Origin of the sequence: Rhizobium sp. 862_C5_N1_2, assembly GCF_051811205.1 — a bacterium.
In the GTDB taxonomy this organism is placed as follows: Bacteria; Pseudomonadota; Alphaproteobacteria; order Rhizobiales; family Rhizobiaceae; genus Rhizobium; species Rhizobium leguminosarum.
Genome location: NZ_JBPWPT010000001.1, coordinates 4,308,705 through 4,364,796, shown reverse-complemented (window position 1 = coordinate 4,364,796; position 56,092 = coordinate 4,308,705). Strand labels below are relative to the sequence as shown.

52 protein-coding genes, 1 tRNA gene and 2 pseudogenes (2 of these 55 only partly in view) are annotated in these 56,092 nt (G+C 61.3%); 26 read left to right on the top strand and 29 right to left on the bottom strand.

All coding sequences use genetic code 11. The features are described 5' to 3' along the window. From ACD590_RS21550 to ACD590_RS21530, 5 genes are all read left to right on the top strand, one after another. Nucleotides 1-273 carry the 3' end of an NAD(P)/FAD-dependent oxidoreductase gene (locus ACD590_RS21550; RefSeq protein ID WP_439003324.1) on the top strand. 1,011 nt of this gene lie to the left of the window's left edge, so 273 of the gene's 1,284 nt are visible here — the last part of the coding sequence; the start codon falls outside the window, past its left edge; the stop codon is at nt 271-273. Between the two features lie 25 nt (nt 274-298). Next, the gene (amaB, locus tag ACD590_RS21545; protein WP_439003323.1) at nt 299-1,837 is read left to right on the top strand and encodes an L-piperidine-6-carboxylate dehydrogenase; all 1,539 of its coding nucleotides are present in this window, start codon (nt 299-301) and stop codon (nt 1,835-1,837) included. A 211-nt stretch (nt 1,838-2,048) separates the two neighbouring features. Continuing rightward, nucleotides 2,049-3,065: an iron ABC transporter substrate-binding protein gene (locus ACD590_RS21540; RefSeq protein WP_439003322.1), complete on the top strand. Its 1,017-nt coding sequence runs from the start codon at nt 2,049-2,051 to the stop codon at nt 3,063-3,065. 148 nt (nt 3,066-3,213) lie between these two features. Then, nucleotides 3,214-4,881, top strand: a complete 1,668-nt coding sequence (locus ACD590_RS21535) for an ABC transporter permease (RefSeq protein WP_439003321.1) — start codon at nt 3,214-3,216, stop codon at nt 4,879-4,881. Further along, complete coding sequence (locus ACD590_RS21530) at nt 4,878-5,915, top strand: ABC transporter ATP-binding protein (protein ID WP_018244019.1); 1,038 nt, start codon at nt 4,878-4,880, stop codon at nt 5,913-5,915. Before ACD590_RS21535 ends, ACD590_RS21530 begins: the two co-directional genes overlap by 4 nt. A 98-nt stretch (nt 5,916-6,013) precedes the next feature. Here the strand turns inward: ACD590_RS21530 and ACD590_RS21525 are convergent, their stop codons facing one another. From ACD590_RS21525 to ACD590_RS21485, 9 genes are all read right to left on the bottom strand, one after another. Continuing rightward, a complete protein-coding gene (locus ACD590_RS21525) occupies nt 6,014-7,348 on the bottom strand; it encodes a glucoamylase family protein (RefSeq protein WP_439003320.1) in 1,335 nt (444 codons plus the stop codon). A gap of 253 nt (nt 7,349-7,601) precedes the next feature. Next, complete coding sequence (locus ACD590_RS21520; RefSeq protein ID WP_439003319.1) at nt 7,602-9,440, bottom strand: ABC transporter ATP-binding protein; 1,839 nt, start codon at nt 9,438-9,440, stop codon at nt 7,602-7,604. A gap of 25 nt (nt 9,441-9,465) precedes the next feature. After that, nucleotides 9,466-10,221, bottom strand: a complete 756-nt coding sequence (locus ACD590_RS21515; protein WP_439003318.1) for a DUF1028 domain-containing protein — start codon at nt 10,219-10,221, stop codon at nt 9,466-9,468. Between the two features lie 2 nt (nt 10,222-10,223). Further along, complete coding sequence (locus tag ACD590_RS21510) at nt 10,224-12,008, bottom strand: gamma-glutamyltransferase family protein (RefSeq protein WP_018448291.1); 1,785 nt, start codon at nt 12,006-12,008, stop codon at nt 10,224-10,226. Nucleotides 12,009-12,029: 21 nt separating this feature from the next. Beyond that, complete coding sequence (locus ACD590_RS21505; RefSeq protein WP_222284865.1) at nt 12,030-12,905, bottom strand: ABC transporter permease; 876 nt, start codon at nt 12,903-12,905, stop codon at nt 12,030-12,032. Beyond that, a complete protein-coding gene (locus ACD590_RS21500; RefSeq protein WP_130718241.1) occupies nt 12,902-13,849 on the bottom strand; it encodes an ABC transporter permease in 948 nt (315 codons plus the stop codon). The genes ACD590_RS21505 and ACD590_RS21500 overlap by 4 nt, the downstream gene beginning before the upstream one ends. A gap of 165 nt (nt 13,850-14,014) precedes the next feature. Further along, nucleotides 14,015-15,523, bottom strand: coding sequence for an ABC transporter substrate-binding protein (locus ACD590_RS21495; RefSeq protein WP_131702829.1), 1,509 nt, complete (start codon nt 15,521-15,523; stop codon nt 14,015-14,017). Between the two features lie 89 nt (nt 15,524-15,612). Continuing rightward, nucleotides 15,613-16,344 (bottom strand): FadR/GntR family transcriptional regulator, encoded by a 732-nt coding sequence (locus ACD590_RS21490; protein WP_012759394.1) that lies wholly within the window; start codon nt 16,342-16,344, stop codon nt 15,613-15,615. Between the two features lie 208 nt (nt 16,345-16,552). Continuing rightward, entirely contained in the window at nt 16,553-17,995 is a 1,443-nt protein-coding gene (locus tag ACD590_RS21485) for a M81 family metallopeptidase (protein ID WP_193444584.1), read from the bottom strand. A gap of 1,001 nt (nt 17,996-18,996) precedes the next feature. Between ACD590_RS21485 and ACD590_RS21480 the strand changes: the two genes are divergently transcribed. The 3 genes from ACD590_RS21480 to ACD590_RS21470 all read left to right on the top strand — a co-directional run bounded on the left by ACD590_RS21480 (nt 18,997) and on the right by ACD590_RS21470 (nt 22,547). Then, entirely contained in the window at nt 18,997-19,947 is a 951-nt protein-coding gene (locus ACD590_RS21480; RefSeq protein ID WP_182564481.1) for a helix-turn-helix domain-containing protein, read from the top strand. 450 nt (nt 19,948-20,397) lie between these two features. Further along, a complete protein-coding gene (locus ACD590_RS21475; RefSeq protein ID WP_222284885.1) occupies nt 20,398-21,228 on the top strand; it encodes an alpha/beta fold hydrolase in 831 nt (276 codons plus the stop codon). Between the two features lie 113 nt (nt 21,229-21,341). Then, nucleotides 21,342-22,547, top strand: coding sequence for an NAD(P)/FAD-dependent oxidoreductase (locus ACD590_RS21470; RefSeq protein ID WP_439003317.1), 1,206 nt, complete (start codon nt 21,342-21,344; stop codon nt 22,545-22,547). Between the two features lie 388 nt (nt 22,548-22,935). Here the strand turns inward: ACD590_RS21470 and ACD590_RS21465 are convergent, their stop codons facing one another. The 3 genes from ACD590_RS21465 to ACD590_RS21455 all read right to left on the bottom strand — a co-directional run bounded on the left by ACD590_RS21465 (nt 22,936) and on the right by ACD590_RS21455 (nt 25,357). Next, complete coding sequence (locus tag ACD590_RS21465) at nt 22,936-23,361, bottom strand: cupin domain-containing protein (protein ID WP_018244005.1); 426 nt, start codon at nt 23,359-23,361, stop codon at nt 22,936-22,938. 142 nt (nt 23,362-23,503) lie between these two features. Then, nucleotides 23,504-24,256 (bottom strand): SDR family oxidoreductase, encoded by a 753-nt coding sequence (locus ACD590_RS21460; RefSeq protein WP_018448281.1) that lies wholly within the window; start codon nt 24,254-24,256, stop codon nt 23,504-23,506. Between the two features lie 147 nt (nt 24,257-24,403). Continuing rightward, nucleotides 24,404-25,357, bottom strand: coding sequence for an MBL fold metallo-hydrolase (locus tag ACD590_RS21455; protein WP_439003316.1), 954 nt, complete (start codon nt 25,355-25,357; stop codon nt 24,404-24,406). 508 nt (nt 25,358-25,865) lie between these two features. Here ACD590_RS21455 and ACD590_RS21450 point away from each other — a divergent pair. Continuing rightward, nucleotides 25,866-26,118 (top strand): annotated as a pseudogene (locus ACD590_RS21450) (response regulator transcription factor); the annotation flags it as partial. Here ACD590_RS21450 and ACD590_RS21445 read toward each other — a convergent pair. Next, nucleotides 26,117-27,049, bottom strand: coding sequence for a LysR substrate-binding domain-containing protein (locus tag ACD590_RS21445; RefSeq protein WP_439003315.1), 933 nt, complete (start codon nt 27,047-27,049; stop codon nt 26,117-26,119). The pseudogene ACD590_RS21450 and the gene ACD590_RS21445 overlap by 2 nt on opposite strands. Before the next feature lie 58 nt (nt 27,050-27,107). On the opposite strand from ACD590_RS21445, the gene ACD590_RS21440 reads away from it, so the two are divergent. Continuing rightward, complete coding sequence (locus tag ACD590_RS21440; protein WP_439003314.1) at nt 27,108-27,857, top strand: SDR family NAD(P)-dependent oxidoreductase; 750 nt, start codon at nt 27,108-27,110, stop codon at nt 27,855-27,857. A 180-nt stretch (nt 27,858-28,037) separates the two neighbouring features. Here ACD590_RS21440 and ACD590_RS21435 read toward each other — a convergent pair. Next, a tRNA-Gly gene (locus ACD590_RS21435) sits at nt 28,038-28,112 on the bottom strand. A 256-nt stretch (nt 28,113-28,368) separates the two neighbouring features. Here ACD590_RS21435 and ACD590_RS21430 point away from each other — a divergent pair. The 4 genes from ACD590_RS21430 (at nt 28,369) to ACD590_RS21415 (ending at nt 31,172) form a co-directional block, all read left to right on the top strand. Further along, nucleotides 28,369-28,878, top strand: coding sequence for a prolyl-tRNA synthetase associated domain-containing protein (locus tag ACD590_RS21430; RefSeq protein WP_047620264.1), 510 nt, complete (start codon nt 28,369-28,371; stop codon nt 28,876-28,878). 160 nt (nt 28,879-29,038) lie between these two features. After that, on the top strand, nt 29,039-30,013 hold the full coding sequence (gene trxA / locus ACD590_RS21425; protein WP_028733567.1) for a thioredoxin: 975 nt from the start codon (nt 29,039-29,041) through the stop codon (nt 30,011-30,013). Nucleotides 30,014-30,287: 274 nt separating this feature from the next. Beyond that, complete coding sequence (locus ACD590_RS21420; RefSeq protein WP_018243998.1) at nt 30,288-30,974, top strand: LON peptidase substrate-binding domain-containing protein; 687 nt, start codon at nt 30,288-30,290, stop codon at nt 30,972-30,974. Between the two features lie 9 nt (nt 30,975-30,983). After that, nucleotides 30,984-31,172, top strand: coding sequence for a Trm112 family protein (locus ACD590_RS21415; protein WP_017966162.1), 189 nt, complete (start codon nt 30,984-30,986; stop codon nt 31,170-31,172). Between the two features lie 32 nt (nt 31,173-31,204). On the opposite strand, the gene ACD590_RS21410 is transcribed toward ACD590_RS21415, so the two are convergent. Continuing rightward, nucleotides 31,205-32,419: a ubiquinone biosynthesis hydroxylase gene (locus tag ACD590_RS21410; RefSeq protein WP_018448274.1), complete on the bottom strand. Its 1,215-nt coding sequence runs from the start codon at nt 32,417-32,419 to the stop codon at nt 31,205-31,207. 83 nt (nt 32,420-32,502) lie between these two features. Here ACD590_RS21410 and tesB point away from each other — a divergent pair, with 83 nt between their 5' ends. The 6 genes from tesB to ACD590_RS21380 all read left to right on the top strand — a co-directional run bounded on the left by tesB (nt 32,503) and on the right by ACD590_RS21380 (nt 40,065). Continuing rightward, nucleotides 32,503-33,387: an acyl-CoA thioesterase II gene (tesB, locus tag ACD590_RS21405; protein ID WP_439003313.1), complete on the top strand. Its 885-nt coding sequence runs from the start codon at nt 32,503-32,505 to the stop codon at nt 33,385-33,387. Nucleotides 33,388-33,597: 210 nt separating this feature from the next. Next, entirely contained in the window at nt 33,598-33,948 is a 351-nt protein-coding gene (locus ACD590_RS21400) for a P-II family nitrogen regulator (RefSeq protein WP_003543684.1), read from the top strand. Nucleotides 33,949-33,975: 27 nt separating this feature from the next. Further along, nucleotides 33,976-35,406 carry an ammonium transporter gene (locus ACD590_RS21395; RefSeq protein ID WP_112905492.1) on the top strand — a complete coding sequence of 477 codons (1,431 nt, stop codon included), beginning with the start codon at nt 33,976-33,978 and terminating at the stop codon, nt 35,404-35,406. Between the two features lie 251 nt (nt 35,407-35,657). Then, nucleotides 35,658-38,351: a DNA translocase FtsK 4TM domain-containing protein gene (locus ACD590_RS21390; RefSeq protein WP_439003312.1), complete on the top strand. Its 2,694-nt coding sequence runs from the start codon at nt 35,658-35,660 to the stop codon at nt 38,349-38,351. 139 nt (nt 38,352-38,490) lie between these two features. Continuing rightward, entirely contained in the window at nt 38,491-39,159 is a 669-nt protein-coding gene (locus ACD590_RS21385) for an outer membrane lipoprotein carrier protein LolA (RefSeq protein ID WP_018243993.1), read from the top strand. A 102-nt stretch (nt 39,160-39,261) separates the two neighbouring features. After that, complete coding sequence (locus tag ACD590_RS21380; protein WP_439003311.1) at nt 39,262-40,065, top strand: exodeoxyribonuclease III; 804 nt, start codon at nt 39,262-39,264, stop codon at nt 40,063-40,065. Between the two features lie 33 nt (nt 40,066-40,098). Here the strand turns inward: ACD590_RS21380 and ACD590_RS21375 are convergent, their stop codons facing one another. Next, nucleotides 40,099-40,554, bottom strand: coding sequence for a cyclic nucleotide-binding domain-containing protein (locus ACD590_RS21375; protein ID WP_003543679.1), 456 nt, complete (start codon nt 40,552-40,554; stop codon nt 40,099-40,101). 139 nt (nt 40,555-40,693) lie between these two features. Then, complete coding sequence (locus tag ACD590_RS21370) at nt 40,694-41,377, bottom strand: response regulator transcription factor (RefSeq protein WP_018243991.1); 684 nt, start codon at nt 41,375-41,377, stop codon at nt 40,694-40,696. Nucleotides 41,378-41,544: 167 nt separating this feature from the next. Here ACD590_RS21370 and ACD590_RS21365 point away from each other — a divergent pair, with 167 nt between their 5' ends. Beyond that, nucleotides 41,545-42,066, top strand: coding sequence for a L,D-transpeptidase family protein (locus ACD590_RS21365; protein ID WP_439003310.1), 522 nt, complete (start codon nt 41,545-41,547; stop codon nt 42,064-42,066). 131 nt (nt 42,067-42,197) lie between these two features. Beyond that, on the top strand, nt 42,198-43,028 hold the full coding sequence (locus ACD590_RS21360; protein ID WP_439003309.1) for an aldo/keto reductase: 831 nt from the start codon (nt 42,198-42,200) through the stop codon (nt 43,026-43,028). A gap of 81 nt (nt 43,029-43,109) precedes the next feature. Here the strand turns inward: ACD590_RS21360 and ACD590_RS21355 are convergent, their stop codons facing one another. From ACD590_RS21355 to ffh, 10 genes are all read right to left on the bottom strand, one after another. Then, complete coding sequence (locus ACD590_RS21355) at nt 43,110-43,457, bottom strand: cell surface protein (protein WP_439003308.1); 348 nt, start codon at nt 43,455-43,457, stop codon at nt 43,110-43,112. 325 nt (nt 43,458-43,782) lie between these two features. After that, on the bottom strand, nt 43,783-45,192 hold the full coding sequence (gene leuC, locus ACD590_RS21350) for a 3-isopropylmalate dehydratase large subunit (protein ID WP_018243987.1): 1,410 nt from the start codon (nt 45,190-45,192) through the stop codon (nt 43,783-43,785). A gap of 283 nt (nt 45,193-45,475) precedes the next feature. Continuing rightward, nucleotides 45,476-46,288, bottom strand: coding sequence for an amino acid ABC transporter permease (locus tag ACD590_RS21345; protein ID WP_439003307.1), 813 nt, complete (start codon nt 46,286-46,288; stop codon nt 45,476-45,478). 16 nt (nt 46,289-46,304) lie between these two features. Next, nucleotides 46,305-47,102, bottom strand: a complete 798-nt coding sequence (locus tag ACD590_RS21340; RefSeq protein ID WP_439003306.1) for a basic amino acid ABC transporter substrate-binding protein — start codon at nt 47,100-47,102, stop codon at nt 46,305-46,307. A 145-nt stretch (nt 47,103-47,247) separates the two neighbouring features. Next, nucleotides 47,248-47,790: a 50S ribosomal protein L19 gene (rplS, locus tag ACD590_RS21335; protein WP_439003305.1), complete on the bottom strand. Its 543-nt coding sequence runs from the start codon at nt 47,788-47,790 to the stop codon at nt 47,248-47,250. 335 nt (nt 47,791-48,125) lie between these two features. Continuing rightward, nucleotides 48,126-48,809, bottom strand: coding sequence for a tRNA (guanosine(37)-N1)-methyltransferase TrmD (gene trmD / locus ACD590_RS21330; protein WP_439003304.1), 684 nt, complete (start codon nt 48,807-48,809; stop codon nt 48,126-48,128). Between the two features lie 4 nt (nt 48,810-48,813). After that, nucleotides 48,814-49,383 (bottom strand): ribosome maturation factor RimM, encoded by a 570-nt coding sequence (gene rimM, locus ACD590_RS21325; RefSeq protein WP_026188551.1) that lies wholly within the window; start codon nt 49,381-49,383, stop codon nt 48,814-48,816. 113 nt (nt 49,384-49,496) lie between these two features. After that, nucleotides 49,497-49,868: a 30S ribosomal protein S16 gene (gene rpsP, locus ACD590_RS21320; protein ID WP_018243981.1), complete on the bottom strand. Its 372-nt coding sequence runs from the start codon at nt 49,866-49,868 to the stop codon at nt 49,497-49,499. A gap of 48 nt (nt 49,869-49,916) precedes the next feature. Further along, nucleotides 49,917-50,237 (bottom strand): chorismate mutase, encoded by a 321-nt coding sequence (locus tag ACD590_RS21315; RefSeq protein WP_018243980.1) that lies wholly within the window; start codon nt 50,235-50,237, stop codon nt 49,917-49,919. 16 nt (nt 50,238-50,253) lie between these two features. Beyond that, nucleotides 50,254-51,837, bottom strand: coding sequence for a signal recognition particle protein (gene ffh, locus ACD590_RS21310; protein ID WP_018243979.1), 1,584 nt, complete (start codon nt 51,835-51,837; stop codon nt 50,254-50,256). Nucleotides 51,838-52,330: 493 nt separating this feature from the next. On the opposite strand from ffh, the gene ACD590_RS21305 reads away from it, so the two are divergent. After that, complete coding sequence (locus ACD590_RS21305) at nt 52,331-52,561, top strand: hypothetical protein (protein WP_080764053.1); 231 nt, start codon at nt 52,331-52,333, stop codon at nt 52,559-52,561. Between the two features lie 151 nt (nt 52,562-52,712). Here ACD590_RS21305 and ACD590_RS21300 read toward each other — a convergent pair whose 3' ends face one another. Beyond that, nucleotides 52,713-53,435, bottom strand: coding sequence for a cobaltochelatase CobT-related protein (locus ACD590_RS21300; RefSeq protein ID WP_439003303.1), 723 nt, complete (start codon nt 53,433-53,435; stop codon nt 52,713-52,715). Between ACD590_RS21300 and ACD590_RS21295 the strand changes: the two genes are divergently transcribed. Continuing rightward, nucleotides 53,434-53,868: a hypothetical protein gene (locus ACD590_RS21295; RefSeq protein WP_130822174.1), complete on the top strand. Its 435-nt coding sequence runs from the start codon at nt 53,434-53,436 to the stop codon at nt 53,866-53,868. The genes ACD590_RS21300 and ACD590_RS21295 overlap by 2 nt on opposite strands. 38 nt (nt 53,869-53,906) lie before the next feature. On the opposite strand, the pseudogene ACD590_RS21290 reads toward ACD590_RS21295, so the two are convergent. Further along, nucleotides 53,907-54,038, bottom strand: a pseudogene (locus ACD590_RS21290) (transposase domain-containing protein); the annotation flags it as partial. Nucleotides 54,039-54,513: 475 nt separating this feature from the next. Here ACD590_RS21290 and ACD590_RS21285 point away from each other — a divergent pair. Together ACD590_RS21285 and ACD590_RS21280 are read left to right on the top strand one after the other, a co-directional pair. Further along, the gene (locus ACD590_RS21285) at nt 54,514-55,404 is read left to right on the top strand and encodes a site-specific integrase (RefSeq protein WP_439020950.1); all 891 of its coding nucleotides are present in this window, start codon (nt 54,514-54,516) and stop codon (nt 55,402-55,404) included. Next, a protein-coding gene (locus ACD590_RS21280; protein WP_086083856.1) for a tyrosine-type recombinase/integrase crosses the window boundary here: on the top strand, nt 55,401-56,092 show its 5' portion. It continues 232 nt past the right edge of the window; 692 of the gene's 924 nt are visible here — the first part of the coding sequence; the start codon lies at nt 55,401-55,403; the stop codon falls past the right edge of the window. Before ACD590_RS21285 ends, ACD590_RS21280 begins: the two co-directional genes overlap by 4 nt.

Below are 56,092 nucleotides of genomic sequence, written 5' to 3'. Positions count from 1 at the left end.
TGGTATGGCCAGATCGGCATGACCGACAATGCGCTGCCGCGCTTCCACAAATTCGCCCCGAATGTCGTCGGCTTTTCGGGTTACAATGGCCGCGGCATTGCGCCCGGCACGGTCTTTGGTCGCACGCTGGCGGAGCATGTCCTCGGCCGGATTGGCGAAGCCGATCTGCCGCTGCCGCTGACCGCGCCCAGCGAACCGAGCTTCCGTGCGCTCAAGGAAATATGGTACGAAGCCGGCGCTCAGGTCGCCCATTTCGCCGATGCACGCTTCTAAGCACAATAAGATTGGAAACACGACAATGACCATCGCCGTCCTCGATCTCGCCACCGAAACCGCCAAGCTGCTTGCCGAACTCGGCGTCGATGCCAGCCGCTATCACGGCGGCACGCTTTCCGTCACCTCGCCGGTCACCGGCAAGGAAATCGGCAAACTCAGGGAACATTCCATTTCCGAGACGAAAGCGGCGATCGAAGCGGCGCACCAGGCTTTCCTCGAATGGCGTGCCGTGCCGGCGCCGAAGCGCGGCGAACTGGTCCGCCTGCTCGGCGAGGAGCTGCGCGCCGCAAAGACGGCGCTCGGCCGTCTCGTCTCGATCGAGGTCGGCAAGATTACCTCCGAAGGCCTCGGTGAAGTGCAGGAGATGATCGACATCTGCGATTTCGCCGTCGGCCTTTCCCGTCAGCTCTACGGCCTGACGATCGCCACCGAGCGCTCGGAGCACCGGATGATGGAAAGCTGGCACCCGCTCGGCGTGATCGGCATCATCTCCGCCTTCAACTTCCCTGTTGCCGTCTGGTCGTGGAATGCGGCGCTTGCGATGGTCTGCGGCAATTCCACCGTCTGGAAGCCTTCGGAAAAGACGCCGTTGACGGCGCTTGCGGTGCAGGCGCTGTTCGAAAAAGCGCTGAAGCGTTTCGTCGCCGAGGGCGGTAGCGCACCGGCCAATCTGTCGACGCTGATCATCGGCGGTCGCGAGGTCGGCGAAGTGCTGGTCGATCATCCGAAGATCCCACTGGTTTCTGCCACAGGCTCGACGGCCATGGGCCGTGCCGTCGGTCCGCGCCTGTCGCAGCGATTTGCCCGCGCCATTCTCGAGCTCGGCGGCAACAATGCGGCGATCGTCTGCCCGACGGCCGATCTCGACCTGACGCTGCGCGGCGTCGCCTTCTCCGCCATGGGCACGGCCGGCCAGCGCTGCACGACGCTGCGCCGTCTCTTCGTCCATGACAGCGTCTACGACCAGCTGGTGCCGCGCCTGCAGAAGGCCTACGGCTCCGTCACCATCGGCAATCCGTTGGAAAGCGGTACGCTTGTGGGACCGCTGATCGACGGCCAGGCTTTCGAGAAGATGCAGGCTGCGCTGAGCGAGGCGAAGTCGGCCGGCGGCACGGTGACCGGCGGTGACCGCGTCGAAAGCGGTTCGGCTGACGCCTTCTACGTTCGTCCGGCGCTTGTCGAAATGCCCGATCAGACCGGGCCGGTCGAGCACGAGACCTTCGCGCCGATCCTCTATGTGATGAAATACAGCGATTTCGACGACGTGCTGGCGCTGCACAATGCCGTGCCGCAGGGACTGTCGTCGTCGATCTTCACCAACGACATGCGCGAGGCCGAGACCTTCGTGTCCGCCCGCGGTTCGGATTGCGGCATCGCCAACGTCAACCTCGGACCATCCGGTGCCGAGATCGGCGGCGCCTTCGGTGGCGAGAAGGAAACCGGCGGCGGCCGCGAATCCGGCTCGGATTCCTGGAAGGCCTATATGCGCCGCTCCACCAACACGATCAATTACGGCAGGACGCTGCCGCTTGCGCAGGGCGTCAAGTTCGACGTCGAATAAGCCGGCTGCAAAAGTCTGCAAAGAGAGGCGGCGCTCGGGAAGCGTCGCCTTTTTTGCCAAATCGAGATTTATTCCCCTGTAATATGAAATATTTAGTCAAGATATTGTGATGGCTTTTCTGGCCAAGCCAAACTTGAAATCCGCAGTCAGGAAAAATATACGCCTCTCATCGCCCTTGGAGAGCTCGGGTGACATCGTCACGGAGGCCATCATGAACATTGCTCTTAACCGTTTTTCCCTCGCGCTTGCCGCTTCGCTTCTCTCCGCCACTGCGCTCGCTGGCAGCGCTAGTGCGCAGGACGAAGGTCTCGTCGTTTACAATGCCCAGCACGAAAGCCTGGGCCGTGAATGGATCGATGCCTTCACCAAGGAGACCGGCATCAAGGTCACCATGCGCCAGGGCAGCGACATGCAATTCGCCAACCAGATCATCCAGGAAGGCGACGCCTCTCCCGCGGATGTCTTCCTGACCGAGAATTCGCCGGCGATGACGCTGGTCGATGGCGCGGGCCTCTTCGCCCCCATCGAAAAGGAAACGCTGGATCAGGTTCCGGATCAGTATCGCCCGGCCGACGGCATGTGGACCGGCATTGCCGCCCGTACCACCGTTTTTGCCTATGACAAGACCAAGCTCACCGAAGACAAGCTGCCGAAGTCGATGCTCGACCTCGCAGATCCGGCTTGGAAGGGCCGCTGGGGAGCAGCACCTGCCGGTGCCGACTTCCAGGCCATCGTCGCCGCCCTGCTGCAACTCAAGGGCGAGCAGTCGACGGCCGACTGGCTGAAGGCTCTCAAGGAAAACGCCACGCCCTACAAGGGCAACAGCGTCGCCATGAAGGCGGTCAACGCCGGCGAAGTCGAAGGGGCGATCATCTATCACTATTATTGGTTCGGCGATCAGGCCAAAACCGGTGAGAACAGCAAGAATGTCGGCCTGCACTACTTCAAGAACCAGGATCCGGGCGCTTTTGTCAGCGTTTCGGGCGGCGGCATCCTGAAGTCCACGCAGCATATGAAGGAAGCCCAGGCTTTCCTGAAGTTCCTAACCAGCAAGGCCGGCCAGGCAGTCCTCAAGGACGGCGATTCCTATGAATATGCCATCGGCAAGGATGCGCCTTCCAACGACAAGCTCACTGCGCTTGCCGATCTCAATGCTCCGAAGGTCGAAGCTTCGACCCTCGACAGCAAGAAGGTCGTGGAGCTGATGACGGCCGCCGGCTTGATCTAAAGCGTGGCGCGCCACACTTTAGATCTGTCGTTTCCGCATGTCGTCGTCGCAAAACCGCGGCACACTTTTGCGCGACATGCTTAGACCTTTCTGCCGCAGGCGTCTTCCGGCCAAAACTATTGCATTTGGCTCAAGAAAACCTTAGGGCATGACGATATCCGGCAACCGCCTTTCCAAGGCGGTTGCCTTCCTTTTTCAGCGTGTAAAGGCATCGGCCTTGCTGCAGGACAACAGATTGCTCGCATCCGGCAACCAGGCGCCGGTCGCGCCGAGGGCCACGCGAATGGCTTTGCCACGCGGACGCATGCCGCACGCTTCCGTGATCCTCCTCGCAACCATCGTCGCGATCTTCAGTCTCGTGCCGCTCGGCTTCATCGGCTGGGTGACCTACGATGTCGGCTGGGAAACGGTGAAGGCCCTGGTCTTCCGACCGCGCGTCGGTGAACTTCTCGTCAATACGATTCTCCTGGAATCGATCACCATCCCGGTGTCGATCGCGCTTGCGGTGACGCTCGCCTGGCTGACCGAGCGGACGGACATTCCTTTTGCGCGGCTCTGGGCCTGGCTGGCGATCGCTCCGCTCGCCGTGCCCGCCTTCGTGCACAGTTATGCCTGGGTCAGCCTGGTTCCCGGCATGCGCGGCCTGCAGAGCGGCGTCTTCGTCTCGGTCATCGCCTACTACCCGTTCCTCTACCTGCCGGTCGCAGCAGCATTGCGCCGCCTCGATCCGGCCATCGAGGATGCCGCGGCTTCGCTGGGGCTCAATCCGTGGCGGGTCTTCTTCCGGGCCGTGCTGCCGCAGCTCAGACTCGCCATCTGCGGCGGCTCGCTGCTGATCGCGCTGCATCTGCTTTCGGAGTACGGCCTGTTCGTCATGATCCGGTTCGACACTTTCGCGACGGCGATCGTCGACCAGTTTCAATCCTCCTACAACAGCCCGGCTTCCAACATGCTCGGCGGCGTGCTCGTCGCCTGCTGTCTTTTTCTGCTCGGCTTCGAGGTGTTGGTGCGCGGCAACGAACGTTATGCCCGCGTCGGCTCCGGCTCGCCACGTCCAACGGACCGCCGCCGGCTGAGCTGGTTCGTGGTGCCCGCCGTTTTGCTGCCTGTCATCCTGGCGGTACTGACGCTCGGCGTGCCGCTGGTGACGCTTGGCCGCTGGCTCTATCTCGGCGGCACCGATATCTGGCGCATCGAAGTCGGCAACGCTTTCCTGCAGACGATCGTGCTTGCCATTGTCGGCGGCGTGCTGGCGACGATTGCCGCAGCACCCATGGCCTGGCTTTCCGTGCGGGCGCCCGGCCGCCTCCAGCGCGTGCTCGAAGCCTGCCATTATTATGTCGGCTCGCTGCCGGGCGTCGTCGTGGCGCTGGCGTTGGTGACGATCACCGTGCGTCTCGTGCTGCCGCTCTATCAGACCTTCGCAACGCTGCTCGTCGCCTATGTGATGCTTTTCCTGCCGCGGGCCATGGTCGGGCTGCGCGCCAGCATCGCCCAGGCCCCGGTGGAGCTGGAGCGCGCCGCGATGGGCCTCGGCCGCACCCCAGGCCAGGCGGTGCGGCAGATCACCATGCGGCTTGCCGCACCCGGAGCGGCCGCCAGCGTCGCGCTGGCCGCACTCGGCATCACCAATGAACTCACGGCAACATTGATGCTGTCGCCCAATGGCGTCGATACACTGGCGACGAAATTCTGGTCGCTGACCAGCGAGATAGACTATGTCTCGGCCGCCCCTTACGCCTTCATGATGGTCGTGTTGTCGCTGCCGCTCACCCTGATGCTCTATACCCAATCGAAACGGACCGCCGGCCAATGACGCTGCTCACGATCGAGAACATCAGCAAGCGCTATGGCCCCGTCCAGGCGCTGAAGGATATTTCGCTCGAGGTCTCGGCCGGAAGCCGCACGGCCGTCGTCGGCCCGTCCGGTTCGGGCAAGACGACGCTGCTGCGCATCATTGCCGGCTTCGAGCAACCCGATGTCGGCAGAGTGACGCTGGATGGCGACCTGCTCGCGGACGGTCCGGCGACAGTACCGGCACACAAGCGCGGTATCGGCATCGTCTCGCAGGACGGCGCGCTGTTTCCGCACTTAAGCGTTGCCGAGAATATCGGCTTCGGCTTCGAACGAGGCGCAGCCGATCGCGAGAAGCGCATCGTCGAGTTGCTCGACATGGTCGAGCTCGACCGCGGCATGCTGGCGCGGCGCCCGCATCAGCTTTCCGGCGGGCAGCAGCAGCGTGTGGCGCTGGCCCGCGCGCTCGGCCGCAAGCCGCGGCTGATGCTGCTCGACGAACCTTTCTCGGCACTCGATACCGGCCTGCGAGAAAACATGCGCAAGGCGGTTGCGCGCGTGCTGCAGGCGGCCGGCATCACCACCATTCTCGTCACCCATGACCAGGAAGAGGCGTTGACCTTTGCCGATCAGGTCGCAGTGCTCAGGGAAGGACGGCTGATCCAGGCCGGATCGCCGCAATCATTGTATCTGCATCCGCGCGATCGCGAGACGGCACTGTTTCTCGGCGATGCCGTGCTGCTTCCCGCCATCATCCGAAACGGCCTTGCCGACTGCGCCCTCGGCCGCGTCGCCGTCGAGGGCAGTCGTCAGGGCAAGGCCGAGATCATGCTGCGGCCCGAGCAGATCCGTGTCGTTGCCGATGACGGCGATCGCAACTATGGCGGACGTGTCGTCGAGGTGGAGTTCGGCGGTGCGGTCTGCACTGTTGCGGTTTCGCTCGACGGCGTCGCCCTGCCGCCAATCCTGATCAAGACCTCGAGCGTCGCGCTTCCGGCGCGAGGCGACCTCGTTCGCCTCGACATCGCCGGCAAGGCGCATGTCTTCGAGAGCTAAACCAAGAGCCCGCACCTCCTATCGGACGCGCGGGCTCTGTTGTTTTCGTTTTCGCGTCATCCTCTCCGGAAATCCGCTTCGATTTCCGGGCTTGTGCGCTAGCCGAACTTGCGCACCACTTCTTCCGGCTCGATGCCTTCGAGCCAGCCACCGGTAAAGCCGGCGCGCTCGAGGCCGAGACGGATGACCGGCGATTGCCGCATCAGCTTCCAGATGAAGTCGGAGCGCTCGTTCTCGATGGTCATGACGACAAGACCCTGGTCGATGCCGACGGTGCGGTCGTCGACCCAGCCTTCCGGCCGCTTGGTCTTGACGGTCGGGTTGAAGCCACCAGGGAAGCCGCCTTCCAAGAGCAGGTTCGGATAGGTGGTCAGAAGCGCCTTGGTTCCGTCGAGAGCCGCCTGCCGGTCGTAGGGCAGGCAGGCAAGTGCTGCCCAAGGTGCGATCGTGCCGTCATCCGGGCCGAGCGGTGCGCCACGTGCAGCATAACCCAGAACCTTCGGCTGGCGGCCGCCGCGCATACGCCGTGTCGGCGGGGGGCCGTCACAGGCAGAGAAACCCCAGATATTCTTGTTGTAGCCGACGAACTGGCCGGGATTGCGCTCGGCATAGTCACGCTGGACGTCGATCATTACCTGCGTGTTGCGGAAATAGTCCCAGTTTCGCTCCGCCATCGGCTTGTCCTGAATGGTGCGGAAATCGATCCAGGCATGCGAGAAGAGGTGGATGAAGAGCGGCCCGGCATAGAGATAAGACTGCTCGCCATGCAGCATCCAGGAATAGCTTGACGTAAAGGCGTCGTAGCTCGATTGCGGAATGGGGTGCGTCGGCGAAGCAAGCGCCAGCGTGTAGAGGATGATTGCCTCGTCGAAGCCATGATAGCGCCAGCGCAGGAAGCCGGAAGAGGGCTTCCAACCCATGGAAATGGTGTCACCCTTGTTCAGCGCCCAGCGCCAGTCGACGCGCTCGTAGATGAAGGTGGCGAGTTCACGGATTTCAGTCTCCGTCTCGTTGTCTTCGCGATTGAAATATTGCGCTGATGTCAGGATGCCAGCGACGAGCAGCGCCGTATCGATGGTCGAAAGTTCGCTGTTCCAGGCGCGATGGCCGGTATCCATGTGCAGGAAGTGGTAGAAGAAGCCGCGGTGGCCGGTGGCGTGGCGTTCCTCGCCCTGGCGCGCCTCGGCGAAGAACCGCAGCGTATTGACCGTGCGTTCGGCAGCCTCCTCGCGGCTGATCCATAAACGCTCGACACCAACAGGATAGGAGGAAAGCGCAAAGCCGACGGCTGCGATGCTGCACGGAACCCCGCCGATCGATGTGTCCGCCACAAGGCCATTTTCGGGATTGGTATATTTCAGGAAGTACTTGAACGCCGAATGCTGCAGCCTGTCGACGAGCGCTGCATCAATGTCTTCAATCCGTTGCAGCATAGGCTCCTACCCAACTGTTGCATCGCCCCATGCTTGAACATGGGGGCCGTCCCCGGGCAAATCAAACCTTTTTGATTCGCAAGGATAAGAGAACACAAAAGGGTGGAATCGGTCGTTAATAATTATCGGTAAAATAATATCTAGCAGAAGTCATATAAGCGGTGCAGCAAAAAAGACGGCCCGCGCGCCATCAGGACGGGTTATTTTCCCGCAATACTTGTTTATCGAGTGCTCTGAAGAGTGGATTTCACGCTCAGGCGGCTTCATCGACCCGCACCAGATGGCCCGCCGTCACTTCCCGGTATCGACGCGGCGGGGCGACGTAGCCAATCGGGCGAACGGGGCTCTTGAGCTCGTCGGTTCCGAGGTTGCGCTTGATGCCGCGACGTGAGGGGTCGGGAACAGGCACGGCTGCCATCAGCTTCTTCGTGTAGGCGTGCTGCGGGTTGCTGAACAATTCCGCGCGCGGGCCGATCTCGACGATTTCGCCGAGATACATCACCGCGACCCGGTGACTGACGCGCTCAACCACAGCCATGTCGTGGGAAATGAACAGGAAAGCGAGGTTGAGGCTTTGCTGCAGGTCCATCAGCAGATTGCAGACCTGTGCCTTGATCGAGACATCGAGGGCCGAAACGCTTTCGTCGGCGACGATCACCTTCGGATCGAGTGCGAGCGCGCGGGCGATGCAGATGCGCTGGCGCTGACCGCCGGAAAATTCGTGCGGGTAACGTTTCATCATGTCGGGTTTCAGTCCGACGCGTTCGAGAAGATCGGCCGCCTTGTCGCGGGCCTGGGCGCCGGTGCCGAGGCCGTGTTCAGTGATGGGTTCGGCGACGGCGGCGCCGACGGTCATGCGCGGGTTGAGGCTGGCGAAGGGATCCTGAAAGATCATCTGGATGCTGCGGCGCATCCGCCTGAGACTGACGGCGTCAAGGCTTAGCACGTCATAGCCGTCGAGGCTGACGCTGCCGCCGTTCGGCTGGACGAGGCGGGTGATCGAGCGGCCGGTGGTCGACTTGCCACAGCCGGATTCGCCGACGAGCGACAGCGTCTCGCCCTGGAAGAGATCGAAGGAGACGTCCTCGACCGCATGGATCGCGCCCGTCTTGCGGCCAAGCAGGCCGCCGCGGATATCGAAACGGGTCACCAGGTTCTTGACTTCGAGGATCGGTGTCCGGCGGCGGTCGACGGTATCGGCCACCTCGACCGGCTCGCGGCGTTCGCCGGTCGTGGTATCGATGACGGGGAAACGCAGCGGCCATTTCCGGTCGGCCATCGAGCCGAGGCGCGGCACGGCCGAGAGCAGTGCGCGGGTATAGGGATGCCTGCCGCGATGGAAGATGTCGTCGGTCGTGCCGGTTTCCACCGCTTCGCCGCGATACATGACGATGGTGCGGTCAGCGATTTCGGCAACGACGCCCATGTCGTGGGTGATGAAGAGAACGGACATGCCCTCTTCTTCCTGCAGCATCTTGATCAGGTCGAGGATCTGGCCCTGGATCGTCACATCGAGCGCCGTCGTCGGCTCGTCGGCGATCAACAATTTCGGCCGGCTGGCGAGCGCCATGGCGATCATCACGCGCTGGCGCATGCCGCCGGAGAACTGGTGCGGATATTCGTCGAAGCGGGCGGCGGCGTTGGGGATGCGGACTTTTTCCAGCAGGCGCACGGTCTCGGCCCGCGCCTCGGCCTTGCCGATATCGCCGTGGCAGGTGAGCGCTTCGGAGATCTGGCGGCCGATGGTGAAGATCGGGTTGAGGGATGTCATCGGCTCCTGGAAGATCATGGCCGCGTCGTTGCCGCGCACCTGCCGCATCTCCTTTTCCGAAAGGGTGAGAACATCCTTGCCGTTCAAGGTGATGGCGCCATCGATGCGGCTCGATCCCTTGGCGAGCAACCGCATGATCGAAAGGGAGGTGACGCTCTTGCCCGAGCCGCTTTCGCCGACGATCGCCACTGTCTCACCTGGCATGACCTCGAAGGAGACGTCGCGCACCACCGGCTTCCAGTCGCCATCGACGAGGAAGGAGGTTGTCAGGTTCCGGACGGAGAGAACCGGAGAGGCGGGGGCCGAAGAAACATCACTCATGTCGTTCCCTTGTTCTTATCTGGATTCACGTCTTCAAAGGCGTGGCGAAGGAGGCGGAAGGCCTGCCTGCCGCGATACGGGCCGCTTCCAGCGCAGCGATCTTTTCATCGATCTCGCGCCTGTCGGTCATGCCGTTCGGATTTTGCCGCGTCGCCATCGTCTCCGCGACATGCAGGTAACGTTCACCCGCCACGGCATGGAGGCGGACAAGTTCGACAAGCGGATCGGGATGATCGTCGGCGCGGATACTCAGCCAGGGATAATCCTGATCGCGATGGATGACGAGGGCGGCGGACTGCCTGCCGCGCTTGTCGCCGCCGGCATCCTCGCCTGCCTGCATCGCCAGCAGCAGGCGTTCGGCCAAGGGCTTGTCCATCGCCTTGTTGTAGGTGGCAAGCGTCTCGGCGACGACGTCAGGACCCGCGAGCATGTTACCGGCGACCGAGACGTTTTCGTCGATCAGATGCCCGGCCCAGTCGATGCATGCGACGCCGGTGAAGGCGGCGTTGCGCCCCTTCGCATCGATGAGGTGCAACTGCCGCTGATCGCGGCCGGCGTCACGCGCGGTCAGCTCGGCGATGATTTCCTTCGGTGTCCTGCCCGCAGCCAGCAGCGACAGGCCGTCGACGCCGTAGAGCGGGCTGACGAAGGCCTGCGTGGCGACGGCGCCGATGCCGCCACGAATATGCGGCACGAGGGCGCCAACGGCGAAGAAGCGGGTCGCGACGGCGATGCCGAGATGACCGGTCGAGGGATCACGGGCGACGATGGACCAGGTCATGGTTATCGTCCGATCGCATAGGCCTGCATCAGGCGCGGGGTGGCTGCGGCGCGCAACAGTCCGTCGCTATCGCGTCTCGCGGCGGTCAGCCGGCCGATCGTCCAGGGATCGGCGACCGTCAGCTTGTGGCCCTTGCGGCGCAGGGCATCAAGGACCTCGGGGCCGAAATTCGCCTCCGCCATCAGGCTGCCGGGTTCGCGGGTGCGGGGATAGAAGGAGCCTGGAAAATGCGAGGTGTGGAACAGCGGCTGGTCGATCGCCGCCTGCAGGTTCAGCTGGTGATGCGCATAACGCAGGAAGAAGGAGAGCTGCCACTGCTCCTGCTGGTCGCCGCCCGGTGTGCCGAAGGCCAGCGTCGGGCGGCCCTCGTAGAGGCCGAGCGACGGCGTCAGCGTCGTGCGCGGCCGTTTGCCGGGGGCAAGCGACGTCGGCAGGCCTGGTTTCAGCCAGAACATCTGGGCGCGGGAATTGAGGCAAAAGCCAAGACCGGGCACGGTCGGCGAGGATTGCAGCCAGCCGCCTGATGGCGTGACGGAGACCATGTTGCCGTCGCGGTCGATCACGTCGATATGCACGGTGTCGCCGCGCTTTTCGGAAAGATGCGCCATGGTCGGCTCGTAGACGGCGCCGGTTTTCGAATCCGCGCCGAGCATCGTCATCGTCAGATCATGCTGCGCCTCGAAGCCAGGCACGATGCCGGGGCGAAGATCGAAGGAGGCGTCTGCGCCGACCAGCTTGCGGCGCGCGGCTGCATAGGTCTCCGACAGCAGGTGCGCGACAGGGATCTCCGAGAAATCAGGATCGCCGTAATAGACTTCGCGGTCGGCGAAGGCGAGCTTCATCGCCTCGACGACGGTATGGACGAAATCGGCGCCAACGGGGTTCATCGCGGCGAGATCGAAGCCCTTGAGGATCGACAGGGTCTGCAGGAAGACCGGACCCTGGCCCCAGGGGCCGATCTTGGCGATGGTCCAGCCATGATAATCATAGGTCAGCGGCTCCTCGATGGTTGCCGACCAGTTCGCCATGTCGTTGGCAGTCAAAACGCCCTTGTGGCGGTTGCCGCTCGCATCCATCACCTCTGCAGTTTTGAGATAGTCATCGATCGTCTCGGCGACGAAGCCGCGATAGAAGGCGTCGCGGGCCGCCTCGACCTGCGCTTCCCGGCCGCTTTTCGCCTCGGCCTCGGCGATGACGCGCTTCCAGGTTTCGGCAAGCACCGGATTTCTGAAATTCGCATGCGCTTCGGGCGTGCTGCCATTGGGCAGCCATGTCTTGTAGGAGGTCGGCCATTCCTTCTCGAAGAAGGCGGCGAGCCCCTTGATGGTGGCAGAGACGCGCGGCAGCATCGGATGGCCGTGTTCGGCGTAGTAGATTGCTGGCTCGAGCACCTCGCGCACGCTCATCGAGCCGTAGTCGCGCAGCATCAGCATCCAGCCGTCGAAGGAGCCGGGGATGACGGTCGCAAGCAGCCCGTCGCCGGGGATCAGGCTCAGGCCTTCCGCCGTGTAGTGTTCGATCGTTGCGCCGGCGGGGGCAGGCCCCTGCGCGCAGATGACCTCGACCTTGTCCTTCTTCTTCGAATAGATCACCGCCGGCAGGTCGCCGCCCGGGCCGCAAAGATGCGGCTCGACGATCTGCAGCACGAAGCCCGTCGCCACCGCCGCGTCGAAGGCGTTGCCGCCCTTTTCGAGAATGCTCATGCCGACCGCCGAGGCAATCCAGTGCGTCGAGGTAACGACGCCGAAGGTGCCGAGGATTTCTGGACGGGTCGTGAAAGCGGTCATGTCAAATGTCCTTTCGAGAAATCATGCTTCGCGCGGATCGAGCGCATCGCGCAGGCCATCGCCTAAAAGATTGAAACCGATGACGACGAGGAAGATCGCGGCACCCGGCCACATCGCCATCCATGGCGCCTGGGAGAGGAAATTCTTGGCGACGTTCAGCATCGAGCCCCAGCTCGGCGCCGGCGGTTGTTGTCCGAGGCCGAGAAAGGAGAGGCTCGCCTCGGCAATGATGGCCGTTGCGATCGTCAACGTCGCCTGCACGAGGATCGGCGCAAAGACGTTCGGCAGGATATAGCGGGTGATGATGCTCGAGGACCGGAGGCCGATCGAGCGGGCGCCCTCGACATATTCCTCGGTCTTGACCGAAAGCACCTGGCCACGCGTCAGCCGCACGAAGACGGGCATGGCCGAAAGGCCGATCGCAATCATCGCATTGGTCAGGCTCGGACCAAGAAAGGCTGCGAGCGCGATCGCGGTGATGAGGAAAGGCATGGCCAGAAAGGCTTCGGTGATGCGGGAGATGACCATGTCGATCCAGCCGCCGAAATAACCGGAGATAAGGCCGAAGGGCACGCCGATGACAACGGCGATCGCCACCGAGAAGACGCCTGCCATCAGCGAAGCCTGCGCGCCCCAGATCATCCGGGAAAGAATGTCGCGGCCGATGTCGTCGGTGCCAAGCCAATGGGCGGCGGAGGGGGCCTTGCGGATCGCCGACCAGCTTGTGGCGTTCGGATCGGGAATCGGAAGAAGGGGGGCGGCAACCGCGAGGATGGCGAAGAAGGCGATGATCGCAAGGCCGACGAGAGCGCCCTTGTTGGCCTTCAGCTTGCGCCAGGCGCGGCTCGGCGTGCGGTCGACCGCGGAGGGAGTGCCGGTCTCTCCGATCGCGGTCATAGGGCGGCCCTCATGCGCGGATTGAGCAGGACGTAGAGGATGTCGGCCAAGAGGTTCATCAGAATGAAGCCGATCGCGGTGCAGATCACCACGCCCTGGACGACGGCGTAGTCGCGGTTGAAGACGGCGTCGACGATGAGCTTTCCAAAACCCGGAATGGTGAAGATCTGTTCTGTCAGCACGGCGCCGGCGAGCAGTTCGCCGAAGAGCAGGGCGGTCAGCGTCACGATCGGCAGCACCGCATTGCGGAAGCTGTGTTCGAGCACGACGGTGCTTTCCGACAGTCCCTTGGCGCGGGCGGTGCGGATGTAGTCGGTGCTCAGCACACTGAGCATTGCCGAGCGGGTATGCCGCATCAGGGTCGCAGCCAGCGCGTTGCCGAGCACGAAGGAGGGCATCAGCATGGTTTCCAGCGACCGCAGTGGGTTGCTGAAGAAGGGTTCGTAGCCTGATGCCGGCAGCCAGCCGAGATTGACCGAAACCAGGAGGATCAACATGATGCCGAGCCAGAAATTCGGGATCGACAGGCCGGTCAGCGCGATGATGTTGGCGAGATAGTCGATCATCGTGTTCTTCTTGACGGCCGCCAGGATGCCCATCGGCACGCCGATCGCAAAGGCGAAGATCATCGACATGATGGCGAGCTGGATGGTGACCGGCAGCTTTTCGCCGACGAGTTGCAGAACCGGCTGGTTGGTGCGCAGCGAAATGCCGAGATCGCCCTGAAGGGCGGCACCCAGCCAGCGGACATATTGATAGGGCACGGGATCGTTCAGCCGGTATTTCTCGCGCAGGAATTCGAGAACCTGCGGATCGCGTTCCTCGCCGGCCATGGCGAGGATCGGATCGCCGGGCAGCAGCTTCTGCAGCGAGAAGACGAAGACCGAAATGATCAAAAGCGTCGGTATGGCGACCAAGAGCCGTTTGGCGATGTAGGTATACATGGGCGATCCTGACACGACCAAAGCATGTCGCGCAAAAGTGTGCAGCGGTTTTGCGATAACGACATGCGCAAACAAAAAGCTAAAGCGCGTGAAGCGAATCTGAAAGATTGCGACGGGCTTTAGAATCATGCGGCGGAGGTTTCCGCCCCATGATTTTGCTTATGATCAGCCGGCTTTCTTGACGCCGACGAGGCGGATCATGCCATCCGGCGAGGGGATGAAGCCGGTGATGTTCTTGTGCAGCGCCCAGATCCAGGACTGATGGCCGAGATAGATGATCGGCAGATCATCGTTCAAGATGACGGCGGCAGCATCGTATTTCTGCTTGCGCACGGCATCGTCGGTCGATGCGCGGGCTTCGTTCAGCAGCTTGTCCACCTCGGGGTTGCAGTATTTCGTGTCGTTGATGCCACCCTTGCAGGTGATGAACTGGTGGATGTTGCCATCGGGATCGACGCGGCCGGACCAGTCGGAACGGCTGAGCTGATAGTTGCCGGCCGTCTGCTCGCTCAGCAGCGTGGCGAATTCCGTCGACTTCAAGCTCACGTCAAAGCCGGCTTCGCCGACCATCGACTGGATGATCTGCATCATCTGCATGGCAACAGGATTGTTCGGGATCTGCAGCTCGATCGGCACGCGGTCGAAGCCGGCTTCCTTGATCAGGGCCTTGGCCTTGTCGAGATCACGGGCGGGGACGGGAATATCCTTGTCGAACCATGGACTGCTTGGCGGGAAGGGCTGGTTGCCGGAAACGGCTGTACCTTCATAGACGATCTGGTTGACGGCATCGCGGTCGATCGCCAGCGAGAAGGCCTGGCGCAGGCGTTTGTCCTTGCCGAAAGCATTGTCGGCACGCGCACCATTGCCGATATTGGTATAGAGCGCCATGTAGCCGGTGCCGACGGCGTCGGCATAGACGAGGCTCGAATCCGCCTTCACCGCCTCAGCGTCGGTCGCCGCCAGGCGCTCGATCATGTCGAGATCGCCGGACCGCAGATTGGCGAGACGCACTGTCGTATCCGGGATCGGCAGATAGGTGAGCTTGTCGATGAAGATCTTGTCCTTGTTCCAATAGTCCTGGAACTTTTCGAGCACGATGCGGTCCTGCTGGACGCGCTCGACGAACTTGAACGGACCGGCGCAGACCGGGTGATCGCCGAACTTGGCGCCGAGTTCCTTGGCGGCCTTTGGCGAGACGATCATGCCGGCGCGGTCGGAAAGCTGGGCAAGAAGGGTGACATCAGGCGCCTTGAGGGTGAACTTGACCTCGTATTCGCTTGTCGCCTCGACCTTTGCGACGGAGCTGAGCTCGCTCTTGCGGCGTGATTCCGGCAGGGTGATGTTGCGCTCGATGGTGGCGACGACGGCTTCGGCGTTGAAGGGGGTCTCATCATGGAACTTGACGCCATGGCGCAGCTTCATGGTCAGCTCCTTGCCGTCGGCCGACCAGCTCCATTCGGTGGCAAGCTGCGGCACGATCTTCAGATCCGGTGAGACGTCGACGAGCTTGTCGCACATCGCAGTATAAACGATGCGGCCGACGAAGGTACGCGACTGCGCGGGATCGAGCACGTCGGCATCGTCCTGCAGGCCGATCTTCAGGTCGACGGCGAAGGCAGGAAGCGCAAACAGCGCGCCGGCAACGGTGGCGGTCAGCAATTTGGCGATCTTCATTCCATTCTCCTCTGTTTTGTTTTGTTTGGTTTTTGCTTCCATTCCGGCGGTTATGGCCCGTCCGTGTTTTTTCTCCCTGCTCACCTCGGTCAGGCGAGGGTCTTGTCGACCTCCGTTTCGCTATGATCGAGCGAGGTGATGCGGATGAGGCTTTCCTGCAGCGTCAGCAGATGCTGGCGCATGGCTTCGCCCGCCCTGGCAGGATCCCGAGCGGCGATCGCATCGACGATTGCCGTGTGCTGGCCGAAGGTGACGGGCCGCGTCCGGCTGGCGCTGCGGGCGCGCTCACGGATCGTCTGCCAGGCCTCGTCCTGCCGCACCCGGTTGATGACGTCGAAGATGGTGAGGAAGAAACCGTTGCCGGCGCATTGGGCGATCTGGCGGTGCAGCGCCCCGTCCCAGAGTTCGCGCCCGTCGGCATCGGTGCTTTCGTAGATCTTCTTCACCAGATCGTACATGCGCTCGATATCGGCGGCCTTGGCGCGCATGGCGGCAAGCTGGGCGAGTTGCGGCTCGATGCGCAGGCGCACTTCCATGACCTCCATGAGATCGGTGCCGGCAACGATCGAGCCGACATGATCGCTCCAGCCGTCGGGGCGCGGGCCGGCATAGGTGCCGGAGCCTTGGCGGCGCCAGATGCGGCCCTCGGCTTCCAGCACTTCGAGGGCGCGGCGGACGGCACGGCGGCCGACGCCAAGCATTTCCGAAAGGGTGCGCTCGGTCGGCAGCTTGCCGTCGGCGTCGAGACTGTCGGACCGCAGGAGAGCCCTCAGCCTCTCCAGTGCATAATTCGAATTGCCCTGCGTCTCATCCATCGGCATTCGCTGAAATGGTCCGTACCAATTTTCTATTGGTTCAGTGCAAACCAAATCGCGCCGAGCGTCAAGCGCTTTTTTGTGCAAATCAAAATCTGCTCGTTTTTTGCTCAATTCCCGCCATTGCCGCGATACGGGAAAACAGTCGACCGCGGCGACAGGGCGGCGCGATGGACAATGTTATTCAGAAAAATGCAATTGGTTCAGGTGGAGCTCAGGCCGGCGTCGAGCGTGCGGAGAGAAAGACCTGCGGCTCGAAGGCAAAATCCTTGTCGAAGGGATAGGTCGGATGCTGCTTGCGCAGCCGTGGCAGGCGCTCGACGAACTGGTCGACGACACCTGTCGACAGCGCCATCAGGTTCGGATTGGCAATCGGGGCCAGTTCCGGCGAGAGATAGCCCGATTTGACGACGATGACCTTCGCCCGGTGCGGGTCGAGGCCGAGCCGGGTGAAATCAACGATATTGTGATAGGGCCGGCGCTTGGCGGAGAGCACCAGATCAATACCACCGATCGAAACCACCGCCTGGCGGTCGGCGGGATCCGAAGTTTCGTGCAGGAACTTGACCGTGAAGCGGGCGATGACCGGCTTGCTGCCCTTGGTATCGAGCGAGGCGCCGACGCTGAGCTCCAGTTCCGAGCCGATGCCTGCGGCATAACAGGCCTCGGTCGCCGCCTTGTCGGCGATGCCGGCAAAGACGACGCCGGTGGCGTCGCTGGCGATCAGTTCGGCCAACACATCGGCCCGGTCCCCGACGCCGCCGCCTGTGGGGTTGTCGCCGGATTCGGCAAGCACCACTGGCGCGGTCGGGCTGGCGATCGCCCTTTCGACGCATTCTTCGACCGAGCCGGTCTCGCAGCCGAAGACGAAGTCTTGGCGCGCATCCCAATAGGCCTTGGCGAGGCGTTTGGCCTCGCGCTCCAGCACGGCGGGGTCGGTGCCGGTCATGATGGCGGCAGCGGTGGCGCGCGGTTCGTCGGCCCAGACATAGCCGACCATCAGCGATGCGTCCCAGACGCCATCAATCGCATCGATCCCGGGCAGCATGTCATAGAGGCTCTTTGCCGGCTCATCGACGGTGCTGGTGCGCTCGCCGGGCAGCACGACCGGGATCGGCGCCCAGAGAAGGGTCGGCCTCACGCCGGTTTTCAGGCTCTTGACCAGCATGAAGACGGAGCGGCGCATCGTCTCCTCGACATCGATATGCGGCGCGGTGCGATAGGTGGAATAGATGTCGAGCGCATCGATGATGCGCTGCGTGACGTTGCCGTGCAGGTCGTAGCTGGCCGAAACGGTGCAATCTTCGCCGACCAGCGCGCGGGCCGCACTGATCCAGTCGCCTTCGGCATCTTCCATGCCCTCGACATACATGGCGCCGTGCATGGCGAGATAGAGACCGTCAAGCGGCAGCATCGGCTTCAGCCGCTCGAGGAATTCGCCCTTGAAGGCCTCGTAGGTGGCACGCGAAACCGGACCGCCGGCAATGGCGCGTGCATGGATGGTCGGCAAGAAGTCGGCGTCATAATCCTTGAGGAAGGCGAAATACGGTGCTTCCAGCAGCGCCTCGCCACGCACCACGCGAAAATCCTTCTCTTCGTTCAGGACGGGATTGTATGTGCTGCATTCGGTATGAATGCCACCGACGGCGATGCGCATGTGAAACCTCAGTTGATGTTGGGAGCGATCAGGAAGGTGTTGACGGCGATGCTGGCACCCTGGCCCGAGCGCCGGCATCGACGCGCTGGGTGCGGATCGGTGTCGCTCGAAGGAGTTTGTGCTGCGATAAACTGAACATCCAGGGTCCGATCCGAAGACGCGTCCTTTTTGCCTCGACAATAAGTTTACAAGCGAACCAATCAACCAAAATAATTACAAACTTGATCTTCTAAGCCGGCGTCGAGGTTGAAGGTGCCTTAATCGATGAGCCTCCGACCGACTCGGTTTTTTCCGTCGGATGCTGCGGGCCGATTGCTGCCGACAAACGCGTCAGCGTCGCCATGAAGAAAAAATCCCACTTCGGGATCCCGAAATTCCCCCGCTTCGGGATTCCGAAATTCGTCGCGTTTTGGGCGGTGTCGTCGCGGGGAAACATCCAATGATTTCAACGCCGCAACCAATTTCGGGATTCCGAAGTGCTATATAGATTATGGTGGGGGTCTGGCTGGCCGATGAATTCAGCGAAGCGCTCGACAGGTTCAGCGAACAGGAAGTCGATGCGCCTGCCCACTCGGAGGCTATCCGTCGTATTCTTCGAGAATGGCTACCAGCTCACGGATTCCTGCCAAAATGACCTCGGAAACGTAGCGCAAGGCGTCAAATCAGCTCCTGCCATGAGTTTCGGAACGAATATGGTCCCTTGCCGTACGGCGCAAGGGCGTCAATCGTGGCGCCATGCAAACATGTAATCGGTTGAGAACGAGGTCCAATGGCGAAGGCAACCTATCCTGGAGAATAGGTTTTCCCCCTCGAAAGCTTTTGATATTTACCCTGCATCAGACACCGCGAATAACCAAAAGAACGGCGAAATCGCTCGCGACATTGGGGCATGTCATGGGTAGTAGGACTGACAACGTCGGCCAGCATAGGCGGATGCTTAATGATCCCGCGATTGTTGACGGGACCGCACATAAGCATCGCTCGTCAACGAGCGGGCAACCATGAGCGTGCCTTGCTCCAGCGATCCTCTCGAGAGCTCGCCGGCTGAGACAATCGAGGCGCGCCGGGACGAAATGCCGGTTGCTGACCAGAATCCTGCAAACGAGATGTCGCGCGTTCTGAGGACTGCGCCAATCCATCTTGCGGCAGACCCCTCCGGCGGTGCAATCGCCCACTGGAATCACGACCCCTTGCATGATGTCGTCGAGCCCATGACCGACCACGTCATCATGGCTTACAACGGCGTGATACAGCGCATGGAACGGCGGTCCGGACGATCGGTCGAGAGCGGAACGTTTCGTCGCGGGGTTGTGATCATCATCCCGGCTGGATCAAGCTCCCGATGGGATATTCCAAAACCGGTTGATGTCGTTCAGCTCTATCTTCCCCGCACGACACTGACGCGCATTGCCGACGAAACCGATACGTTCACGCCGACCGATCTGTTGGAGCGAACGGCGCATCCGGACCTCATTACATCCCGATTGCTCCTGAGCGCAGCCGATGTCCTGGAAGGCAATACGGCACTGGATACACTGTTCAGGCAGCAGTTGACTGACCTTCTAGCCACGCGCCTGCTGGCGGCGCACACAGGCAAGGCACCGAGCTATCAGCCGGCGCTCGGCGGCCTCGCGCCGAGCGTGCTGCGCCGGGCCATCGAACGATTGCGGTCGGACGCCGACGCGGACGTCTCCCTCGGTGCCCTCGCTGCCGATTCCGGGCTGTCGCGTTTTCATTTCTGTCGCGCTTTCAAGGAAAGCACGGGGCTTTCACCTCACAACTGGCTGCGTCAATATCGGCTCGAGCAAGCCATAAACATGCTGCGCGATCCTCAAAATTCGATCGCGTTGGTCGCCGCCTCCCTCGGCTATGCCTCGCAAACAGCATTTGCAGCTGCATTCCGAAAATTGACTGGTGAAACACCGACTGATTGGCGCCGCCGCCACGGCTGACCGTAATCTCCTTTCGCCCTCGCCTCAGATTCCGGACTGTCCCGTTCTTCGCTTTCACACCATCGGCTCGAGCACACGACGACCCTGCCGCGCAATCCCCCTGGCATGGCGTTGGTCGCAGCCTCACGTGACTGCGCCTCACAAACAGCCTTGGCCGCCGCATTTCGAAAGCTGACCGGTAAAACGCCGGGCGATGAACTGCGGCGCACCCGCTAAACCGCAATTGCTCTGCAATGGCGCCAATCCCTCTGGCGCAGCCGTAGACGTGTTTCGCTAAACCACCATTGCGCCCATACCGATGGATCCTGCGGAGACAAAGGATGGTCTGGGACACCGATTACGGGTCAATCGCAACGACGCGACCCGTAGCGGCTTGCATACCCGATTTTAGCAACTGTCCGTCCGGCAATGACGGGCGCCGAAACAAATATTCTCCAAAGGATCAGCACAATGACCTCCATTACAACCAGCGACGGTGTTCAGCTTTTTTACAAGGACTGGGGACCGAAGTCCGCTCAGCCGATCGTCTTTCACCATGGCTGGCCCCTCAGCTCCGACGATTGGGATAATCAAATGCTCTTCTTCCTCGGCAAAGGCTTTCGCGTGATCGCTCATGATCGCCGTGGTCACGGCCGATCGAGCCAGGTGAGCGACGGTCATGACATGGATCACTACGCCTCCGATGTTGCCGCAATGATCGACTACCTCGATCTTCGCAACGCGATCCATGTCGGCCACTCTACCGGCGGCGGTGAAGCCGCGCGGTATGTCGCGCGGTACGGCAAGGGTCGCGTTGCCAAACTGATCCTGATTGCGGCCGTGCCGCCACTGATGTTGAAGACCGGCGCCAATCCCGGCGGTCTGCCGATCGAGGCATTCGACGGATTGCGCAGCCAGCTCGCTGCCAACCGCTCGCAGTTCTATCGCGATTTTCCGAGCGGCCCCTTCTACGGTTACAACCGCCCGGGTGCCGAGCCGTCGCAGGCGGTGATCTCGAATTGGTGGCGTCAGGGCATGATGGGCGGCGCGAAAGCGCATTACGAAGGCATTAAGGCATTCTCGGAGACGAATTTCACCGAGGACCTGAAGAGCATCACCGTGCCGACGCTGGTGTTGCATGGCGATGACGACCAGATCGTTCCCATCGGTGCTGCCGCTCCATTGTCGGCGAAGCTCCTGCAGGCAAGCACGCTGAAAATCTACGAGAAACTGCCGCATGGGCTGTGCACGACCCATGCAGATGTCGTCAATGCCGACATGCTGGCCTTCATCACCGCCTAAGCGACGTCGCTTCACCAATCCGCGCGCCATCGTTACCGACCATCTCGCCGCCCATCGGGAGCGGCAACGGTGACGCGCGGCCCTTTGAAACCACAAACCACGGAGTGAATAACATGAGACTTGTGATTGTAGGCGCCGGGTTCGCCGGCATGTACGCCGCACTTTCCGCAGCCCGCCTGCGCGATATCGAAGGCGTTTCGCCCGAAGAGCTCGAAATCGCGCTGGTGTCCCCGGAACCGACGCTCGTCATCCGCCCCCGGCTTTATGAGCCGAAACCCGAGAGCCTGACGGCACCTTTGCAGGACGTATTTGACGCCGTCGATGTCGCCTACGTGCAGGGCAGCGTTGAAGCGGTCGATACGAAGGCCGGCACCGTAGACGTCGTCAATGCCAAAGGCGAACGAAAGTCCCTTCAGTATCATCGCCTTGTGCTCGCCACCGGCAGCCGGCTGTTCCGTCCGAATATTCCCGGCCTCGCCGACTACGCCTTCAGCGTCGATAACATCGATGACGCCATTGCCCTTGATCGCCACCTGCACGAGCTTGCGAAGATGCCGGCCTCGGCCGCGCGCGACACAATCGTTGTTGCCGGCGCTGGTTTCACAGGTATCGAGGCGGCGACCGAGATGCCTTCGCGGCTGCGGACCCTGTTCGACAAGGCGGCCAATCCGCGTGTCATCATCGTCGACCGCAGCAGCGCGGTAGCCCCCGACATGGGCGAAGGTCCGCGCCCGATCATCGAGGAAGCACTTCACAAGCTCGGCGTGGAAACGCGGCTCAATGCCGGCGTTTCATCGCTGGATAAATCCGGAGTTACGCTGAGTACCGGTGAGCATATCGAAACCATGACCGTCATCTGGGCGGGAGGCATACGGGCCAATCCGCTGACCACCAAAATTCCCGGCGAGCGTGACAAGTTCGACCGGCTGCTGGTCGATGGCTGCCTGCGCGTGCCGGCCGTACCCGGCGTCTTCGCCACCGGGGATGCGGCGCGCGCCGCTTGCGACGACTGCGGCAACTACGCGCTGATGTCGTGCCAGCACGCCACACGCATGGGCGCCTTCGCGGGCAACAACGCCGCCGCTGAACTGTTGGGCGTGCCAGCACGGCGATATCATCAGGAAGCCTATGTCACCTGCCTCGACCTCGGAGATGCCGGAGCCCTCTTTACGCGAGGATGGGATCGCAAGGTGGAGATGGTCGGCGAGAAAGCGAAGGCGACCAAGCAGGAGATCAATACCGTCTGGATCTATCCGCCGAAGCCCGAGCGCGCCGCTGCGCTGGCCTCAGCTGATCCGGAGCATGTGACCAAACTGTGATCGGATCCCTCGATGAGGCTGCGCTCTGAATAAGAGCGCAGCTTGCCATATTCCGGCTTGTTCCCGACGCAACTCATTTTTCATCGATCATTTCTTCCCGAGCGCTTTCGGCTCGTAAGCAATCTTTGAAGGCGTGCGATACCATCGGGCTGGTGCGGCGCGATGCTTGCCATAAAAGGCACGAGACTCATGCCGTTAAAGAAAAGGATCTGGACGATCAGGCGACCTGTCGGACGGTTTCCGCCCTGTGTGCCACACGACGATCCCGGCAATTCCCAGCGTGTTGATCAGGACGACCGGCTGGAAGTTGTCATCACTAGACATAGCTAGGTTCAGCGATCATGGTTTGTGCCAATGACGGGCACGGCATCGTGCCCGGCCAGATCGCCTATTTCTTGATCGGGAAGGTCAGTTCCTGCTCAGTGGTATCGACCACGAAGACAGCAAGCAGCTTTGCCGGCTTAGTCTTGCTGGCGTTTTCGCTGACACCGTGGCGATCGCCCGGAAATTCCGAAAAGCTTTCACCGGCGCTATAGACAGTGACGGGGCCATCGTTGACCTGACTGCGGATCGCGCCTTCGAGAACGGTCGCGTATATGAAGGCGGACGCTGGATGTGTATGGCCCTCCGAGAAACCACCCGGAGCATATTCGACGAGAACGCCCTTCATGCTCTTGCCGGGTACGTTCGGCAGTTTGTGGTCATAGACCAGCGTAACCTTTGCGCCCTCCCCGCCACCGGGCGCATCATGCGCAAGAGCCGAACCTGACAGGAGAGCCGTCAATGCGACGGCAAAAGCCAATGACTTGATCATGTTTATCGTCCTTTCATGACTTGGAGTCGATCGCGGTTTCTATATAACATATTGTTTTTATATATCTTTTCGATGGCATCGCCATCAAAATGTAATGCTGCGGGCGCATGGGCCGCTTATCAGGCGGCCAATGCGCAATTCGTTATTTTCTGGGCGTTGTCGCAAACCAATCGTCGAAACCGATGCGGCCGATGCGAGGATGATTGTCGGAGACGAGTGAACCGTCTTCCAGTTTGGTGCCGAAATAGCGGGCATCCGGATCTGCGACAACGGTGCGGGAATCTCCGATCGCCTTGAGGTAGCGCGCGGCGAAATCGCAGAGACGCGCGCGCTCGGGGCCGCAGATTTCGATAATGCCGTTAGCCGGCGCGGCAAGCGCCGCGTCCGTCACGAAATCGGCGACGTCGTCGGACGCGATCGGCTGCAGGGAACCTGTCGACAAGCGGGCCGTGTCGCCAACCGTGCCCTCCTGGGCGATGCCGCCGAGAAATTCCATGAACTGTGTGGAACGCACGATGGTGTAGGGAATGCCGGCTTCCCGGATGATCTTTTCCTGGGCGACCTTGGCTCGAAGATAGCCGCTATCCGGCAACCGATCCGTGCCGACGATGGAAAGCGCGATGTGGTGTTTCACGCCGGCCGCGATTTCCGCTGCCATCAGGTTCTTACCCGCCGTCTGAAAAAATTCAAGCACGGCCTTATCCTCGAAGGATGGCGAGTTCGCGAGGTCGATCACCACGTCGGTATTCTTCAGTGCTTCCGCCAAGCCCTCCCCGGTAAGGGTATTAACGCCGGTTTTCGGGGCAGCGGCAATGACCTCATGCCCTTTCTTGCGCAGGCGCTCTGCGGTCTTGGAGCCGATCAGGCCGGTTCCGCCGATAATCACGATTTTCATAAGACGCTCCATTTGCTGCGCGCCCATGCGGTGCGCGTGGTTCAATAGGTGGATAGGTGAAGGCTGGTTGAAGCTCGGGCTTGAAGGCCGGGCTGGGCACGGCCTTCAAGGATGCACGCTCTGGTTCGGCCTTAATTCAACAAGCGGTCAGTAGTCCCAGAAGACCGGGACCCAACGAAAGGCGTCGCCGTCGACCGCAACATGGCCAACAGAAGGAAACGGCATATGCGTTGCCACCAGCAGTTCGCCGGTCGCTGCAAGCTCCCGCAAAAGCCGGACCCGAACGCGGGCAGCCTCCTCGGGGTCATGTTCGAAGCCGTTGTACCAGTCGGGGTGGTCGAACCCGACCGCGAACACGGCGTCGCCGGCAAACATCAGACGGTCGTTGCCTGAGGCCACGCGGACCACGCTGTGCCCAGGGGTGTGCCCGCCGGTACGAGAGACGACCACGCCCGGCGCCACTTCATGCTCATCCTCGAACAGCCTGAGATGGCTGCGATACTCTTTGGCGAACCGCTTGGCGGCCGCCCGAAGCGCGTCGGGGAAGCCCGCCGGCATCGAGACGTGGGAGAAATCGGGCGACTCCCAAAATTTGACCTCGGCCGCGGCCACATGGATCCGCAGGTCGGGATTCAACTGTTCCTTCACCCCGTCGACGAGCAGCCCGCCAACGTGGTCCATGTGCATGTGTGTAAGAACCACGTCGGTCACGGATCCAAGATCGATGCCAGCGGCCTCCAGGCGCTTCATCAACTGCCCGGCCCGCGGCAAGTTCAAGTCCGGGTCTAATCCTAACCCGGCGTCGATGAGTATGGTCTGCCCACCGCTGCGCACCACGACCACGTTCAGTGCCCAGTCGAAGGCGTCCGGCGGCAGGAACATGTCGCCCAGCCAGGCGGCCCGGGCGGCCGGCTCGGCGTTGTGTCCCAACATCGCGGTTGGGAGCGGTAGCACCCCATCGCTGATCACCAGCACGTCAATCTCGCCGATCCGTACCGCATAGCGCGACGGAACCAGCTCTTCGGGCGCCGGTCTGCTGGGATGTGAGCTGTTGTCCAGTTTCATGCCTGCCTTCTGAGTGTCATTGATCATCTGGTTCATCTTTGAAAACTCCTGTGTTCTATCCTGGTGCTAATCCTGGGTGGCTTACGCTTCCTGGACGGGAAGCGCGGTCAATGCGGGTGAAGTCTCTAGCGGTCGGCGACACACTCACTGCTGGCGTGTCCTCTAATGATCTAGCGAAACCGATCTGCGGCTGCGCCAGAACGATTGCTGCCGCTGCAGAGCAATTGCTGTTGACGCATGCGCATGCGGCAGTCGCCCGGGGTTTCGCCGGTTTGTTGGATGCAGCCGCGAGAGAAACGTCCCGCAATGATCCTCAAAGACATCCTGGCCTTCGGGATCGTCGTTTACGTGGTTCTCGACTGCTTCGACCTTAGGGTCGGCATCCAATAACGAGTTGGAACACCATCGCCCCATCTGAGATAGCAACGAGACGTCACTCGTCTGGCAAGCTGGTGCTGCGGCCTTTCCAACAGGCCTCGCCATCAACATCTCGGGGCCGTTGATTGAAGCTCGGCGCGCTTTCCCAAGTAGGCGGAACGGTGCCAAAACGATGAAGCCGGGCGCTATGGATTTCCTCACCAAGCCGGTGTCAGACCAGACGCTGCTCGATGCAGTGGGGCCGGTATCGCGTTGGATGGCCCCGGCGCACGGAAGCTATCGTCGTCTGGCGCAATCTTGAATGTTTAGGGATGCTGACGCATCGCGAGCGCGAGATCCTACGCGAAGTGGTGACGCGCGGACGCCTCAACAAACAGATCGCTTTCGACCTCGGCATCAGCGAAGTCACGGTCAAGCTCAGATGGCTTCGAGGGCTTTTGCCTCGCGGGCGATGAAATCGCAGACCAGCTTTACGCGCAACGGCACGGTGCGACCAAAGGCGTGCAGTGCACTAAAGGGAGCGCTAGGGAACGCAAACCCCGCCGCGAGCGTAACAAGCGTGCCGTTTGCCAGGTCTTTCGCGACCAGACATCGCAGAAGATAGGCCGCTCCCAGCCCACTGAGCGCAGCCTGAATCAGTGCGGCCCCTGAGTCGCAATCGACGCGCCCGAAGGGAATGAAGCTCGTCCCGTCCGGCAGGCGCAGAGGCTGCGTGACACCACCCAGTGCATAGCGGGCAAAGGGCAAAGCCGCCAGCGCTTCGGCAGTTGCAGGATTGCCCCAGGTCTTCAGAAAGGTCGGAGACCCGACGATCGTCATCGGCAGGTCGGCCAGGTGACGAACCATGAGGTCTCCCGGCGCGGGATTTCCAACGCGCAGCACAACGTCGTAGTCCTCCCTGATCAGGTCGACGAACCGATCCGTAAGTCCGACTTCGAGATGCAGGTTCGGATAGTCGGCTGCAAAGCTTCCGAAGAGGCGCGGCAGCAGTAGAGGGGCCATTTCGCTAGGCATGCTGATGCGCAAGCGACCCGAGGGCGCAACGTCGGACCTGATCGCCTCTTCACTTGCATCCAGGTCTCGCAACAGCGGCGCAACGCGGTCGAAGAAAAGTTGCCCGTCCTGGGTAAGCATCAGGGCGCGCGTGGAGCGCAGGAACAGCCGGGCGCCAATCTTCTTTTCCAGCCGCGCCACGCTCTTCGACACCGCTGACGGTGTCGTCGCCAGATCGCGGGCCGCGGCGCTGAACGATCCGGCCTCTACCGTCCGCACAAAAGCCATCAATCCGGGCATCTCGTTGAGCAGATTCGGCATTTGCACCTCCGCGGCACAGATCATGTGCCCGCCCATGATCTAATGACGAAGGGTGGCAGCGTTTATCTCATTTCTCGTTGAAAGGAGATAAACAATGCAACACCTCAAAGACAAGGTCGCCGTCATCACCGGCGGCAATAGCGGCATCGGCAAGGCGACCGCTCGGCTGTTCGCGGAAGAAGGAGCGCAGGTCATCATTTCCGGGCGCCGGCAGGATGCTGTCGACCGCGCCGTGCAAGAAATCGGTCCGTCGGCCATCGGCTTCGTGGGTGATGCCGCCGACCTAGAAGATCATCGCAGGCTGGCGGACACCGTGAAGAGCCGCTTCGGCGGGCTCGACATCTACATGGCCAATGCTGGGATCATCAATCTCACCCCCTCCGCCGAGGTGACTCCGGCAGACTATGACCGGCACTTCGCAATCAATACGCGCGGCGTGTTCTTCGGCGTGCAGACGATCGCCCCTCTGATCCGCGACGGCGGAAACATCATCGTTACGAGCTCGCTCGCGGCCACGAAGGTCCTCCCGGATCATGCCGTCTATGCCGGTTCAAAGGCAGCAACCGCCGCCTTTGCGAAAAACTGGGCGATCGAATTCAAGCCGCGGCGGATCCGCGTCAACATCCTGAGCCCGGGACCGGTCGAGACGGAAATCCTCGCCAAGCTGGGCGTATCGGAGGCCGAGCGGCCGGCATTCGAAGATTACATGGCTTCCCTGATCCCTGCCGGCCGTCTCGGCCTGCCGGAAGAGTTGGCGCGCGCCGCACTCTTCCTCGCCTCCGACGCAGGAAGTTTCGTCAACGGGATCGAGCTTCACGTCGATGGCGGCATGACCCTGGCTTAAACGGCCTGCCCTTTGCCCGCCCCACGGGCTCTAGAAGTTGTCGGTGGACTATGATCTGGGATATATCGACCTGGAGCAGAGGACTTTGCAAACCACCGACAATTCGTTCGGCACGAGGTTGTCACCCATGTCTGAGAAACAATCTGTTACCTGTGTCTTCGGTATGGGCAATTTGGAAACTGGAGCGGGCGAAGGGATTCGAACCCTCGACCCCAACCTTGGCAAGGTTGTGCTCTACCCCTGAGCTACACCCGCTCAATCCGCATCGGTCCGGGGTAGTTGTTGGACCGTGGGCGCCGCCTCGCGGCGACCGGCGCTATATGGCCTAACGGGTTTTCAAATGCAACAGGGAAATGACGGTGAGGCGAAGAAAAATTCTGGTGTTCGCAGAGCTCGGGCGGAAAGGCCGCAAATGCGGGGCAAAGCGTCGGTCGCAAAGATTGCCAAACGATGTGGACGGACTTAATCAGGACGCCTCGCTTTTTTCCCTTCCCGTCCAATGGATTGCCCCATGTCCGAAAATGCCCCCAAGACCAGAGAAGAATTGTTTGCCTTTCTCGACGGGCTCGGCATCGCCCATAACACCGTGGACCATGCGCCGGTCTTCACTGTCGCCGAATCGGTGGCCCTGCGCGACGAGATCCCCGGCGGCCACACCAAGAATCTCTTCGTCAAGGACAAGAAGGACAAGTATTTTCTGCTGACGGTGGAGGAAAATGCTGCCGTCGACCTCAAGCAGGTGCATAATGCCATCGGCGGGTCCGGCCGGGTCTCTTTCGGCAGACCGGAGAAGCTGATGGAGTATCTCGGCGTGGCTCCGGGTTCCGTCACGGCGTTCGGCGCGATCAACGATACTGCGGAGAATGTCACCTTCGTGCTCGATGCCGAGCTGATGCGCGAGGAGATCGTCAACTGCCATCCGCTATCCAATGATGCGACGACCTCGATTGCGAGCAGTGACCTCATCCGTTTCATGGAAGCGACGGGACATAAGCCACTTGTCTTGAAAGTGACGTCCTGACATACGATTTTAGCGCTAAAGCGCGTGGCGATCTTTTAGATTCGCTTGCCGCGCTTTAGTCTTTGGTTTTGCGCATGTCTTTATCGCAAAACCGCACCACAGTTTTGCGCGAGATGCTTTAGCAAAGACGCCGGAAGGATCGGCGCGGCGGGAGATACCTATGAGCGGCAGCGACAACCCCTATAGCGGTTCCTTCGGAAATCAGATGACGGCGACGACAAGCTTCGGCGGGGCACCGGAACCCGCGGCTGCGGCCGGCAGCTACATCACGGATACGACGACCGCGAATTTCGGCAAGGATGTGATCGAGGAATCGCGCAAGCAGCCGGTGCTGGTCGATTTCTGGGCACCCTGGTGCGGTCCGTGCAAACAGCTGACGCCGGTCTTGGAGAAAGTGGTCAACGAAGCCAAGGGCCGCGTCCGGCTGGTCAAGATGAACATCGACGATCATCCCTCGATCGCCGGCCAGCTCGGCATCCAGTCGATCCCTGCCGTCATCGCCTTCGTCAACGGCCGCCCCGCCGACGGTTTCATGGGCGCGGTGCCGGAAAGCCAGATCCTGCAGTTCATCGACCGGATCGCCGGTCCGGCCGGCGCCGACGAGGCGGCCGAAATCGAAGCCGTACTTGCGGAAGCGGCGGAACTGTTTGCTGCCGGAAATATCAACGAGGCCGCTCAGCTCTATGGCGCCGTCATGCAGGCCGACCCCGAGAATGCCAAGGCGCTTGCCGGCATGGCCGAATGCATGATCGCCGCAAACCAGCATCAGCGGGCGCGCGAAATCCTGACGGAATTGCCGGAAGAGCTGGCGAAAGACGCCGGCATCCAGGCCGTGCTGATGAAGCTCGAGCAGATCGAAGAGGCCCGCAAGCTCGGCGATCCCGTTGCGCTCGAGCGTGAACTGGCTGCCAATCCCGACGACCACGAGTCGCGTCTGAAGCTCGCCAAGATTCGCAATGTCGAAGGCCGGCGCGACGAAGCGGCCGACCATCTGCTTCTGATCATGCGCAAGGACCGTGCCTTCGACGATGATGGCGCCCGCCGCCAATTGCTTCAATTCTTTGAAGTCTGGGGCTTCAAGGATCCGGCGACGGTTGCAGCGCGCCGCAAGCTTTCAGCCATGCTGTTCTCGTAAAGCGATCCAGCTTTCCTGGAAGCGCAGCACCGCTCTAGCCTTTTGTTTTCACGCAATTCCGGGAAAACCGCTTCGCACTTTTCCCGGAATTGCTCCCGGCTCCGCGCGTCCAACAGGACGCGCTAACCGCGCGCTATCGCATTCAATCCACGTATAATCCTACTCGAACATCGATCCTGATTTTCAGGGTATGCGTTAAGTTTCGAGCATCTGCCCTTGCGTTTTCGGACGAGGGCACCACATTCTCGTCAGAACGGGCATGCCCGTTACAAGAATGCGGGACGGTTTCATGCAAGTCGGGAATGCCAGATACCTGAAGCCGGGCGATCTGCCTGATGCGATCGCTGTCTTCCCCCTGACCGGCGCCCTCCTCCTGCCGGCCGGGCAGCTTCCCCTCAACATTTTCGAGCCGCGCTATCTGGCGATGCTGGATGCAGCACTGACCGGAAACCGGCTGATCGGCATGGTGCAGCCGGCGCTTGGCGAACATGAGGACAAGGGCGGCGAGCCCAACCTTGCCGCTGTCGGCTGCCTCGGCCGCATCACCTCCTTCGCGGAGACCGGCGACGGGCGCTATATCGTATCGCTGACCGGCGTCTGCCGCTTCCGGCTGCTGGAGGAGAAAACGACCAGCGATCCCTTCCGCATCTTCCGTATCGCCCCGTTCATCGCCGACCTCTCGGCTGCGAACGAGGAGGAGGCGGTCGACCGGGCAGCACTTCTGACCGCCTTCAAGGCCTATCTCGATGCCAACAAGCTCGAGGCCGACTGGGAGAGCGTCGAGCGGGCGAGCAATCTGACGCTCGTCAATTCGCTGGCGATGATGTCGCCCTTCGGGCCGGCAGAAAAACAAGCGCTGCTGGAGGCGCCGGACCTGAAGACGCGGGCCGAGACGCTGATCGCCATTACTGAAATCGTGCTGGCGCGCGTCTTCGGTGACTCCGACACGGTTCTGCAGTAGACTTCAGCCATGGATGAAAAACTCAGCCGCGTCGATCCAAAGCTGCTCGATCTCCTGGTCTGCCCGCTCTCCAAGGGCCGGCTTTCCTATGATCGCGAGCAGAATGAGCTTGTCTCGGAAAAGGCACGACTTGCCTATCCGATCCGCGACGGCATTCCGATCATGCTGGTGTCCGAGGCCCGCCGCCTCGACGACTAAAGCAATTCCAGGGAATTGCGTAAAAACAAAGATTAAATCGTCTCTCCGGCAAGCAGGCGCGGATTGTCCTTTGCCGTCGTTCCGGCCGCCTGGCCGATGAAGAAGGATTTGAGGCGCGGCAGCCGGTCGACGATGCCGAGGCCGACGTCGCGGGCGATGCGGACCGGCGTCGCATCGTTGGAGAAGAGCCGGTTCAGCACGTCGGTCGTCACCCCCATGCGGAAAGTGTCGAAGCGCCGCCAGGTCTGGTAGCGCTCGAGGATATTGATCGAGCCGATATCGAGGCCGAGGCGATCGGCGTCCACGATGGTTTCGGCAAGTGCCGCCACATCCTTGAAGCCGAGATTGAGACCCTGACCGGAAATCGGGTGAATGCCGTGGGCGGCGTCGCCGGCCAGCGCGAAACGCGGCGCGACGAAGGAGCGCGCCAGCGTCAGGCCAAGCGGGAAGGCGCGCTTGTCGCCGATGACTTTCAGGCTCCCAAGCTTGTGGCCGAAGCGGCGTTCGAGCTCTTCCTCGAAGATCAAGTCGTCGGCGGCAACCAGACGGTTGGCATCCGGCGTCCGCTCCGTCCAGACGAGCGAGGAGCGGTTGTTCTTGAGCGGCAGGATGGCGAAGGGGCCGGCCGGCAGGAAATGTTCCTCGGCGCATCCGTCATGCGGCCGCTCGTGTTCGACTGTTGCAACGATGCCGGACTGGCCGTAGTCCCAGGTGACGGTCCTGATACCGGCGAGATCGCGCAGTTTCGAGCGCACGCCGTCGCAGGCAACCAGCAGCCGCGTTTCCAGCGCGCTGCCGTCCGAAAGCGTGACGGTGACATGGGTGTCGTGGGTCTTCAGCTCCGTGGCGCCGAGCCCGTGGCGGATGTCGATGCCGAGCCGTTCGCAGGCGCCGCGCAGTGCTGCGACCATGGCAACATTCGGGATCATGTGGGCGAAGGGCCGGCCTTCAGTCACTTCGCCGTCGAAGGTCAGAAAAACCGGACGCACCGGATCGGAGGTCTTGGAGTCGGTGACGATCATTTTGGTGATCGGCTGGGCTTCCGGTTCGATCTCGTTCCAGATGCCGAAGACCTCGAGCATCTTCGCCGCCGCCGCGATGATGGCGGAAGCGCGCGTATCGTTTTTCCAGACATGTTCGGGGGCGGCCTCGACGACGGCGACATTCAGATGGGGTGCCGCCTGTTTGACCGCGACAGCGGCGGAAAGGCCGACATAACCCCCGCCCACAACCAGCATGTCCAGCATCGCGCCGCTCCCGTACCTTATGCCTCAGATGTGATCTATATAGATCATCGCAACTTCACTTCCTACCGCTGGGAGACATAGAAATGACAGGCGAGGCGACCGGGCCTTCGGCGATGGAGACGCTGCTTTCGACGCTCGACCTCGAGCCGATCGAGGTCGATATCTTCCGCGGCCGCAGTCCCAAGGTCGGCTGGCAGCGGGTCTTCGGCGGCCAGGTGATCGGCCAGGCGCTGATGGCGGCGCAGCGCACCATCGAGGGCGAACGTTTCGTCCATTCGCTGCATGCTTATTTCATGCGTCCCGGCGATCCCTCGGTGCCGATCATCTATCAGGCGGAGCGCATTCGCGACGGATCGAGCTTCAATACGCGGCGTGTCGTCGCCATCCAGCACGGCAAGGCAATCTTCGCGCTGTCGGCCTCCTTTCAGGTGGAGGAGCCGGGCTTCGAACACCAGACTGCGATGCCCGAGGTCGAGATGCCGGAGGCGCTGCTCGGCGAGCAGCAGATCAAGGAGCAGTATCTCGCGCATGCGCCGGAGGCGATCCGAAAATACTGGCAACGTGAGCGGCCGATCGAGATCCGTCCCGTCTCGCTGACCCATTATTTTTCCGACAGAAAGCTCGATCCCAAACAGGACGTCTGGGTGCGCGCCACCGGCCCGGTTCCCGACGACCGGCTCTATCAGGCGGCGGTGCTTGCCTATCTTTCGGACATGACGCTGCTCGATACGTCGCTCTATGCGCACGGAACGTCCATCTTCGACCAGAGCCTGCAGGTGGCGAGCCTCGATCACTCCATGTGGTTCCTCCGACCCTGCAAGCTCGACGACTGGTTGCTTTATACGCAGGACAGTCCGTCGGCTTCAGGTGCCAGAGGATTAACCCGGGGTAGCCTGTTTACGCGATCCGGCCGCCTAATCGGATCGGTCGCGCAGGAAGGCCTGATTCGGAAAAAGGCAAATGAATAAAAATTGTGCAACTTTGTAAATTTGCGCGTTATTTGTGCGCTTATTGGCCGATCATTTGCCTGTTTATTGGCACTCTTTATTATAACCTTTACTTTTCAATAACTTACGATCTGCCTCGAATCTGGCACGCCCCTTGAATGTCTATCGCCGGTCGCTGTTCAGGAACGTCAGCGGCAAGGAGAGTCGGCTCCGCGCCGAGGATAACGAAGGATGGGAAACCAGATGAAAATTGTGATGGCCATTATCAAGCCGTTCAAGCTCGATGAGGTCCGCGAAGCCCTTACGGCGATCGGTATTCAGGGGCTGACCGTAACCGAGGTGAAGGGCTACGGGCGCCAGAAGGGGCACACCGAAATCTATCGCGGCACCGAATATGCAGTCAGCTTCCTGCCGAAGCTCAAGATCGAAATCGCGGTTGCATCGGAACTCGTCGACAGGGCGGTCGAGGCCATCGCGGCATCGGCCAAGACCGGCCAGATCGGTGACGGCAAGATCTTCGTCTATTCGATCGACCATGCCGTGCGCATCCGTACGGGCGAAACCGACTCAGAAGCGCTGTAAGAACGGCAGATCAAGGAGCTTTATCCAATGTCAATTTCGAAGTTTTCTTCCACCTTTGCGCGGCTTTGCGCAGCTTCGGCCGCCCTTCTGGCGCCGGCCGTCGCTTTCGCGCAGGAGGCTGCGCCAGCTGCCGCCACCGCTGCTGCTGCTCCTGCTTTCACCATGGACAAGGGTGACAATACCTGGATGCTCGTCTCGTCGGCGCTCGTCCTTCTGATGACCATCCCCGGCCTTGCGCTTTTCTACGGCGGTCTCGTCCGCGCCAAGAACATGCTCTCGGTGCTGATGCAGGTCTTCATGATCACGGCCGTCGTGGCGCTGATCTGGGTGACCTATGGCTATTCGCTCGCCTTCACCGACGGCGGCTCGCTGAACAGCTTCGTCGGCGGCTTCTCCAAGGCGTTCCTGGCCGGCGTTAACACGTCGTCGCTCGCCGAGACCTTCTCGAAGGGCGTCGCCATTCCGGAATACACCTTCATCGTGTTCCAGATGACCTTCGCCTGCATCACGCCCGGCCTGATCGTCGGCGCATTCGCCGAACGCGTCAAGTTCTCGGCCGTCATGCTCTTCGTCGTGCTCTGGGTTACCTTCATCTACTTCCCGATGGCACACATGGTCTGGTTCTGGGGCGGTCCGAGCTCCTACACTTCGCCGGCCGGCCTGATCTTCTCCTATGGCGCAATCGACTTCGCCGGCGGCACGGTCGTTCATATCAATGCCGGTATTGCGGGCCTCGTCGGCGCCATCATGCTCGGCAAGCGCACGGGCTATAAGAAGGAAATCATGGCTCCGCACTCGATGACGCTGACCATGGTCGGCGCCTCGCTGCTCTGGGTCGGCTGGTTCGGCTTCAACGCCGGCTCCAACCTCGAAGCCAATGCCTACGCCTCGCTTGCCTTTATCAACACCTTCGTCGCAACGGCTGCCGCCGCTGTGTCCTGGTGCATCGTCGAAACCCTCACCCGCGGCAAGGCTTCCATGCTGGGTGGTGCTTCCGGCGCCGTCGCCGGTCTCGTTGCCATCACCCCGGCGGCAGGCTTTGCCGGCCCGATGGGCGCGATCGTTCTCGGCCTCATCGTCTCGCCGGTCTGCTACTTCTTCGTTGACGTCGTGAAGAACAAGTTCAACTACGACGACAGCCTCGATGTCTTCGGCGTCCATTGCGTCGGCGGCATCATCGGCGCTCTCGGCACCGGTATCCTCGTCAATCCGGCGCTCGGCGGTGCAGGCATCGTCGATTATTCCACGGCCGACTTCGCAGCCTCTTATGCCGGCACGGCAACCCAGGTCTGGGCCCAGGCCAAGGGCGTGCTGACAACGCTGCTGTGGTCGGGCATCGGCTCGGCGATCCTCTACAAGATCGTCGACGTTGTCATCGGCCTGCGTGTAACCGTTGAAGCCGAACGCGAAGGTCTCGACCTTTCGACCCACGGCGAAGCCGCCTACCACTCTTCTTGATCACAGGGTTTGCGGCGCCCGGCAGAAGGGCGCCGCTGCACGGCCCGTCGCGGCCTATCTAACCATAGACCGCATTTGGCCCGGACCTTCCAAGGTTCGGGCCTTTTTTCTTTTCCCGGTTCGGAATGCACGTCCTAGCATGCATGGTTAACATCGCTTTAACCCGGCTCTGATTAGGTAGAGCGGACGCATTTTGGCACGGCGAAGCTTTAGCGATTCGCGTGTCCTCAGGCATTGGACGGGTTAGACACATGGCAAGAAGCACGTCGCCGGCAATGGATGGCCGTCCGGATCGGTTCTCCTTCTCGGCATTCATGCTGCGGCAGATCCAGGCGCTCATCGGCTTTGCGATCTTTCTGCTGCTGGCGTTCTGCGTCGCGGCGCTGGCGACTTGGAATGTTGCGGATCCGAGCTATTCCTATGCGACCGCCAATCTGCCGACCAATATTCTCGGTTACAGCGGTGCCGCCTTTGCCGATATCGTCATGCAATTCCTCGGCCTTGCCAGCGTTGTTTCGATGCTGCCGATCGTCGCCTGGGCGCTGACGCTGATCTCGGGCCGCCGCTTCCGCCGTATTCCTGCCCGCATCGGCGCCTGGTTTGCCGGTTCAGTGCTCTCTTCTGCCGTCATCGGCTGTTTTCCGCCGCCGCTCACCTGGCCGATTCCGAACGGCATCGGCGGCGTCGTCGGCGACATGATCCTGCGTTTTCCGGCACTCTTCGTCGGCGCTTATCCGACAGGCACCTTCGCCATGATCGTCGGCTGCATCTTTGCCGCGCCGACCGCCTGGATGATGCTCTTTGCCTCCGGCCTCGTCGGTCGCAGCGACGCCGACGAGGAGGTCGAGGAAGATTACGTCGATACGCGTAGCAAGGCTCGCGTCGTCGGAGACGAGGACGAGGAGGATGACGAGTCCCGCTGGGTCGCTTTCAGCGGGGCCGTGACGCATGCGTGGTACATGAGCCAGGGCCGGCTGCGCCGGCTCTTCGGCATGGGACCGCGCAAGCGCCGTCAGGGCGATTACGAATCACCTTATGATTTCAACGATGACGAGTTCGGCACGCTGAACGAACCCGTTCGCGCCAAGGCGCCGACCGTCCGCGGCGAGCGCATGGAGCCCTCGATGGAACCATCGATGGGGTCAAGGACGGCTTCGCCGCGGCGCATCGTTTCCGCGCCGTCGCTGTCGATCGATGACGAAGACGACAATGACGACGACCTGCCCTTTGATAGCGACATGCCGCCGCGCCCGGCCGATATCCTGCCCGACGACGATGACGACGACTGGATGATCCGCGCGCCGGCAAAGGCGGCCGGCAAGCCGGAACCGCGCGTCGTCCCGGTGGTCGCACGTCCGAAGCCCAGCGCCCGCATCGAACGGGAAGCGCAGGGCTCGTTCATCCGTCCCGAGGGTTTCCAGCTTCCGTCGATGCATCTGCTCGCCGAACCGAAGAATGTCGTGCGCGACTCCACGCTTTCGGCCGATGCGCTGGAACAGAATGCGCGCATGCTCGAAGGCGTGCTCGAAGATTTCGGCGTCAAGGGCGAGATCATCCACGTCCGTCCGGGGCCCGTCGTCACGCTCTACGAACTCGAGCCGGCGCCCGGCATCAAGTCGTCGCGCGTCATCGGCCTTGCCGACGATATCGCCCGCTCGATGAGCGCCATTGCCGCCCGTGTTGCCGTCGTGCCCGGCCGCAACGCGATCGGCATCGAATTGCCGAACCAGACGCGCGAGACCGTCTATCTGCGTGAACTCATCGCCTCCAGGGATTTCGAAGGCAGCAAGGCGAAGCTCGCCATGGCGCTCGGCAAGACGATCGGCGGCGAAGCCGTCATCGCCGATCTCGCCAAGATGCCACACCTGCTCGTCGCCGGCACCACCGGCTCCGGCAAGTCGGTCGCCATCAATACGATGATCCTGTCGCTGCTCTATCGCATGACGCCGGAACAGTGCCGGCTGATCATGATCGACCCGAAGATGCTCGAACTCTCCGTCTATGACGGCATCCCGCATTTGCTTTCGCCTGTCGTCACCGATCCGAAAAAGGCCGTTGTCGCGCTCAAATGGACGGTGCGCGAGATGGAAGAGCGCTACAAGAAGATGTCGAAGATCGGCGTGCGCAACATCGATGGCTTCAACACCCGCGTCGAGCAGGCGCTGTCGAAGGGCGAGGCGATCTCGCGCACGGTGCAGACCGGCTTCGACCGCCATACCGGCGAGGCGATGTACGAGACCGAAGAATTCGATCTGCGGCCGATGCCCTATATCGTTGTGATCATCGACGAGATGGCCGACCTGATGATGGTCGCCGGCAAGGATATCGAAGGCGCCGTCCAGCGTCTGGCGCAGATGGCGCGCGCGGCCGGCATTCACGTGATCATGGCGACACAGCGTCCGTCCGTCGACGTCATCACCGGCACGATCAAGGCAAACTTCCCGACCCGCATCTCCTTCCAGGTGACGTCGAAGATCGACAGCCGCACCATCCTTGGCGAACAGGGCGCCGAACAGCTGCTCGGCATGGGCGACATGCTCTACATGGCGGGCGGCGGGCGTATCCAGCGCGTGCACGGCCCGTTCGTTTCGGATGTCGAGGTGGAAGAGATCGTCTCCTATCTGAAGACCCAGGGCTCGCCGCAATATCTCGACGCGATCACCGCCGATGACGACGAGGACGGCGATTATGGCGGCGGTGGCGGTGGTCCGGCCGGCACGTCCAATCTCTCCGAATCGGAAGATCCCTACGACCAGGCGGTCGCCATCGTGCTGCGCGACGGCAAGGCGTCGACCTCCTACGTCCAGCGCCGGCTCGGCATCGGCTACAACCGCGCCGCCTCGCTCGTCGAGCGCATGGAGAAGGAGGGCATCATCGGGCCGGCCAACCACGCCGGCAAGCGCGAGATTCTCGTTCCCACCGAAGGCGACATCCTCGACCGCTGACAGAGCAGGCATATATTTCCGATGCAGCCGCTTTTGCGGAAACCTGATAGCATCGAAGCCGTTACCTCTCGCAGGCCGATCGCAACGCCTTGAAGACGCCGCCTTTCGGCAGCATGCAGATGGCATAAAGGAGATTTAGATGAGTCACTCCGATACCTTCCTCTCCGGCCTGACGGTTACGCGCCGCGACCTTCTCGGCGCCTTCGCCGTTGCTGCGATGGCGAGCGCCATTCCCCTCGGCGCTTACGCGCAGGCGGCAGCCCCCGCCTCCGGCACGGCGCAGGCGATCGCCGATCATTTCTCCGGCGTCACGACGATGCAGGGTGAATTCGTGCAGTTCGGCCCGCGCGGCGAACAGACCGGCGGCAAGTTCTTCATCCAGCGTCCCGGCAAGCTGCGTTTCAACTATGACGATCCGTCGCCGATGCGGGTGATCGCCGACGGCAAGAACGTCGCGATCGGCAATACGAAGCTCAAGACCTGGGATCTCTATCCGCTCTCCAAGACCCCGCTCAGTCTGCTCCTGGCGCAGCATATCGACCTTTCGGCCGGCATGGTGAAGGGCGTGAAGGAAGAGTCTGATCTGACGACGATCGCGCTCGGCAACAATACGGTGTTCGGAAACTCGACCATCACCATGATGTTCGACCCGAAGACCTACGACCTGCGTCAGTGGACGATCACCGACAATCAGGGCAAGGACACCTCGGTGATGATCTTCAACGTCAAGACCGGCGTGCAGTTCGACGATCGCGTCTTCCGCGTGCCCTATGAAACCATTCCGGGCACGCCTCAGTCGCGCGATTGAAACCTTTTCGGTTGATCGCCGGCCGCTTTTGCACGCGGTCGGTTCCCTCGCGTCCACCTTTGTTTTAAAGCCCTTTCATGAAAGCGTGAGAGGGTATGGGGCATGGGCTTTTCGATCACCACCTGGAACATCAACTCGGTGCGGCTGCGCATGCCGATTGTCGAGCAGCTCGTTCTCAAGCAAAGGCCCGATATCCTCTGTCTGCAGGAAACCAAGGTGACGAACGAGCTGTTTCCGGCGGCACCGCTGCGGGCGATGGGCTACAATCACATCATCATCCATGGCCAGAAGGGCTATCACGGCGTGGCGATCGCCTCGCGCATTCCGCTGACCGAGGATCACCGGCAGGATTATTGCGGCGTCGGCGATGCCCGCCACATCTCGGCGATCTTCGAGCACGGCAATCGTCGCGTCCGGCTGCATAATTTCTACGTCCCGGCCGGCGGCGACGAACCGGATCGCACGATCAATCCGAAATTCGGCCACAAGCTCGATTTCATCGAGGAGATGAAGCTGCTGAAAGCCAACGGCGAGGCCAACACCTCAGCCATCCTCGTCGGCGACCTCAACATCGCGCCGCTGGAGCATGATGTCTGGTCGCACAAGCAGCTTCTGAAGATCGTCAGCCATACGCCTGTCGAAACCGAAGGGCTGCTCGAGGTCATGAAGCGCGGCGACTGGCTCGATCTGATGCGTCAGCATGTGCCTGAAAACGAGAAGCTCTACACCTGGTGGAGCTACCGCGCCAAGGACTGGGAGGCCGCCGATCGCGGCCGCCGTCTCGACCATATCTGGTCGTCATCGGATCTCGGGCCGCATCTGAAGCGGATCGAGATCCTGAAGGAGGCGCGCGGCTGGGATCGTCCTTCCGATCACGTGCCGGTGACGGCGCATTTCGATTTGTAGCGCATCCTCTCGGAGGCGCGGCCTCTATCAAGATCAGCTGAAGCGGTAGAACTGGCTTGCGGCCTTTGCCGCAAGCTCGGCGAGATTGTCGCGGATCCGGTTCTCGATCAGTCGGGCTGCGTCCGGATATTCTTCGATCAGCCGGTGGAAGAGGGCGCGGGTGATGCGGATGATGCTGGTGTCCTCGCGCGCTACCGCGGTGAACTTGCGCTCCACCAGCGTCACCAGCGCCAGCTCGGAAACCAGGGTTCCGGGACCGGCGATCCCCTCTGTCCTCTGCATGCCGTCGCTGCTCGTCGCGCTCAGCTCCAGGCTGCCGCTGAGGATGACATAGGCGCTCTCGGCGGGTGAGCCCTGGCGAAACAGCATCTGGCCGGCAGCGATCATGCGCCGGTCGGCGCCGAAGGCAATCAACCGCAGTTGATCCTCGTTCATGTCCTTGAACAGAGGAAGCTGCGCGAGCATGTGGATGTCGTCGGTCAGCGCCATGCGGGCTTTTCGCCTTAGAGCAATTCCAGCAAAAGTGCCTAGCAGTTTTGCCAGGCAAAGCGTGAAACGCTTTTGCCGGGAATTGCGTGAAAACAAAGAGATAAAGCATTTCCGTGATTCGGAGAAAAACGGAAATGCTCTAGGGTATGATCTTATAGCCGCCGTTTTCCGTAACGAGGATTTCGGCATTGGAGGGATCGCGCTCGATCTTCTGGCGCAGGCGGTAGACGTGGGTTTCCAGCGTATGCGTCGTCACGCCGGAATTATAGCCCCAGACCTCTTCGAGCAGCACGTCGCGGGTGACGACCTTCTGTTCGGCGCGGTAGAGATAGCGGATGATCGCCGCTTCCTTTTCCGTCAGCCGGATCTTCTGGCCATTATCGGTGGTCAGAAGCTTCTGGCTCGGCTTGAAGAGATAGGGGCCGACGGTGAAGGTCGCGTCCTCGCTCTGCTCATGCTGGCGCAGCTGCACGCGGATGCGCGCGAGCAGCACGGCGAAGCGGAAAGGTTTGGTGACATAGTCGTTGGCGCCGGCTTCGAGACCGAGGATCGTGTCCGAATCGGTATCGTGGCCGGTCAGCATGATGATCGGCGCCTTGAAGCCGCCCTTGCGCAGCAGCTTCACCGCCTCGCGGCCGTCCATATCGGGCAGGCCGACATCCATGATCAGCAGGTCGACCGGCGTCGAGCGGGCGGTCGCGACACCTTTGCCGGCGTTGGCTTCCTGCAGAACCGTGAATTCCTCATACAGCGACAATTGCTCCGTCAGCGTCTGTCGAAGGTCATCGTCGTCATCCACCAGAAGAATGGTGCGTGCGGTCATGCCGTTTGCGTCCTCATGTTAAGTCCCCTAGTCCTACGCCAAATTCCTGGTTTGGCAAGGATCGGGCAACAGGCTGTTGCCGGGCCAGTTTCGATATGATTTCAATCGAAGCCCCAGACAAGGCACGACATGCGAGAAAAATGGAAAAAGCAAGGCAGAGGCCGAGTATGACGGCGTCGACGATCGTGGTGCGTGCTGCGCCGGGGCGCAAGAGCCGGGCGATCGTCCGGCTCGGCGCCATCACCGTGCCCGCCGCGATCGGCCGCTCCGGTCGCACGGTGATGAAACGCGAGGGTGACGGCGCTACGCCAATCGCCTCGATGAGGCTGATATCCGGCTTCCGGCGCGGCGAGCGGAACGGCCAGCTCGTCACCCCGCTTCCCATTCGCCGCATCCGGCCCGGCATGCTCTGGTGCGATCAGTCTGACAACGCCAGCTACAACCGCCTCGTCAGGGCGCCGTTCCGCGCAAGTCATGAGGAGATGCGTCGCAGCGACGGGCTCTACGATATCTGCCTGGTAATGGACTGGAACATTTCCTCGCGTGCGCGCAATCGCGGCTCGGCGATCTTCTTCCATCTCATCCGGCCAGGCTACGAGCCGACGGCAGGCTGCGTGGCGGTAAGCCTGCGCGACATGCGCCGCCTGCTGCCCCACCTTCGAAAGGGAACGATTGTCCGCGTCGTCTGATTGTCTTCCGGATGTGGTCGCCTATATGCTTCCGGTGACCGAACGCTCCGGCTGAAATGCGTTCAGGGACGTCCGCAAGCGCGGGCGCAATTCATGCCTCGTCCAATTCTTCAAACTCCCGGAGATATATTGTGACCGCTCAACCTATCATCACTTTCCATGACGGACATTCCATTCCGCAAGTCGGCCTCGGCGTCTGGCAGACGCCGCAGGATATTGCCGCTCCCACCGTGCGCACTGCGATCGCCGCCGGCTATCGTCACATCGATACGGCTTCCGGTTACGACAACGAAGAGGGCGTCGGCGAAGGCATTCGATCTTCCGGCCTCGACCGCAAAGACATCTTCGTCACCACCAAGCTCAGAAATACCGATCAGGGCTACGACAATACGCTGCGCGCCTTCGACGGCAGCCTGAAGAAGCTCGGTTCCGAATATGTCGATCTTTATCTCATTCATTGGCCGTCGCCGCATCGTGGCCTTTATACCGAGACCTGGAAGGCTTTCGTGCGCATCCGGGAAGACGGTCGCGCCCGCTCGATCGGCGTGTCGAATTTCTATCCTGAACATCTCGAGCGTATCATCGGCGAAACCGGCGTCGTTCCCGTCATCAACCAGATCGAGCTGCATCCCGATTTCCAGCAGAAGGCGGCGCAGGAGGCTCATCAGAAGCTTGGTATCGCCACCGAATCCTGGAGCCCGCTCGGCCAGGGCAAGTTCATCTCGAACGCTGATATAGGCGAGATCGCCAAAAAGCATCAGAAGACGCCGGCTCAGGTGATCATTCGCTGGCACATCGACACCGGCCTCGTCGTCATCCCGAAATCGGTGACGCCGTCGCGCATCGAGGAGAACCTCCAGGTGTTCGACTTCAAGCTCGATGCCGACGACATGGCCGCGATCGCCAAGCTCGACAGCGCCGGCGCCCGTATGGGACCGGATCCGATGACGGCAGCCTTCTGAGCATTGCCGAGGGCATCAGCGGTCGCCCCGGAGGAGAGGTCACCCGGGCGGCCGCACTTGACGGAGGCATGCAGCCTTCAGTCAATAATTGCAATTGGACGATCCGTTGGTCGGCGCGAAGCCGTAACTGCAGCTATTGCCCAGGCTCTGCGGTTTTCCAATTGAGCCGGTATAATCGTCGAAGGCGCGTGAGGGATACCAATAACCATTCGCGCTCTTGATATAGCCGGGCCGGCCGCTGCTATAGCCGCGATATCCGTTAAGTGACGGTATCTTCTTCTGCGCGACCTGCAGCAGTTGGTCCGAGGCGACCGTGACTGTCGGTATGGCTGGATGCATCGGCGCGGCGCCGACGGCGTCGATCGATGCCAGCGGTGCAAACATGATCAGGCTGGCTCGCAGTAAACTCGCTACTAATTTCTGCCTCATGGCGCTTCCCCGATGGCGCGGTGTTCGCCGAAGCCTGAACGGTATCTGTCGCGTGTCGCGCCTAATTATCGATGAGGCCACAGGAATTTATCGATGTCGATTGCCCGAAAGGATGAAATTGGGAAGGCGGGCCATGCACAAACGGGCTCGCCTGCCGGGCGCTTTAGCACAGCAATTCAGAGGGCTGCAGAGCTCTTGCGCGCGGGAGAAGGCGCGGAGCTGTGCGGATCGCAACATGTGGGTGTCGAAGCGACAGACGCCATAAATGCAAAGCCGCCCGATGCGTATCGGGCGGCTTTCAATCTCATCCGTTGGCCGGATCAGATCAGTTCCACTCGCGGATATCGACGAAGTGCCCGGCGATCGCGGCTGCGGCTGCCATTGCCGGCGAGACGAGGTGCGTGCGGCCCTTGAAGCCCTGACGGCCTTCGAAGTTGCGGTTCGAGGTCGAAGCGCAGCGTTCGCCCGGCTTCAGGCGGTCGTCGTTCATGGCAAGACACATGGAGCATCCCGGCTCACGCCAGTCGAAACCGGCGGCCTTGAAGATCTTGTCGAGGCCCTCGGCTTCCGCCTGTTCCTTGACGAGGCCGGAGCCCGGCACGATCATCGCGTCGACGGTTGGGGCAACCGTCTTGCCTTCGACGACCTTGGCGACTTCCCGCAGATCCTCGATGCGGCCGTTGGTGCAGGAGCCGATGAAGACGCGGTCGAGCGTGATGTCGGTCATCTTCGTGCCCGGCTTCAGGCCCATATAATCGAGCGCGCGCCACTTGGAGGTGCGCTTGGTTTCGTCCTGGATGTCGTCGGGGTTCGGAACGATGCCCTGCACGGAGATGACATCCTCGGGCGAAGAGCCCCAGGAAACGATCGGCGGCAGGCTGGCGGCATCGAGCACGACGACGCGGTCATAATGAGCGCCCTCGTCGGTCTGCAGCGTCTTCCAGTAGGCGATTGCCTGTTCCAGCGCCTCGCCCTTCGGCGCGCGCGGCTTGCCCTTGATATATTCGAAGGTCTTTTCGTCCGGGGCGATCAGGCCGGCGCGGGCGCCGCCTTCGATCGTCATGTTGCAGATGGTCATGCGGCCTTCCATCGACAGCGCGCGGATCGCTTCGCCGGCAAATTCGATGACGTGGCCGGTGCCGCCGGCCGTGCCGATCTCGCCGATGATGGCAAGGATGATGTCCTTGGCGGTGACGTGCGGCGGAAGCACGCCGTCGACCCGCACGAGCATGTTCTTTGCCTTCTTCTGGATCAGCGTCTGGGTCGCCAGAACATGCTCGACCTCTGAGGTGCCGATGCCGTGCGCCAGCGCACCGAAGGCGCCATGCGTCGAGGTATGGCTGTCGCCGCAGACGATGGTCATGCCGGGCAGGGTGAAGCCCTGTTCCGGACCGACGATGTGAACGATACCCTGGCGCTTGTCGCTTGCCGAATAATATTCGACGCCGAATTCGGCGGCGTTGGTCGCCAGCGCTTCCACCTGGATGCGGCTTTCCTCGTTCTTGATGCCGAGATGGCGGTCGGGCGAGGTCGGGACGTTATGGTCGACGACGGCGAGCGTCTTTTCCGGCGCGCGAACCTTGCGGCCGGTCATGCGCAGGCCTTCGAAAGCCTGTGGCGAGGTGACTTCGTGGACCAGATGGCGGTCGATGTAGAGAAGACAGGTGCCGTCTGCCTGTTCATCGACCAGATGATCGTCCCAGATCTTGTCGTAGAGGGTACGCGGTGCGCTCATGGCGTTAAGTCCGTTTTTCTAAAGCTTTTGGAAAATCGAGAAATGGCAGATCAGGCTCCGCCGGCCGTCATTCGATCAACGAAGTCGGCTGTTGAGCGCACCGGACACGCACGCAAAAAACCGCGCCGGCAGGCGATAATGGTCCTGCAGCACGAAAATATGCGCACCAATGCATCTGAACTTGGATTCCATGGCCCTGCATATAGCGATTTTTCGCGGCGGCTTCAATTTGAATCATCAGGCGGCCCTCTGAGACCCCTCGGTGGTGCGGCCATAGGCGCAATCACCGCGACTTCATCCATTTCTCCGTCCGCCGCAGCGCCAGCGACAGGCCGATCGTCAGGATCAGATAGATATAGGTGACGATCGAATAGGTTTCGAAGAAGCGGAAGGAGCCGGCGGCATAGACCTTGCCCATCTGGGTGATGTCGGCGACACCGAGCACGGAGACGAGCGAGCTGTCCTTCACCATCGAGACGAAATCGTTGGAGAGTGGTGGGAAGATCACCCGGATCGCCTGCGGGAAGACGACCGAGCGGAAGCGCCGGTAGCGCGAGAGGCCGAGGGCCTTGGCCGCCTCGATCTGGCCGAGATCGACCGACTGGAAACCGGCCCGGAAGATTTCGGCGATGAAGGAGGAATAGCCGACCGTCAGGGCGATGATCGCTCGCCACATCAGCGAGAGGTCGCGCACCAGAATGGGCTCGGTCACACCTGATGTCACCAGCGGCGAAATCAGGAAATTATAGGCTGCGACCAGGGCCGGCGCGCCGACGAAGGCGACGTAGAACAGCAGCACGAGAATCGGGATGCCGCGGATGATCTCGATGTAGAATCGCGCAATCTGACGCAATACCTGGCTGTCGGCCATGCCGAGCAGGCAGATGCCGAGGCCGAGCACGGTTGCGAACACGAAGGCGACCAGCGTGACGAAGACGGTGATGCCGACACCGTTGACGACGGTGCGGAAGACCTGGGCATAGATATCGTTGGTGACGATGACGGCGGCAAGGACGAGGCCGATCGCGACAAGCGCGACCAGCCACCAGGGATAGTCATCCTTGACGTATCTGTCGGGAGATGGTCGCAAGGCCATCAGCTGCAGCTCGGCGTCATTCGCCCATCTTGTAGTCGAGGAACCACTTCTTGTTCAGCGCATCCAGCGTACCGTCGGCCTTGAGTGCGGTGATGGCGGCATTGACCGGGGCGACAAGATCGGACCCTTTCGGGAAGATGAAGCCGAAATCCTCGGTGCCGAGCGGTTCGCCTATCAGCTTCAGGGCGCCGTTCGAGGCATCGACATAGCCCTTGCCGGCTGTGCCGTCGGTCAGCACAACGTCGACGTCGCCAGCCTTCAGGGCCTGGACGGTGGCGCCGAAGGTTTCGAAGAGTTTGATGCGTGGGTTCTGCTCGTTGCCATCAAGCACTTCGTAGACCGCGGTGTAGAAGGGCGTGGTGCCGGGCTGCGCGCCCACCAGACCGTCCTTGAATTCGCCGAAGGACTTGGCGTCAGTGAAGCGCTTCTCGTCGCCGCGCACCAGCATGAACTGCTGCGAGCGCATGTAGGGGTCGGAGAAATCCACCTTCTGTTTGCGGTCTTCCTTGATGGTGATGCCGGTCATGCCGATGTTGTACTGGCCATCGGAAACCGCCTGGATCATCGCGTCCCAGCTGGTGTTCTGGTATTCGACCTTGAAGTTCAGCCGCTTGGCGATCTCGTTCATCGCATCATATTCCCAGCCAATCGCCTTGCCGGATTTCGGATCGACGAACTGCAGTGGCGGATAGGCATTCTCGGTGACGACGACGACGCTCTTGCCGCCGAGATCAGGCAGCTCGGCGGCCGATGCGGCCAGGGGCAGAAGAGCAAGGGCGGCGAAGCTCGCAAGAACGGTACGGCGAAAGAACATTGAACGGTTCCCCTAAATTGAACGGCAAAAACTGTCACGGAAGATGGGCCCGAGGCAAGGCCGCCGGCTGCGTGCCGAAACAAAAAATAGAAAAGGCGACCCGAAGGCCGCCTTTCCAAGCAAAGAATTTTGCGTAGCGCAGATCTTATTCTGCTGCCGGTTCCGCAGCGGCGGCGGCTGCAGCTTCAGCGGCGGCCTTGGCTTCCGCTGCTTCGGCTGCTGCCTTCTCGGCGGCGAGCGCCTGAGCTGCTGCGACCTTTTCAGCTTCGATGCGTGCCTTTTCCTCGGCAATGGCGGCGCGCTCGGCGTCGTTGAGCTTGCGGGCGCGGACGCCGGTGTCTTCAACGATACGGGCAGACTTGCCGCGACGGTCTCTGAGGTAATAGAGCTTGGCGCGACGGACCTTACCGCGGCGAACGACGTCGACGCTTTCGATCATCGGCGAGTAGACCGGGAATACGCGCTCGACGCCTTCGCCGTAGGAGATCTTGCGGACCGTGAAGTTTTCCTGCAGGCCGCCGCCGGAGCGGGCGATGCAGACGCCTTCATAGGCCTGAACGCGGGTACGGCTGCCTTCCGTGACCTTCACGTTGACACGGACGGTGTCGCCCGGGGAAAATTCGGGAAGCGTGCGCTTGGCTTCGATCTTGGCGGCCTGTTCGGCCTCAAGCTGCTGAATGATGTTCATCGTCTTAACCTTTGGTTCTTCTGAAACAGCCAGAGCGCTCAACACTGATCCTTCGGAACTGGCCTCAGGACTTTGCCCATCAAGGGCGGGAGCGGATTCGCCATTCTTTGTTTGCTGGCAGACGGGGATAAACCCCATTTCCGCGTGCGCCAATACACGAAAGGCCAGGGCTTGTCATCCCTTGGGCGGCATTTTTGTGAAAAGGGCTGCGAAATCAGCCGTTTTTCTCACTTTACAGCGCCGCGCGTCTTTTTCTGACACGCAAAGGACGCTGTACCGTTTTGAATCTACACGTCGTGCCTTCGGAAATTCGATCCGATTTTTGAGCCGATAGGCTAGCCCTTTTCGAGCAGATCCGGCCGCCGCTCCCGGGTCAGCCGCACCGCTTCCTGATGCCGCCATTTCTCGATGGCGCCGTGGTTGCCCGAGGTGAGGATTGCGGGGATTTCCCGGCCTTCCCATTCCTGCGGCCGGGTATAATGCGGATGTTCCAGCAGTCCGCCTTCGAAGCTTTCGTGCAGGCCGGAAAGATCGTTGCCCATGACGCCAGGCAGGATGCGGACGATCGCATCGAGCACGATCAGCGCCGCCGGCTCGCCGCCTGACAGTACGTAGTCGCCGATCGAGACCTCTTCCAGTCCGCGTGCCTCGATCACCCGCTGGTCGACGCCCTCGAAGCGGCCGCAGACGATGATGACGCCGTCGCCCACCGCGAGCTCGCGCACACGCTCCTGCGTCAGCGGCCGGCCGCGCGGGCTCATCAGCAGCCGTGGGCGGGGATCGTTTTCTGAGGCGCTATCGATCGCGCGGGCGAGAACGTCTGGTTTCAGCACCATGCCGGCGCCGCCGCCTGCCGGGGTGTCGTCGACGGTGCGGTGTTTGTCGGTGGCAAAATCGCGGATCTGCACCGCCTCCAGCGACCATTGCCCCCGCTCCATCGCCTTGCCGGCGAGCGAGAAGCCCAGATGCCCCGGAAACATTTCCGGATAAAGTGTCAGCACGCTCGCCCGGAAAGCCATGGCGTCACTTCTTCTTTTTCGGCTTGTCCGGGGTGAATTTCGAAAGCTCTTCCGGATCGTCGACCAGACCCGCCGCCAGCGGATCGATCAGCAGCGTGCCGGCCTCAAGGTCGATCTCCAGCACCGAGGCTTCGGAGAAGGGGATCAGCACCGGGCGTTTGCCCGGACCTTTGAGTTCCAGCAGGTCGCCGGCGCCGAAATCGAAAACGCCGGTGACCGTGCCATAACTGACACCCTTGTCGTCCCGCGCCTCGAGCCCTTCGAGATCGGCATAGTAGAACTCATCGTCCTCCAGCTCCTCGTCCGGCAGGTTGTCCCGCTCGATATAGAGTTCAAGTCCGTTCAGAGCCTCGGCGGCATTGCGGTCGTTGACGCCGCGGAAACGAACGACGACGACATTCTTCATCTCGCGGATCTCGAGGACTTCGAAGCTGCGGCCGTCCATGCTGTGGAGATGGCCGTAGTCGCCAAGCGCGCTGGGATCGGCCGTATAGGCCTTGGCGCGCACCTCGCCCCGGAGGCCTTGCGCGCCACCGATCGTCGCCATCAGAACGGGGTTTTCAAGCTTTGTCATGGGTTCCTTCATGTGAAGCCGAAAGACAGGTTTCTCATAAACGAAGTGCGGGCGATTGGAAACGAAAACGGGCGGCATGTCGCCATGCCGCCCGCTCGAAGGGAATGTCCCGATTATTCCGCGGCGTCGGCAGCAGCAGCGGCGGCGTCAGCGACCTTCTGAGCCTTTTCGGCGGCGCGCTCCTGGGCGCGCTTGCCAGGCTTTGCCTTGACCGGGTTGTTCTTGACTTCGCGCTTGGCAACGCCGGCCTCATCGAGGAAGCGCAGAACGCGGTCGGTCGGCTGAGCGCCGTTTTCGATCCAGTGCTTGATGCGCTCGGCGTTCAGCTGAACGCGCTTCTCATCGTCCTTGGCAAGCATCGGGTTCCAGGAACCGAGGTTTTCGAGGAAGCGGCCGTCACGCGGGCTGCGCGCATCGGCGAGAACGACGTGGTAGTACGGGCGCTTCTTGGAGCCACCGCGGGCGAGACGAATTTTCAGTGCCATGTTCTTTACTCCTTGGGCTTTTCTTGACCGCTTTCTTGAGCGGTACGGTTATCGGGCCGCGGCGCTTTGTTCAGCGTGATCCGCAGCGATCTGCTCATGATGCCGGATGACTTCCTTGATGACGAAGTTCAGAAACTTCTCAGCGAAATCCGGATCCAGATTGGCGGCTTTCGCCAGTTGGCGAAGGCGTTCGATCTGGTATTCCTCGCGCGCCGGGTCGGCCGGCGGCAGATTGTATTTGGCCTTCAGCACGCCGACCTCTTTGGTGCAGCGGAAGCGTTCGGCCAGCATGTGCACGAGAGCGGCATCGATATTGTCGATCGACTGACGATAGCTCGCGAGCTGGGCTTTGACGTTTGGATCATTCATGGGGCAAGCGATCCTTTCACTTCTTCTTCGGCAATCCGGGCAATCCCGGGAAACCACCGCCAAGGCCCGGCAGCTTGGCGCCGCCGAGGCCCGACAAACCACCCGGCAGACCGCCGAGACCGGGCATACCCCCACCCGGCTTTCCAAGCCCCGCCGCTTCGGCCTGCTTCTGCAGGGCCTCGAGCTGTCGGGGATCGATATTCGAGAGATCGGGCATGCCGCCACCCATACCGCCCATGCCGCCGAGCCCCATCTTGCCGGCAAGGCCGCCCATCATCTGCTTCATCATGCCGCCTTTGCCCTTGCCGCCCATCATCTTCATCATGTCCGCCATCTGGCGGTGCATCTTCAGAAGCTTGTTGATGGCGGCGGCATCGGTACCGGAGCCGGCGGCGATGCGCTTCTTGCGCGAATGTTTGAGCAGGTCGGGATTGGCGCGCTCGGCCCTGGTCATCGACTGGATGATGGCGATCTGGCGGCCGAAAAGTCTGTCGTCGAGGCCGGCTGCGGCCATCTTGTCCTTCATGCCCGCCATGCCGGGCATCATGCCCATGATGCCGCCCATGCCGCCCATTTTCTGCATCTGGCGCAGCTGGTCGGCGAGGTCGTCGAGGTCGAACTTGCCCTTGGCCATCTTGGCGGCCATGGCGGCCGCCTTCTCGGCGTCGATGTTTTCAGCCGCGCGCTCGACGAGCGAAACGATGTCGCCCATGCCGAGGATGCGGTCGGCGATGCGGCGGGGATGGAACTCCTCCAGCTCGCTCATCTTCTCGCCGACGCCGATCAGCTTGATCGGCTTGCCGGTGACGGCGCGCATCGAAAGGGCGGCACCGCCGCGGCCATCGCCATCCATGCGGGTCAGCACCAGACCGGTGATGCCGACGCGTTCGTCGAAACTGCGGGCGAGGTTGACGGCGTCCTGACCGGTGAGGCTGTCGGCGACCAGCAGGATTTCATGCGGGTTCGAGCGCTTCTTGATGTCGGCCATCTCGACCATCAAGGGCTCGTCGATATGCGTGCGGCCGGCGGTATCGAGGATGACGACGTCGTGGCCGCCGAGCTTAGCCGCCTGCACGGCGCGGGTGGCGATATCCGTCGGCGACTGGCCTGATATGATGGGCAGCGTGTCGATGTTGGCCTGCGCGCCGAGCTGGCGAAGCTGCTCCTGGGCTGCCGGACGGCGCGTGTCGAGCGATGCCATCAGCACCTTCTTCTTCTCGCGCGTCGACAGGCGATGGGCGATCTTCGCCGTCGTCGTCGTCTTGCCGGAGCCCTGCAGACCCACCATCATGACGACGACCGGGGCGGCCGCATGCAGGTCGATGCCGACGCCTTCGCCACCCAGCATCTCGATCAGTTCGTCATGCACGATCTTGACGACCATCTGGCCGGGCTTGATCGACTTCAGGATCTCGGCGCCGACGGCCTTTTCACGCACGCGGTCGGTGAAGGAACGCACGACGTCGAGCGCGACGTCGGCCTCCAGCAACGCACGGCGAACCTCGCGCAGCGCTGCGGAAACATCGGCTTCCGAAAGCGCGCCACGGCCTGTCAGTCCATTCAGAATGGATCCAAGACGGTCCTGGAGGTTTTCAAACATCGGCTCTTCCTTGATACGTTTCGGGCGGGTTCTTACATGCCCGGAAACGTCGTGCTTTTCCTTGACGAAAACAAGACGCAAAGCCAAAAAGCACCCGAGGGCGCATCGCGCTGTCGGGTGTTGACCTCCGGGATCTCAGGTCCCGGTCGGCGGCTCGGAGTCGTGTGGCTCGTCGCGGATTGGGCGCGATAAACAGGAAAGTCGGGCGAAAGTCAAGGTGAATGCGGGCAAATGACCGCATGGCGACTTTTCAAAGCCCGCGTGACATGGGCGCGACCGGAATGTGCCGCTGGACACGCACGAAAGTACGTGTTCAAGCCGACCTCTGTATTGGCTTCCGCACTCCGCCTGATTTTTCCGATTTTTGCTGGCAAAAATTCCGATTGGCGACCCGAATTCGCTGGAGGGGCCAGTTGCAAATTATTCTGCTTATGATTCTACTTTCTACTTAAGTGCGTCCTGTAAAATGATTCGTGAATATCCTTGATGCCGAATGAATCGGCGGAGATATCGAATGATAAATCTTGATATTGAGAGTTGGGCGCTGGCGCGGGCCCATCATATTGTTCTGAACGAAGGCTTGAATCTTGCGAAGGCGGCACAGGATCTGGATCGCAAACGGTCCCGCTCGCTGGTCTACGAGCTGAGAAAGGTCATCACCGCAGCCATTGTCGAAGCCCATGCTGCGTCCTTCGATCCCGACGGTGCGCAGCCAGAGAGCTGAAAATACTGACGGAGATGTTGTTCGGCGCTCAGTGCGAAGACGAGCGAATGCCATCGCATGGACAGCTTGGCACGCCCATGAGCCCTGATTGCGCCGCAAGAACGACGTTAGGCACGATTGTCGATTTATGCGGAATAATCACCGCGGTCGGCTAGCGATCGGTATCCCAATTGATCCCGATAGCCGCCAGCAGTATGCGATCATCTGCTTCCAGAAGCGCAATAACGCCGCGTAGATGATCGATCAGAAAATTCGCTCCGTTTTCATGCAGCGTGGAATCATCAACCGGAGCGCCGTCCGAAAGTACTATCAGAATCTTGCGCTTCTCCGGCCTGCGATATAGGCGGCTCGCCGCCCACTCCAGCGCTTCACCATCGACATTCTCCTTTAAAAGGTCCCTTCGCAGCATATTTTTCAGGATATAACCGAGCGCGGGTGCGTCTCTCGTATCTGCTGACCGATAGACGATGTGGAGCAAGTCGCACAAACGGCCCGGGTATCGAGGACTTCCTTGCCTCCTCCACAATCTGCGTGATTTTCCTCCTTTCCAGTCCAATGTTGTAAAGCCCAAAATCTCCACCCGGTAACCGAGACGAGACAGGAAGTCACAAGCGATCTCTGCTGTAGCCGCTGCCAAGAGTATCGATTGTCCGCGCATAGAGCCCGAATGATCTATCAGAATGGAAACGACAGTATCTTGTCGCTCATGATCCGATGTCGCGTTTCGTATGAATCCCGTTGTTTCCAATGCCTGTAGGTTGGCAGTTAGCGCTGTTTGCCTCGCACCTTGACCATGCGCGTATTGCCGTTTCGAGTAATACCGCTGTGATAGAGATGGCAACAATGCGCCACTTGCGGACATTTCGTAAAACATGACTATTCCCACCATGACAAAAGGTACACTACGATTTTTCTTTGATTTTGGGGCTGGCGGGTGCTTGTGGGCGGGTGATGATGCTACCCGATCCAAATTGGGCGTCGGACCGCTTGATGCGACCGTGTATGACCTTCAAGGGGATGTCGCACTTCCCCCCCGGCTTTTATTGCCAAGCAACGTTCACTCGCTCATCAACCGTCTTGATCAAGAATATCTTAGCTACCTCAACCCATTGTATCCACCTGATCCAAGCCTCTGGACGCAAGCGAGGTGCGACCGCTTCAATAGCGATGTGGACCAGCTTCTGCTTTTGCTTCAGGTCGAGTTGGGTACCAACTTCGTGATTATCGATCAGCAGAAACGCCATGCCGAGGACCCGGCTCTTGGCGAATTCCTCGTCGCGAATCCCAATCAGAAGCCAATGCCCTAGAAATAGTCGGGATGGCGGTAATGGGCCGACAGCGGACTTCAGCCGTGTGTTCGCTCCGGGTACTTCCACGGCATTAGCTCGTCGATCCGGCTCTGCTTATGGCCATTGACGAGGCGGGTGAGCGTGGCGGACAGGTACGCGAACGGATCGACGGCATTGAGCTTGCAGGTTTATGCCGACCGGCGAACTATGCCGATTAATCAACTTTTTGCCAACGTTTCCAGCACCATAGCGGCCGCCTAGTCGGCATAGCTTAGGGTCTCTCCGTCGCAATTGTCGCGAAGGAGAGGACACATGAACGCAACTGACTATTTGAATCGCAGCGCCCTATACCGGAAGCTGGTCTACGGTCCGTATCGGGAGTTTGCGGGCGTTTACGCCGCCAAAATGTCGAACGAAGGTTTGGGGCGGCAATGCACGTGGCGGTCGCTGAGCCTGTTTCGGGATCTGATGGACTGGCATGTTGGCAATGGACATGCTCCGCAGGATTTGAATGAGGTTCACGCCGACCGCTTTCTTGAGCATCGTTTCAAACACTGGAAGCCCGACTCGGGCGATCGATCGGCGCTCCGCCGCTTGCTTTTGGCGTTACGGGAGAAAGGCTTAATACCAGCCGCGCTTCCGATTCAGCGCAGTGAGCACGAGATGATCGTCGATGTATTCGGGCAATATCTCTCGAATGAGAGAGGGCTCGCCGCCGCGACAGTGGGGAGCCACAAGCTTCTGTCGCTTCGATTTCTCCGGGAGGTGTGTCCTTTCGGCGCAGACGAGTTTGCAGCGCTCACCCCGGAGATCGTTATCGGTTATGTCGAGCGACATGCGCTCGACGGTTCCGCCGACAGTGGCAAAGCCATGTGCGGGGTTGTGCGTGCTTTCCTGCGCTATTTGCATCTGAAGGGCTTCATCTCGACGCCGCTCGCTGACTGTGTGCCGTCCATCCGCCGCTGGCGACTTGCCGGCCTTCCAACCTTCCTGCCGCCCGAGAAAGTCCAGAAGGTTCTCGATGCCTGCGATCGGACGACGGCAATGGGTCGTCGGGACTATGCGGTTCTGATGATCCTCGCCAAGCTCGGTTTGCGCGCCAGCGAAGTGGCCACCCTCAATCTTGACGATATCGACTGGCAGTCGGGCACGATCCTCGTACACGGAAAGGGACGACGACAAGCGACTATGCCGCTGCGTCACGACGTCGGAACAGCGATCGTCGCTTATATCCGGCATGGGCGCCCAGCTTCGGCATGTCGGCGAGTCTTCTTGCGAACACTTGCGCCGCATGTGGGCTTTGCCTCCGGCTGCGCCATCACGATGATCGCGAAGCAGGCACTCGAACGGGCAGGCATTGACGGCTATGCGCATCACGGTGCCCATCTTTTCCGCCACAGCCTTGCGACCGACCTTTTGCGGTCGGGCGCCAGCTTTGCCGAGATCGGTCAACTGCTCCGCCATCGAAGCATCGACAGTACAAGAATCTATGCAAAGCTCGATATTGAGAAGCTGCGGGAACTGAGCCTACCCTGGCCGGGAGGTGTCCAATGAGCCGGCTTCGCACCGCGCTTGAGCGCTACATCGGCATGCGCCAAGGGCTGGGATACAAATATGACGGTCCGGCAAAACGATTGTCGGAGTTCGTCGCTTTCATGGAAGCCCGCGGCGCCGAGACCATCACGGCGGACCTGGCAATGGAGTGGGTCACCTCGATGGGCCGGCAGCCGAGTTGGTCAATCCGACTGGCTGATGTGCGCTGCTTTGCCCAGCACCTCAGTCATTTCGATCCTTTGACGGAAGTGCCACCGAGCGACGCTGTGGCGCCGGCACGGCGGACAAAACCCTACATCTATAGTGAGGTCGAGATTCAGGCACTTCTGGCGGCAGCACTGTCGTTGCCGCCGGCCAACGCCCTGCGGCGCTGGACATATCACTGCCTGTTCGGGCTGATAGCGGTCGCCGGACTGCGCCATTCCGAAGCGCTCAGCCTGCTCCGGGCCGATGTAGATCTCGACCAGGGCGTCCTCACCATCCGAGAGACAAAGTTTGGCAAGTCACGGCTGGTGCCGCTGCATGCCACGACAATTGCTGTCCTTTCAGGCTATGCCGCCCGACGCGATGCACACCTTGGTACGCCGCGTAGTCCCTATTTCTTCGTCGCCGAACAGGGCGGCAGATTGCTGCATCAATACGTGCACCGCGTGTTCTGGCGACTATCTCGGCAAATCGGATTACGGCA

Excerpts from the sequence above, each read along its gene's own strand:
- trxA (WP_028733567.1), top strand. The coding sequence starts at position 29,039 with ATGAGCGGCAGCGACAACCCCTATAGCGGTTCCTTCGGAAATCAGATG.
- tesB (WP_439003313.1), top strand. The coding sequence starts at position 32,503 with ATGACAGGCGAGGCGACCGGGCCTTCGGCGATGGAGACGCTGCTTTCG.
- ACD590_RS21515 (WP_439003318.1), bottom strand. The coding sequence starts at position 10,221 with ATGACCTGGTCCATCGTCGCCCGTGATCCCTCGACCGGTCATCTCGGC.
- ACD590_RS21345 (WP_439003307.1), bottom strand. The coding sequence starts at position 46,288 with ATGGCCTTGCGACCATCTCCCGACAGATACGTCAAGGATGACTATCCC.
- ACD590_RS21520 (WP_439003319.1), bottom strand. The coding sequence starts at position 9,440 with ATGAGTGATGTTTCTTCGGCCCCCGCCTCTCCGGTTCTCTCCGTCCGG.
- ACD590_RS21400 (WP_003543684.1), top strand. The coding sequence starts at position 33,598 with ATGGGAAACCAGATGAAAATTGTGATGGCCATTATCAAGCCGTTCAAG.
- ACD590_RS21490 (WP_012759394.1), bottom strand. The coding sequence starts at position 16,344 with ATGCCGATGGATGAGACGCAGGGCAATTCGAATTATGCACTGGAGAGG.
- ACD590_RS21525 (WP_439003320.1), bottom strand. The coding sequence starts at position 7,348 with ATGCTGCAACGGATTGAAGACATTGATGCAGCGCTCGTCGACAGGCTG.
- ACD590_RS21305 (WP_080764053.1), top strand. The coding sequence starts at position 52,331 with ATGAATCGGCGGAGATATCGAATGATAAATCTTGATATTGAGAGTTGG.
- rimM (WP_026188551.1), bottom strand. The coding sequence starts at position 49,383 with ATGACAAAGCTTGAAAACCCCGTTCTGATGGCGACGATCGGTGGCGCG.
- ACD590_RS21445 (WP_439003315.1), bottom strand. The coding sequence starts at position 27,049 with ATGGGCGGGCACATGATCTGTGCCGCGGAGGTGCAAATGCCGAATCTG.
- ACD590_RS21300 (WP_439003303.1), bottom strand. The coding sequence starts at position 53,435 with ATGTTTTACGAAATGTCCGCAAGTGGCGCATTGTTGCCATCTCTATCA.
- ACD590_RS21460 (WP_018448281.1), bottom strand. The coding sequence starts at position 24,256 with ATGAAAATCGTGATTATCGGCGGAACCGGCCTGATCGGCTCCAAGACC.
- ACD590_RS21375 (WP_003543679.1), bottom strand. The coding sequence starts at position 40,554 with ATGGCGCTGACCGACGACATCCACATGCTCGCGCAGCTTCCTCTGTTC.
- ACD590_RS21430 (WP_047620264.1), top strand. The coding sequence starts at position 28,369 with ATGTCCGAAAATGCCCCCAAGACCAGAGAAGAATTGTTTGCCTTTCTC.
- ACD590_RS21500 (WP_130718241.1), bottom strand. The coding sequence starts at position 13,849 with ATGTATACCTACATCGCCAAACGGCTCTTGGTCGCCATACCGACGCTT.
- ACD590_RS21370 (WP_018243991.1), bottom strand. The coding sequence starts at position 41,377 with ATGACCGCACGCACCATTCTTCTGGTGGATGACGACGATGACCTTCGA.
- ACD590_RS21440 (WP_439003314.1), top strand. The coding sequence starts at position 27,108 with ATGCAACACCTCAAAGACAAGGTCGCCGTCATCACCGGCGGCAATAGC.
- rpsP (WP_018243981.1), bottom strand. The coding sequence starts at position 49,868 with ATGGCACTGAAAATTCGTCTCGCCCGCGGTGGCTCCAAGAAGCGCCCG.
- ACD590_RS21535 (WP_439003321.1), top strand. The coding sequence starts at position 3,214 with ATGACGATATCCGGCAACCGCCTTTCCAAGGCGGTTGCCTTCCTTTTT.
- ACD590_RS21475 (WP_222284885.1), top strand. The coding sequence starts at position 20,398 with ATGACCTCCATTACAACCAGCGACGGTGTTCAGCTTTTTTACAAGGAC.
- ACD590_RS21355 (WP_439003308.1), bottom strand. The coding sequence starts at position 43,457 with ATGAGGCAGAAATTAGTAGCGAGTTTACTGCGAGCCAGCCTGATCATG.
- ACD590_RS21420 (WP_018243998.1), top strand. The coding sequence starts at position 30,288 with ATGCGGGACGGTTTCATGCAAGTCGGGAATGCCAGATACCTGAAGCCG.
- ACD590_RS21495 (WP_131702829.1), bottom strand. The coding sequence starts at position 15,523 with ATGAAGATCGCCAAATTGCTGACCGCCACCGTTGCCGGCGCGCTGTTT.
- ACD590_RS21285 (WP_439020950.1), top strand. The coding sequence starts at position 54,514 with ATGATCGTCGATGTATTCGGGCAATATCTCTCGAATGAGAGAGGGCTC.
- leuC (WP_018243987.1), bottom strand. The coding sequence starts at position 45,192 with ATGAGCGCACCGCGTACCCTCTACGACAAGATCTGGGACGATCATCTG.
- ACD590_RS21410 (WP_018448274.1), bottom strand. The coding sequence starts at position 32,419 with ATGCTGGACATGCTGGTTGTGGGCGGGGGTTATGTCGGCCTTTCCGCC.
- ACD590_RS21465 (WP_018244005.1), bottom strand. The coding sequence starts at position 23,361 with ATGATCAAGTCATTGGCTTTTGCCGTCGCATTGACGGCTCTCCTGTCA.
- ACD590_RS21340 (WP_439003306.1), bottom strand. The coding sequence starts at position 47,102 with ATGTTCTTTCGCCGTACCGTTCTTGCGAGCTTCGCCGCCCTTGCTCTT.
- trmD (WP_439003304.1), bottom strand. The coding sequence starts at position 48,809 with ATGGCTTTCCGGGCGAGCGTGCTGACACTTTATCCGGAAATGTTTCCG.
- ACD590_RS21415 (WP_017966162.1), top strand. The coding sequence starts at position 30,984 with ATGGATGAAAAACTCAGCCGCGTCGATCCAAAGCTGCTCGATCTCCTG.
- ACD590_RS21470 (WP_439003317.1), top strand. The coding sequence starts at position 21,342 with ATGAGACTTGTGATTGTAGGCGCCGGGTTCGCCGGCATGTACGCCGCA.
- ACD590_RS21455 (WP_439003316.1), bottom strand. The coding sequence starts at position 25,357 with ATGAACCAGATGATCAATGACACTCAGAAGGCAGGCATGAAACTGGAC.
- ACD590_RS21530 (WP_018244019.1), top strand. The coding sequence starts at position 4,878 with ATGACGCTGCTCACGATCGAGAACATCAGCAAGCGCTATGGCCCCGTC.
- ACD590_RS21380 (WP_439003311.1), top strand. The coding sequence starts at position 39,262 with ATGGGCTTTTCGATCACCACCTGGAACATCAACTCGGTGCGGCTGCGC.
- ACD590_RS21540 (WP_439003322.1), top strand. The coding sequence starts at position 2,049 with ATGAACATTGCTCTTAACCGTTTTTCCCTCGCGCTTGCCGCTTCGCTT.
- ACD590_RS21295 (WP_130822174.1), top strand. The coding sequence starts at position 53,434 with ATGACTATTCCCACCATGACAAAAGGTACACTACGATTTTTCTTTGAT.
- ACD590_RS21480 (WP_182564481.1), top strand. The coding sequence starts at position 18,997 with ATGAGCGTGCCTTGCTCCAGCGATCCTCTCGAGAGCTCGCCGGCTGAG.
- ACD590_RS21390 (WP_439003312.1), top strand. The coding sequence starts at position 35,658 with ATGGCAAGAAGCACGTCGCCGGCAATGGATGGCCGTCCGGATCGGTTC.
- ACD590_RS21315 (WP_018243980.1), bottom strand. The coding sequence starts at position 50,237 with ATGAATGATCCAAACGTCAAAGCCCAGCTCGCGAGCTATCGTCAGTCG.
- ffh (WP_018243979.1), bottom strand. The coding sequence starts at position 51,837 with ATGTTTGAAAACCTCCAGGACCGTCTTGGATCCATTCTGAATGGACTG.
- amaB (WP_439003323.1), top strand. The coding sequence starts at position 299 with ATGACCATCGCCGTCCTCGATCTCGCCACCGAAACCGCCAAGCTGCTT.
- ACD590_RS21365 (WP_439003310.1), top strand. The coding sequence starts at position 41,545 with ATGACGGCGTCGACGATCGTGGTGCGTGCTGCGCCGGGGCGCAAGAGC.
- ACD590_RS21395 (WP_112905492.1), top strand. The coding sequence starts at position 33,976 with ATGTCAATTTCGAAGTTTTCTTCCACCTTTGCGCGGCTTTGCGCAGCT.
- ACD590_RS21505 (WP_222284865.1), bottom strand. The coding sequence starts at position 12,905 with ATGACCGCGATCGGAGAGACCGGCACTCCCTCCGCGGTCGACCGCACG.
- ACD590_RS21510 (WP_018448291.1), bottom strand. The coding sequence starts at position 12,008 with ATGACCGCTTTCACGACCCGTCCAGAAATCCTCGGCACCTTCGGCGTC.
- ACD590_RS21385 (WP_018243993.1), top strand. The coding sequence starts at position 38,491 with ATGAGTCACTCCGATACCTTCCTCTCCGGCCTGACGGTTACGCGCCGC.
- ACD590_RS21485 (WP_193444584.1), bottom strand. The coding sequence starts at position 17,995 with ATGCGCATCGCCGTCGGTGGCATTCATACCGAATGCAGCACATACAAT.
- rplS (WP_439003305.1), bottom strand. The coding sequence starts at position 47,790 with ATGAACATCATTCAGCAGCTTGAGGCCGAACAGGCCGCCAAGATCGAA.